This window comes from bacterium (assembly GCA_008933615.1).
In the GTDB taxonomy this organism is placed as follows: domain Bacteria; phylum CLD3; class CLD3; order SB21; family SB21; genus SB21.
Genome location: WBUR01000034.1, coordinates 1 through 45,928, shown reverse-complemented (window position 1 = coordinate 45,928; position 45,928 = coordinate 1). Strand labels below are relative to the sequence as shown.

The window sequence follows — 45,928 nt, the reverse complement described above, 5'->3', positions numbered from 1 at the left end:
AGAGCGGGGCCGCCACCGGGCGTTTTGTAAAAAGCTTTTGCATTCAAAACCGACCAGTTTCCATTGGCGTCTTTTGCACGAACATACAACGTATGAAATCCACCCGCAACCGATGAAATGTCTACCACAATACCGTTTTGAATAACGTTCGTACCCGGAGTAATTGCCACATTGGTCGCAGCGCCAAACCCGGGATCGTTGTCGATAAAATATTCCAGCTTTGTTACGTTAGGCAGAGCGGGGCCGCCACCGGGCGTTTTGTAAAATGATCGTGAATTCAAAACCGACCAATTCCCGTTTTGATCTTTCGCGCGAAGGTAAAAAGTATGAAATCCGCCGCCAAGCGCAGCTGTAGAAATACTGTGGCTGGTGATGGAGACGGTCGGTGAAGCAGAAAATGGGATTGAAATCGCATTATTGAATCCCGGATCGGAATCAAAAAAATACTCGACGTACGTAATATTCTGCGCCCGAAGAACACATGAAAACAAAAGTAATAAAGCTGTTATAAATTTTATCATAAAATCTATTTATAATGTCTGATGGAGTAGCCGAAGTCAATTATTTGATTTGACGTTTACGTCGATCGTTATCGTTGATCCACCGACTGCGGCATCGAATAAATAAATCGACGGGATTCCTGATAACACGTAGCCATGGCCTACGCCATTCTCGAACATACCACAATCCACGCCGCCGAAACCGGTATTGTCCGCAGGGCCCAGAGTCTGAATTTGCCATTTGGAATCGCTCGTACCGCTCGGAGCAAAAACTGTCGTCATAGTGACGCCTTGTTGATTGGTACCGGCAGGATATTGTGCTCCATTTCCGATATTGTTTAAAGGTGTGACACTGCCGTTGCCGTTAAAGGTTCCTGAACGCTGAATATTGTTGTTGTAAGAGACAGTGTTTATATTAATATCGCCTGTGATGACATTATTTGAAACATCTCCGGTAACGGAGGCGCCAAAATCAATTGCCGTATAAGAGCTACCGCCTGCATATTCGATATAATTATTCTGGAGCAAAAACTGAGTATTCCCGGTCGCTACGCTTACTGCACCGTAATAAGAACTTGCCTGATGTATATAGCACTGTCGAATGATAACGCTGTCTTTGGCATAGACATACAGAGGATAAGTGCCGACACCGCTGGTTCCCATTCGGCACCGTGAGATCGTAACATTATCCGCGTTGACGTAAATACCTAAGGCAAAATACAACCCCATGAGTATAGTTCCCTGAGCATTGACGTTCACGGTGCTGTTTATTCTTGCGGAATTAGTGTCTGCCTGGCCGGGGTTTTCGCCAAGGAAATAACCCGGACCGATAATAGTCAGCCGTTTGCTGATTGTAAATCCAACGTAACTCAGACTCCCACCCGAAACCAGAATAGTATCCCCTGCCAAGACTGACGCGGAGCCCACCGCCGTTGAAAGAGCCGAGAAATTGGCACCGGGCCGTTGTGCAACAGTCCAGATTTTAGCCTGCGCTGAATGCGCCGCAATTAACAAAAAAAGGGCCGCTGTAAAAAAGAATTTCGAAGACATATTATCCTCCTGTTTTAAAATAAATTTAAAATATAATTAATGATCAAAAATGTTTACGGCACCAAAGGATAAGTGTGAATGAAATATATCCGAAAGGAGAGGGAAAGCAATGAAAAAATATTACGATTTGTTCACTTTTTCACAGCCCGGATGATCCCTGCGCTGCCCAAGGTCAGGTATTTTTTTTGAATGTTAGTAAACCCATGACGGGCAAGTGCTTCCGGGAAAGTTTCAAACCAACGCGTTTCGCGGATTAGGCGGGTGAGTCCGGCGTCAAACACTTCTTTCCATTCCGGAAATAAACGGATGCCGATGAAATTCATGATATGATTGTAAATAGCCCAGACAGATCGGATGAAACGATTCGGCGGCAATGTAAAATCGTGCAGAACAATCACACCGCCGGAGCGAATGTGCGGGGAAATATTCTTAAGTAAAATATCCGGGTCAACGTATTTAGGAATATAGGATGAAACAACCGCATCGAACAATCCGTCTAATTTTACTTCTTCGGCGTTACCTAAAATAAATTGCGCGCGGATATGGTTTTTTTGAATTCGTTTTTGATAAATGGCGAGATAGTCGTCCGTGATATCGACGCCAATGATCTCCGCCTCCGGATGGCGTTTTGACAATCCCAACGTCACGATCCCTGTTCCGCACGCGAGGTCGAGTATACGTTTGGATGGCGGGACGCGTTTATATATCGCGCGCTTCCAATAACGATCCAATCCCAAGGAGAAAACATTTACAACCGTATCGTACGATTTTCCGGTTCCCGGAAAAAAAGAACGAACGATGGAATGGCGTTTTTCTATGACCGGATCAGTTGACAATGTCATAACCTTTCTGGTGAATTAAAAGATGTATAGTTTAGAAAAAATTAAAGGCTCTATGTAATTGGTCTGCTGTCAGCCCAAAATGCCGATCACGTCATTCTGTAAGAAACTTTTTGAATCATAGATCGCGCGCTGCAAAAAAAAGATTCTTACAGAATGACAACGGTATTTTCTGAATCCCATTTCGATCTTGATTCCTGCTAATCCTCCATGAACCGAAAAGCATTATGAGAACTGAGTAGTTACAAAATTACAATAAATTCTATTTGATAATAATAAATAACGATCGTTAACTTTAAGGAACGAACCCTAAAGACGTATGCATTCTTCATTACTTAAAAAAATAAGCTGGGTTACTATTTTCAGCGTTGCAATGGGATTTATGGAATCCGCCGTCGTTGTTTACATTCGCGCCCTGTACTATCCGAAGGGATTCCAATTTCCGCCGGTTCCTGTTGATTATACCATTGCCGTTACCGAAATATTCAGAGAAGCGGCAACACTGATCATGCTGCTGAGTATGGGGATCTTGCTCGGAAAAAACAAGGCCGAAAAACTGGCGTACTTCATTTTTTGTTTCGCCCTATGGGATATTTTCTATTATGTTTTTCTGAAATGGCTGCTCGGGTGGCCGTCATCATTATTGACATGGGATATTTTATTCCTAATCCCTATTGTATGGGTAGGGCCGGTCATTGCTCCGATTATTTTGTCCATGACGATGGTTTTTCTAAGCGCGGGCATTTTGTATTACGGCCAAAAAAATAAATCTGTAATTGTCTCTGCGCCGGAATGGACTCTATTGGTAGCCGGATCGCTGACAGTCATTTTTTCTTTTACCCGGGATTTTACCCGTTTTATCTTCAGCCGTTATTCCTTTGCGGAACTGATGCAGTTGTCAGCCGACAAGAAACTGTTTGAACTCAGTCTCAATTATATTCCCGTAACGTTTGACTGGATAATTTTTGGCCTGGGCGAGGTCCTTCTTCTTTCTGCAGTCGTTATCTTCATTCGAAGGAATTCCTGTTCGTGATTTATTTGAAATCAACCGCTAAGGCGCGAAGACGCAAAGTCAGATAGAAAATATTTATAGAGACCCTTAGCGTCTCAGCGTCTTTACGATCAAAAAAAATTCATTTCGGTCCCGGAGGCAAATGCGTTTTCAGATACCGTGTAAGCAATGAGCGCAAATGCAGAGAAGTTCCCTCGCCTTCGTTGATCGAATGTGTCCTGTTCGGATAGGCCATCATATCAAACGGTTTTCCCGCTTTGATCAGCTCATTGATCATCATTTCCGTATTTTGATAATGTACGTTATCATCGCCGGTTCCGTGAACGAGCAGCAGATGCCCGCGTAAATTTTTCACATAGGTCAAAGGCGCGGTTCTAGTATAATCGGCAGCGTTATCTTTCGGCAGTCCCATGTATCGTTCGGTATAAATATTATCATAATTATGCTGATCGGTCACCGGAGAAACACACATGCCGACATGATACAATTCCGGAAATCGAAACATTGCCTGCAAGGTGCTGGCGCCGCCGCCGCTCCAGCCCCATATTCCGACGCGGGTCGAATCAATAAAATTCCATGTGCGCATTATACGAACCGCATCGGCCTGATCCTGCGGCCCGAGATACCCGAGATCACGGTATATAATTTTGCGCCATGAACGGCCGCGCGGTGCCGGCGAGCCGCGGTTATCAATACTGCATACGACGTATCCCTGCTGCGCCAGCATCTGATGCCATAGATAATCTTTATCCCAGTCATCGGTGACGGTTTGATTAGCAGGCTCGCCGTATACGAAAAAGAAAAGCGGATATTTTTTGGTGGAATCAAAATCAAAAGGTTTGATCATCCATCCGTCGAGTGTGGTTCCCTTACCGATGTCGATTTTAAAAAACTCGGTTGGCCGCCTTTTGATAACGGAAAGATTTTTTTTCATTTCGGCATTGTCTTGTATAACCCGAAGTGTCTTGTGTTCCGGCAGGCTGATCAATTCGATCGTGGCCGGTTCGTCAATGGTAGAATAAGTATGAATGGCGTATTTCGCGTTAGGTGAAATTTGATAGGCATGCCATCCGTTTTTCACAGGCGTTAACTTTTCGGCTTTTCCTTTACCGTCCGTTTTCATTCTGAATAAAAACCTCTGCGTCGCATTATCCGGCGATGCGATGTAGTACAGCCAGTTTTCTTTTTCGTCGGCGTTCAGAACATTTACGACGTCAAAGTTCCCGGGCGTAAGCAGCGTCAGTTTTTTGCCGTCGCGGGAGACCTGATACACATGCCTCCATCCGTCGCGTTCGCTGATAATGAGAAATCCTTTGCCGCCGAGGACTTTAAATTCATCATCGATACTAATCCATGCGTTGTCCGTGTCGGTAAAGATGGATCGAACTTCGCCCGTCTTTACGTCTCCCAACATAAGCTGCATTGTATTCTGCAGACGGTTCAGGTGGCGCATTACGACCGCGTCGGAATTGCCTGCCCATTCCATTCGCGGAATATAATAATCTGTACGTGAATCGCCTGCAACTTTCATCCAGGTAGTGGAACCTCCCTCCGCGCTGACGACGCCGATACGGCAGGCGGAATTATTCTCGCCCGCTTTGGGGTATTGAACCGGGATCACGCGGGAATAAACGGAGTCGGTGTTATTGATCATATAAAAAATACCGATGTCCGTAGCGTCGAGTTGCCAATAGGCGATAGACTTGCTGTCGGGGCTCCAGGAGAATCCATCGCGAATGTGAAATTCTTCTTCGTACACCCAGTCAAATGTCCCGTTGATCACTGTTTTTGAACCGTCAAAGGTCAACTGAGTGATCTTGCCGGTTACCACATCTTCCGAGTACAAATTGTTTTCGCGCACATAGGCAACTTTATTTCCGTCGGGGGAGAACTTTGCAAACATGAGCGTAGAGGGTTCGGCATTGCCGCCGAGCTGACGCAGTTTGCCGCTCGCAAGATCGAGCGTCCAATAATCGCCGCGCGTATGGAGCCGCCAAACTTTTTTCGTATTGGTGAATATCAAAAGTCGCTTGTCGTCCGGCGACCATGAGTAATTGTAGATCGACAGAGCTGTAGACTGTCCTTCGGGCATGAGTCTGGACGAACTGAGCAAAATATCCCGTGTACCTTTTTCAACGTCGTATGTCACGATGTCTCTCCCGCCTGCGGAGGATGCCGAAGGTTCAAGGGTTGCGTAGCCGGACCCGTCCTTGAGCCATTTGGAGTGGCCGAAAAACTTCGGTTTGAATTCATCCGAACCGTAAATGCGTTCCAGCGTCAGCAAGGAACGGTCCTGAGCCGCAAGGCCGGAGATGCAAATAAGAAATAAAATGTAAAATCGTTTCATAAATGAATCCTTAGATAAAAATTGGAAAAAAATCAACGCGCAAAAGCTAATCGATTTTGATGTTTTTTCCAATGGTTTTGTTATGATGCGAGAAAGGCGTAGTTCCCGCAGATGCCGCAGATCAGCGCAGAAAAAAATCTGCGAAAATCAGCGAAATCTGCGGGAGAATGAGATTTACTCCTTAGGCAAAGGCAGTTTGTGCTGACGCAGGAAAGATAACTGATCCCAATAACCTCGCTGAAAAACGATCTCACCATTGACGATCTGAAAGAAGCCGCAGCCGCGCAGACCAAGCGGGTCCTTCCATTCGAGAATGGCCCATTCGCCGTCCTCGAAAATTTTCTCGACGATGCAAACCATTTTGGCCTTTGCAAATTCACCGGCAAACATCCGCCGGATCTTTTCTTTTCCCCGCAGGGGTTCAAAAACCACTTGATGATTAACCGCATCATCGGCGTACAATTCCATTAGCGCATCAAGGTCAACGCGGTTGAAAGCGTCAACCCATTTTTGTACAATTTGTTTGGGGGTCATGACTTCCGATGTGGTTTGACAACAATTATGGATAATTTTTATTTCAAAGTCGTTATTTAATACCGACCACCGTTTTTATTCATATAAGCGATTTATATCTACGGCTCTATCATACCGTCTTCGTTCACAGTAAGAATGAAAGCATCGCTGGAATCCAGCCTATGTGGAATATCTCCTCCTATAATCCATCCATGGGAAGTAGCATCGATCCAAATACCTCTTAAGTTAGTGCCGGTTATTTCAGTCCACGTGCGCGTAGATCTTTCCGACAAATTATTATCCAGCACTTTAAAGCCTTCGGTATAAACAAGGCCGAAGTCTCCGTTTGAGGATTGAGTCATTCGTGAAAAATCTCCAAAGTAAGAAAAGGAAATAGCCGACAAAGAGTCTCCGTCTGAAGATAGTCGATAAAGCGCATTACTGGTTAAATACGGAGTTGTGGCAATCAAAAGATCACCGGAATTAAGTTCCATGATCTGAGCCTCATAATTCCATGAAGTGGTTCGCAGGGTATCTGACCATACAAGCTCACCTTCACTATTGATCTTGATGACCAACAGATCCCCAACAGGCGAAGTGGCGTAATTAATGCCGCCCAGGGCAATGTACCCGCTGTCCTTTGTTGGTATCATTTCTGAAAAAAACGGATAAAAATCTTGTGGAAAAGGCGCATGTTCTTTTGTCCAGATTGTGTCGCCTAAAGAATTTACACGGCTTATGATCATAGAATATTTCGACGGTGAAATCCAACGTGAACCCGCTAAAACATAGTCTCCGTCGAAGGCACGAATGTGGGCGTCGTAATAAACGGAAGCGCCACGTTTCTTGATCGGAAAACCAGAGATAGAGCCTTCCGGAGACACAAAAACAAAATGATCCGACTCTCCATAAGTCAATCCTCGAATTTTTCCGTCGGCCTCCTTTCTCCAATTGTATCCTTCTATTTTACTTGTCCATACTGTGTCGCCCTTTTCGTCGAGTCTCATGGCGTAACTGCCTGCTGGCGGCCCATATGCTGAATCCGATAATTCGATGAAGCCTAACGAACCTGAAGATTGTGAAAAAACGTGGCTCATGCGATCATACATGGAAAAATCATAAATTTTAAAGTACGTTTTCTCGGTTCCATCCTGCCTTTGTGAAGATTCGCAGGCACAAAAAATTACCAGAGCGCCAATAATACGATTTCTAATATACCGTTTCATAAATGCCTCACAATGCGTAACATTTTAGACCAATTATAAAAGAAGGCCTTTTATTGAATTAAGTGTGAAACGGCTTCAAAAACTTACACTTTTAATTTTTTTTAAAAACGACAAAGCCTAAAATTAATCTAAAGGGAGGTTTTATAGCTTATCAATTCACAGACGTCCTTTAGTGCCTTTTTGGTTTTAACTTCGACAGTTAGAGGCTTCAGTTTCCCAATCGGTTTATGGGCAAAATATGCGTCCTTCAGGCTTTGATCAATTTTCATATTTTTTATGTCTTTGTCATTCTTTTCTGTAAAATAAAAAGATACTTTGAAGAACTTATCCCAAACGGATATCCAGCAAACCGTTTTTTTCTTTTGAACCAATTTACCCAGCCACGAGCCTCCGTCTTTGTAGTATTTCCATTCCAGCGTGGTCGGTGGAAAATTGGAAGAGACCGTAGATGTCAATTCATCCCAAAGAACTTTGCTCTTATCAAGGTGTTTTAATAAGATTTTGTCATCGGGAAACTCGTTTGAATCATTTAAAAGATGCTTATTCATTTTCTTTTCTTCATTAGTTTTGCGATCTCGACCGAATCCATATCTCCTTGCGCCTCCAGAGCCTTGACGACCCGGTCATAATTATTTTCATCGCGGTTCTGTGAAAGTTTCATTGCAGCCTGAATACGGGTGATCTCGATCTCAAACCCGACGATGCCGCGCATTTCGCGGTCAACAAATTCCTTCGACATTCCATTGACGCTTACCGGATTCTGCATACCCGATTCATATTTATCAACCAGTTTACCGAGCTGGTCTTTCAGTTGTTCGCCCGCGACGATACGGACGTTACCGTATACATGAACGGCGAGATAATTCCAGGTCGGAACATTCTCGTGATCGTACCATGACGACGACACGTATGCGTGAGGCCCTGAAAAAATCGCCAGCACTTCCTCGTTCTTATCAAAATCCTTCCATTGCTTATTGCTCCGCGAGATATGTCCGATCAGGACGTCTTTGCCGTCCGAGTTTTTATCCAGGTACAGCGGGATATGCGTGGCCCATGGTTTTGCGTCAACCTGACTTACCAATATGGCAAAACCGTTGCCATGAATGAATGCCCTGACCGCGTCCGTGTCTTCGTTCTTGTAATGTTGAGGAATATACATAGTTGAATTATTATCTTTTTTTTATTTTTAAAATACTCAGCGGGTCGAAGACGACCTGATGATTAACCGCATTGAAGTGTATATCTATTTGGGTGATCCATTTTCGATCGGTCTTAATTATAAGCAAAACTTAACGTGAACCGTAGAAAAACGCAAGTGCCGCATTATAATAAAATACAGATCCCTCATCTCAACATTAGGTTGTGAGTAATAAAAATCTGAAATTCGGTTGAACCTTAATTCGCAGAATGCTATTTTAAAAAAAGTTTAGAACATCACCCGAAAGGGAGTGTGCATGAGAAAAACAGCGGTTATATTAATGTGGGTGATATTCGTTACGTCCAGCTGCAATGCCCAGAAAAATTCAAATGATTTGCCTGAATGCAATTGGTGCGGCACAGACGAAGCGCCGGCTAACTTAACTTCACATGTAATCATCGCCCCTGCAGACGAACCGGGCGTGCGAATTACTATTCGCGGAAAATTTTATCAATCCGACGGAGAAACGCCTGCGGCCGGAGTTATTGTGTACCTCTACCACACCAATGCAAAGGGTCTGTACGAAAAAAAGGGTAACGAAACCGGTAACGGCAAACGGCACGGCTATCTTCGCGCTTGGCTGAAGAGTTCGTCCGACGGATCGTATGCATTCGAAACCATCCGTCCCGCATCGTATCCAAGCGGAACGGAAGCGCAACACATCCACATTACCGTCAAATCTCCCGGAAAACAGGAAATTGCGCTGGACTCTTTTATGTTTGACGACGACCCGCTTCTTACCGCCGAAAGGAAAAAAAGATTAAAACAAGTCGGCGATTCAGGATCGGGAATTCTATCGTTAAAAAACGTGGATGGTATGACGGTTGGTTATCGCGATATTGTTCTGCCCAATTAAAGCTGCATTCTACATCGCTGGGGTATCGTTATTTATACAAATCGCCGTTAAGATATTTAAGTCCTGAATCAACGATCACAGTCACGATTTTTTTCCCTGCGCCGATAATTCTCGCCCTTTGAATGGCTGCCCACACATTGGCTCCGGAGGTGGTTCCTCCGAATATCCCTTCCAGTCTTGCCAGTTTTCGCGCCGTTTCCCTGGCATCTTCATCCGAAACGGATATTATTTCATCCGCCAGATCCAACCGGCATATGCTCGGAATGAATCCTGCGCCAATGCCTTCTAATCTATGCGTTCCCGACGTATCGCCTCCCGAAAGGGAGCGAACGTGCAGCGGTTCAATCGGGATACAGCGTATATTGGGTATTTCCTTTTTTAACACTTCTGAATTTCCTGAAAAACAGCCGCCCGTCCCTACGCCCATAATAAATTCATCAATATTTTTTCCGAGCGCCTCGATGATCTCTGTTGCCATATTATGATAGGCATTCCTATTATCCATGTTATTAAACTGGTCAGTCCAAAATGTATTGGGCTGTTTACTTAATTCTCTCGCTCTCTGAACCATGGAGTCGATCAGTTTGGCTGTAATTTTTCGGTTCTCACTCGGAAATATTTCAAGCGTGGCGCCAAAGGCTTTCATGGTCTGAAGTTTTTCCTCTGCAAAAGCATCGGAGGAAACGAAGTGCGCACGATAACCTTTCGTGGCGCAGACCATCGCGAGAGAACTCCCCGTACTTCCACCGGTATAATCCATCACCATACCGCCGGGCTTGAGTTCGCCCCGCCGTTCCGCGCCTTCGATCATGGAAAGCGCCATCCGGTCTTTCATGCTGCCGGTGGGATTAGTTCCTTCGTATTTTACATATATTTCGGCGCAGCCGGGCTCGGATAATCGTTCTAATTTTAGTAACGGTGTTTTTCCTATGACCTGCATTTATAATCTTTCGCTTAGTGTTTATAAAGTAAGAATGAGTTAAGAAGAAGTAAGATCATCAAGCTGATATATGATATAATTTCATGAGTTGTTCCCTGAAAATTTTCGTTGATCCCATTCCTCAGAATCCAGAAAACAATAACAATGTTTCCTAATATAGCCATGATATGGAGAGAGTTATAAACCTGTGAAATCTCATTCATAACATACCTCCAAATATCTTATCATAAATTAGGAATCAGTTTCTTTCCGGTAATCAGGTAGTGATTACATTCGTTCTCCCATTCTTTCATGAAGGAATCGTAATATTCTTCGGTAAAGTTCTCAACAAACGTAACGCCTTTCGCGCTGATGGCTGTGTATTGATAACTGATATGAGCCAAAGTTCCGCCAGAAGATCTTTCCAATTCGATATCGATCACGGCAACGGTTTCTGCCGGTGTTACTTTCAAAAAGGATATTTTGAAATTGAGAGGATCGTACGTCGTCACGATCCAGATCGATTTTACGTCGCTTGGTCCAATCGTAAATATACAGCCTAATTCCGCAAGGCCGGATTGAGAAATAACTAAATCGGGATCCCAACCGTTGACCCACTCCGCTTCGCGAACGGGACATAAGAGCGGGAAAACCGCTTCAGGAGTCCCAATTAGGGTTTGGACATAATCTCTTTTTACGCGGGATGGTTTCACGATTTTCATAGGAAGCTTCACCGCTTCTCGAATAACGCCGATTTACGGATTAAGAACTGCTTCAGGTTTTTTATATAGAAATTTTGAAATGATCAAACCTTCAATGAAACTACCAATCAATAAAATGCTCAATTCGACTAGGTTCAATAAAATGGGTTCCTGTAAAAGTGTGTGGTAGATAAACCATTCCTGAAATACCCAATACATAATCCATATTGTAAAGCCCCAATACAGCCCTTGCTTGAACCAGGTTTTCCCTGGAATTGATTTTTGAAAAACGGTAAAGAGCCAGCTATGTACTATACTCAACACTACAATTCCGGCAACAGAAGAAAATATATCTCTGGTCGGGGTTAATTCAAGAAAGATTTTACTTTGCCAATCCGGGTTATAAAGTATGTTTTGAACGGGCGGGCTCATAAAAAGTCCGCCTAAAAAGCCTTCGCTGACAAATCCGGCTATTAAGCCGGAGTAGGTGATCTTGAATCCATCGTGTTTCATAACGTTTCTCCCTTTTATATTTTAGACGAATAAGAGGGTGAAAACGGTCGAAACTATTAATCGTCGATTGCCTTTCTTAAGATCTGCATGATAGTGTCTTCCAGATCCGAGCCATTGGCCGACAAGGGATCTATTGTTTTTACAAGCCGTGTTCTTAATGTATAGAGGTCTTTTTTATCTACGGCCTGAAATACATTTTTAAGTTGTTTTTGTTTTGGATTAAAAAGCCCGTTCAATTCGGAACATTGGTAGCAAACGCCTTGTTTATTCACCAAAGCACACCGCCGGTCAAAAATGTCTGACATGGTTTGACGGGCTAAAAACAGCCAATGTTTTACGGTTCCTTCCGGCGAACCCAGGATCGCTGATATCTCATTGATCTTGAAATCGTAGATGTCTTTTAAGATCAGCGCTACTTGCTGGTCAAGAGGCAGCGTTTTAGAGATACAGGTAAAACAGAAGTTGATATGTTCTTTAAAGTCGAACGCCCCGGACGGTGAATTTTGGCTTTTATCCATGAGAGCCGCCCTGTAGTGCGGGTCCGACTGAGCCAATGATTTAGCTTCGTCCTGAGCCGTTTCAGACCAGCGCTTCTTTTTTCTAAGCCAGTCCATAGCCAGGTTGGTCCCAATGGAGAATATCCATGTTTTTAAACTGGAGCGACCGTTGAATTGATCTTGTTTTTCCATGACCTTGACGAAGGTGTCCTGAACAATGTCATTCGAAACTTCTTTGTCGCACGTAAGGCGGTATAAATAGGACCCCAATTCAGGCAGAAGTTCGGTGTAGGTCTTTGAAATGTCAATGTCTGCGTCAATAGAAGTCATGATATACTATATTTGCCTTTCAATTCTTTTTCGAAGCACAGGCTGTTTTCTACTTCGGCATACTGCCCGTAATTTGGGATCAGTGTGTAACCGTTCTTTTTGTAAAGCATGATAGCCTCAGGCTGTTTCTTCCCTGTTTCTAATATACATTTCGTATAAGTTAATTCGGAAGCCCACATTTCCAACTCCAACAGAATTTTTGCGGCAACTCCTCGTTTCCTTTCTTCAGGCAAAACGTACATGCGTTTGATTTCCATGGTATTCACGTCATACTCTTTTATCGCTCCGCATCCTACTGGCCTGCCGTTTTCATAAGCCAGCATTACATACTTAATCTTGTCAATCTTGTTGAATTGAGCATAGAATGGATGATCTTCACCGTCTCTTATTGAAAGCTCTTCATCAAGCAATCTTACGAGATCAATAAAATCACGGTTATCGGAATTGGTTCTCTGTACGGTCATTTGTATCGTGTGGCAGTTTCCTAGAATCAAAGCAAAATTCACAGCAGTGAACAAAGCCGCAAACATATGGCCAAATTAAATTTATTCCGAGTACTCTGCATCTTCAGGCATATCCGTCGTGCTCTCGAAAAATAAATTATATGCGTCCGGGTCCGATAGGCCTACAACCCACATACCGTTTCCGACAAACGGTTTCTTTGCCGGAATATCTTTTGACTTTAGTTCACGGTAAATTAACAATGCGTCATTGCAAATGAAATTGATGGACACGCCTTCGCCTACTTGTCCTTTTGGAACCCAGGCATCGTGCCCTTCCTTTTTGAATTCCTGCAGCATCAATGCGGCGGCGCCGAGTTGCAGCCGGCACCAGCGCAATTTACCTTCATCCAGCCATTTGTCCCTTATTTTGAATCCAAGCCCATTCATATAGAAGTGAATGGACGTCTCCATATTGGAAACTGCCAGAAGAGGCACCGCTTGGGTGACGTTTGGTTCAGCATGTTCTTCACGATTCATAGTCAGTTCTAACTTTTCATATGAATAAGTTCAAACAAATTGACTTGAGCGAATGGTCTAAAATACTAGCTGGAATAACTTCCTTAATAAGAAACTAATTGAACTCCATCAATGCGATGTCAGGAAGTTGGCTCATGCGATGCGCCTTCAAAAGTATCCTTTAGTGTTTGTTTGATTCGGACACGCCATAGCCAGTAGAACATAACGATCAGAGGCGCCAACGCCAACAGCGCAAGCAATGGAATAATGCGTATCGGCTCCGGTATTACCTGAGCCTGGCCAAGGAAGAATGAGAAAGCTGCAATAAACATTGCAAAACAAACGCGCCAGAGATGTCTTGCAATGCGACGGGTTCCCTGCAGTCCTCTTTTAATAATCATCCGCATGTCCCCCAGCGCGGCCAGGATGGCGACGGCGCCGAATACAAAACCGGGCGCCGCAGGCTGCCCGTCAAGTTCTCCATTGTTATTTAATCCATCGAAACCGAATTTTATACTCATACTGCCGACCGTCAGTGCAAGCAACATTGCGCTGGCGTCAATCCATCGTGATCGGCCGGGATGCCGCACGGATAATAGCCCGGTAATCACCAAATAAAAAGTCAGGACACCGCCCACCACCGAAAATCTCTGAGGTCCCAGAGGGTTGCCATGGAGTCCTTGATGCGGAATTGCCGCCAAGACGGCGCCTGCCAATGACATGGCTACCATGGTATAAATGAAAATGATTCCGCTTTTCCGGTGCAGTTTTCCGCCTTTGAGAACCGAAAGCGCTACCGCGCCTGAGACTAGCCCTAATGTTCCGGCGAGGATATGTAGGAGTAAAGTTAGATGCATGAATTTAGGATACTTTTTAATATACAATTTTTACTTGTATAGAAACGATCAATCTAATACGCCGCAATTTTACAAAAAGTTCCCGGTGGAATTAAGAATCTTGTTACGGCAGTGTCAATAGATCTCCATTCCCGATGCATAGACCACAAAAGTTTCATAATCCTGTCCGGACGCGCTCCGGCGGTAGGCTTTCACGAGTTTTGTTCCCTGAACAAGCGCCCGTTTCCCTTTGGCATCCTGCGGGATCACAAACTCTGTCAAAGAAATTTCGATCTTGTCGTCATCATCTTCCAGGATGAACCACGATCCGCGCGCGGTATCGATCTGCACGATCTTTCCCTCGATGGCAAAATCGTCCGGCGCGGGCCGCGTATAAAGCCGGTCGATGGAAATGGTTTTTTTGAGCGTAACGGGTTTTCCGTACGTCACACCTTCTTTTTTCCCGCAGGAGAATAGGGTGAGGGATAGAAGGATTAAACATGTCACTTGGTTATTCATTGTCAATTTTACCAGTCCATATTTGCTGCATCATCATGCTCTCTACTCATATTTTCAATAAACTTATTAAATTCATCACCATTTGTCATAAAAGTTTTATACTGAACACATGATTTGGTGTCAAATGCAATTGATAGTTCGCTTTTTATGTAACGGATTCCGTACTTAGTCAATGGATGTGTTTCAAAAAAAGTATCGCAATTATCAAAACAATCACAAATTTCTTGAAACTCCATTTGCATATTCTCATCAAAACTATATTTGAATTTATTGTTTGATTTTGTGAGGGTTACCGGAATGGCGCCCAAGTTCTCCATATGCACATAAAAAGATAAACCATTTTTTAAAAGATTACCATGAGACAACGGGTTACGAACACGCTTTTTAATTTTATCAAGTCGCTCTAAAAGCTGAAGGGCACCCGTATCGGAAATTATGGGTAAAATAACTTTATATTTTTCCTTCCAATTTTTCCCTATGAAATCTTCTAAATTAACTTGTTCTGGATCGATGTTTTTGAGAAAAGGAAGAAGCAAAACTAGTGTGTGTTCTAGCAAACTAAAATAAGCATCAAGCATAGCGATCATATAGTAATGACCCGCATTAATTGTTCTGATAAATCTATTATAAGATTTAATGTTTTCTTCAAGTCCTATTCCCTGCTCAGGCTCGAAGATTTTTTTTATCCCATTGGCTTGACTGTATTCCCTTGATGCGTTTTCTCTTAAAAAAATATATCTGTTTCTAATGTTGCGATAACCATTATCAAGAGTAATATGCCCAGTTTGAACTAAAGACCTTATATGTGGTTCAATAAGTATTTCTGCATATTGCGTAGCCTTATGAATATTTGTCACTGCCTCAATGCCACGTTTTGTTATTGTTTCGTTTTCTAAATATGAAATAATCTCAAATCCAAATTTTCTGTGGGTTAGAATCAATGGCGTACCTTTGTACTTTAGAGGTATTTCCCAGGCAACCTTTTCCCAAGGGCCCATAAATTGGAATTTCTTCAAGTAAACAAAAATTATAAACACGATATATGGATGACGAACCCTAATATTCTCGGGGAGTGCAATTCTATATTCTTGAAGCATTCTTCTTCCGTTACCAAAGTCAACCCAAACAGGTTTTGGTGCGGGATCTGGTTCAAAGTTTTTTGTAAAAAAGTCAAAATACTTCTGTATGGTTTTTAATTTCTTGTTCAATTGCTCTTGAGTTTAGTGGTGCATGATACCTAACGCTTAAGCTAATATTGAATCTCTCATGATTAACAATTCCTACGAAAAAAGAACTACGATGGGCGATTTGAATGTAGGCACCCGGGCAGGATTTGTCAAATACTATTTATGAGAAACTGTCATTCTGAAAGAATCTTTTTGAATGAAGGTTTGAGCTTAAAACAAAAAAAGATTCTTACGGAATGACATCGGGGTTAGTTGCAAAAAACAGCGGCAATGAAGCATAGTTATATGTTTTCTGCTATTACTTATTCGTTCATGATTAATAATCCTACAATAGAAAAGAACTACGATGGGCGCTTTAAATGAAGGCACACGGGCAGGATTTGTCAAATACTATTTATGGGGGATGTCATTCTGAAAGAATCTTTTTTGAATGAAGGTTCGTACTTAAAACAAAAAAAGATTCTTTCAGAATGACAGTTAGTTGGTCGATCAGGGAGCGGTCAGACTTTGCGAGTTCTTCTAGTGGATTAGATCGAGTTTTCTAATCTCCGAAGGTGTATTGATAATGGTAATAGTGTTTCTCTGGAGCAAAGGTAAAAGCTCTTTTGAAATTGTTGATTGGTGCGATGGTTGATTTTGCTGTCAATGGCATCGCGTCATACAAGCAATCAGATCTTTTATTTCAACATGAGCGATGCCGGAAGTAATATCAGACATGGCATATGGAATGATCAGCGTATTATTGTGAATCAGCGAGCCGCACGAATAGACGACATTGGGCACATAACCTTCGCGTTCATTCTCGTTTGGCGTAAGAAGCGGTTCTTCGAGCCTGGCGACGAGTTTTGACGGGTTTTCGAGATCCAGTAAAATGGCGCCGATGAAATATTGCCTCATGGGTCCAACACCATGGGTAAGCACAAGCCAGCCGTCACTGGTTTCGAGGGGTGAACCGCAATTACCGATCTGAATGAATTCCCATGGCCGAAGCGGTTCCTGGATAATCTTTGCATCATTCCAGAAATGCAGGTGATCGGAAAACATGATATGATTATTTTCCCCGTCCAAACGGGAGAGCATTACATATTGACCTTTGATCTTTCGTGGGAATAATGCCATACCTTTGTTTTGGACGGCCTTACCGTTTAATGTCATGATATCGAAATTGAGAAAATCTTTAGTCACCAATAGTTGCGGAAGAATGCTGACCCCGTTGTACGCGGTATACGTCGCGTAATAGGTGATTTCACCGTTATCATCGAAGAATTGAACAAACCTTGCGTCTTCAATGCCCCTGCTTTCACTTTCTGAAACGGGAAATATGACACGTTCGGAAATTTCATTTTTTACTTCGAATGTTATAAAATAATTAGAATCGACAAGCCATAATAAATTTTTTATCGCCTCATTATTGGTTGCGTTTTGCCCATTCAAATGAAGCTCTGTAATATTGTTTTTTAGTTCACCGAACGTGAACAATTCAGGTAATGGTTCAAATATACGGGCACTTGTTTCATTCCACGCACCCATGTCCTTCAATTTGAGACGAAGCAGATGACGGTCATATAACTTGTCATGGCGAATCTTGGGGGTTTCAACGTATTCACCGAGCGGATCAAAATTAAATGAACCGTTGCTCCGAATAATCCCGCTACGAAAGACGATAGAGGAAATATGCCCCTCTCCTGTAGCTCGGAGGCTCATGATGAAGCGGAGGTTCCCGGGACCTGCGTCCGTTTGGTCCGGATGCGGAACGATAGAAGGATTGAAGAGGGCCGCCGATTCGACAGAGTATTCCATCGTAAAATAAGCGCCAATCAATAATTTTTTGGCGCTGCTTATGGTTTGGTCATTTAGACCGTATTGCGAAACCTTATTGAAATTGTTAATAAAAACGTTCTCTATGTTTTTATGCCTGTTAGAGAAATTGAGATTCACATTTTGCAACAGATCCGCGGCATCATGTTCCGTCATCTTCAATACCCTGTCAATTATTTTAGGGATTCGATCGGTATTGCCGGGGATATGAGTACGGGTTATTACCCTTGAAGTGTCGCGCACTAGTTTGGTTCTATTTCTTTTAACCATAGGTTTCTTTATTGTATTCTCTTCCATTTTTTCATTCCATTATGTTATGTTCGCTCTTGCCGGTACCGCGCTGTCGCGGAGTACGCTCACTTCAACTTCAAAACATTGTTATAAACCTCCATGTATTTTTCTGTCATTATTTCCCTGCTGAATGTCGAGTCGGCCCACTCCCTGCAATACCTTCTATCGATAGATTCAATATGAGCAACGGCTTCCGCGGCTTCGGCAATGGTATGGACCAGAAAACCGGTTTTTCCATGTATAATCAATTCAGGCATGGAACCTAAGTTGAATGCGATGACCGGAGTCCCGCACATCATGGATTCCGCGACGCTTAAGCCAAAAGGTTCTCTAAAACGGATCGGATGTAAAAGGGCATGAGCCTCGCCTAATAGTTTATCTCTTTCTTCAGGCCCTGAATTACCGACATAAACTATATCATCATCATTAATGAATGGCTTTACCTTGCTGTTGAAATATTCCTGATGCTGAATTAAACCTGAAATGACCAGTTTTCTGCCGGATCGCTTCGCTATCTGAATGGATTCGGCTGTGCCCTTTTCCGGATGTATCCTGCCAAAAAAAAGTAAATATTCTTTTGGCATCGGCCGGAAGGTAAATGCACGGGTGTCAATACCGTTGTAAACGGTTGCGGTGTATTTGAGTTCCGGACTACGATCGGAATTACTAATAGAGACATAAGAGTTAGTATTATTATTATATTTTTTATAAACCTCCAGGATTTTGGAAGATGAGAAGCCGTGAATGGTTGTCACCATAGGCGTTTTAATAAGGGCGGAATACGTGAGCGGAAGAAAATCAAAGTGGTTGTGGATCAAATCAAATTGATCCGCCTGTTCCATCAGGTTGCTGATATGAAGACATTCCCAAACCTTTGGGTCCATGTCCGGATTTTCCCCATAGGCGTCTTTCGAAACATACTGCAGTTTACCTTTGGTAATAGAATTTCCGGTAGCGAATAAGGTAACGTCGATATTTTTTTCAATAAGCCCTTCCGCAACGTTGGAAGCTACTTGTTCCCAAGGCCCGTACTTTAACGGCGGTGTTCTCCACGCAATAGGAGATAGGATCGCTATTTTCATATTAAAGCGGTTGACGCGAATGATTCAAGCAATGATCGACAAGCTGTTCTACGATGGCCGTTCCCACACACATCACAGAATCGGCGCCGCCCCAGTATATTTTAACGGTACCGTCTTCTTCGGGGACCGCGCCGCAACAAAAGACCACATTATGAACATAGCCGGTGATCTCATACGGCTCCTCCGGCTGCAGGATCCATTCATCGCCCACCGCCATTATCTTAGAAGGATCGTTGAGGTCATGTAATGCCACGCCGAGCCGGTAAATACAGCCATCCATGGTAGGAAATACGCCATGGTAAATATGGAGCCATCCACGTGGAGTTTTAATGGGTGGGGCGCCTGGGCCGATCTTCATTTCGTCCCAGTGATACGGACAAGGCTTCATGACGAGCCTGGATTCACCCCAGTACTTGAGGTCGGGAGAATACGAGATCCATATGGACCAAGGTGATATTTCAGAATGTGGGCGGTCGAGACGTGCGTATAAGCCATTAAACTTTTCGGGAAAGAGTACCACATTACGGTAATCGGCCTCCGTGATAAGAGATATCCGTTGTATGGATTTAAAATCTGCGGTTTTCGCGAGACCTATTCTTACCCCGTTCCTGGAATAAGCGCTGTAAGTAATAAGATATTCTCCATCAAGAAAAATAATTCGGGGGTCTTCCACACCGTATTCCTCATATTCCCTAAAAATACCTTCCGTTGCCGGAACCATGAACGGTTTTTCATCGGCTATAAAATTAAATCCGTCTTCACTTTCAGCTTTTCCCAGGATACTTCTTCCGTTAAGTTTATGAGACCGGAAAATCATTATATACCTGCCGTTAAATTTTACGACCCCGGCATTATGTACGGTTGCAACAGGATAGGGAATATCTTCCCTGGTAAGAATAGGATTGTTCGGGTATCTCTTTATTAACATAATTAACAGACAGGTGTTTATAACGGAATAGAGCGTTACGGTATTAAATGTTTTTGTTCAAATTCCTCAAAGGCCTGCAGAACTATTAAATGGGAGATCAGATAAGCCAGTGAACTCTCGGCGCCCTGATTTCGGTTAACGCCATGTCGCTCAAAACCGTCACAACATCCTTTGGTTTCGAAATCGAACAAATTCATTCTAAGGTCGTTTTCTCCCATGAACCACATGAAGCATGAAAATAATTTAGTCAGATAGTCCTTATCTCCCGTTAAATGAAACGCCTGATGATACATTAGAACCATGGCAAGGGCATCCACAGGCTGTTGTGCGAAAATGGAACGTTCACCGTCCTTGGGATACCATTTTTCGTTACCGATAATTGATAAATAACCATCCTTGAGTGTTATTCCCGTCAGGAAGTTCATCGATTCCAGAGCAATCTGTTTGATCTTACCATCGTTGAGTCTTTTTGCAGAATGCAACAGAGCCAATGGTAAAATACCATTATCGTATGCCAGCAACGGCTCAAACCATTTCCAGTCCGAAGAACTGTTTTCTTCATAATGCTTGATAAGTTTACCGGCAAGGCTTCTTAATCTTTCGGTCATCGAATCATCCGTGGGGTTACTTTTGAGATAATAACTGATGCCCAAAATAGTATTGGCGATGCCTCGTATGGATTGAAGTTTTTCGAAATTCGGCGAGGCATCAAAAAAAACCAATTTTCCGGTTTGATAATAAGCGTCGTTGGGTGCATTGTCCATAAGATATCCGAGCGCCCAGATGGTCCTTCCAAAAGAATCTTCGGATCCTACCTCGTCGAGAAAGTTTCGGTTAAAACTTAGAAAATTTCTAAATGTTCCGTCTTTGTTTTGCATGTAGTGGATGTAGCTCAGATATATAGGAGCTAAATTCAATGCGAGCATATCCTTATTCTGCCGGTACGCCATGAGCACCATTAGCAAGGCCCTTGCGTTATCATCCAGGCAGTAACCTTCTTTCAGGTTGGGGATCCCGAATTTTGCATGCTGTATAATGCCCGTATCGTCGGTCAGGCGTTTAATATGATCCAGCGAAAATGGGGGCAGAATAAGCGGATCGATAGAAGTTTCTTTCTTAACTAATACTTTCGGTTTCGCAGCCAGGATTTGTTCAACAAGCGCAATATATTTGGCCCCTGATTTTGGCCATGTTAAGGTTTTTCCATAATCAGATGCTTTTTTCTGCAGGTCTTTCAACACCTTTGGATTATCCAGCAATTCCAGTAAAATCCCTGAAAGCTCCCCGGAATCATTAAAGTTGAAAAGCCGTCCTCTTCCATCTGCCAGTAATTCCGAGGCATGCCAGTAGGGCGTTGAAATAACAGCGGAACCCACGCCGATCGCATAGGAAAGCGTACCGCTGGTAATCTGTGCTTCGTTCAGATAGGGTGTAATGTAAATATCGGACGCGGATAAATATTTAAACAGTTCCTTTTGATTAATAAATTCATTCATGAAAAAAACATAATCGTCTAAGTTCAGGGTTTTAGTCAACCGTTGAAGATAATTACGGTATTCTTCACCGGAATGCCGGAGAACGTTTGGATGCGTTTTACCCAAAACCATATATAAGACCTCGGGATGTTTTTCAACGACCCTGGGCAACGCTTTAATAACGGTTTCAATTCCCTTATTCCGGCTGATAATTCCGAAAGTGAGTAATAATTTTTTGTTTTCGAGTTTAAATTCTTTTTTCGATTGCTCCTGATTAAACTGAATATCCGGCACGCCGTGTTCTATAAAGACAATTTTTTTCTCATCAACACTATAAATGCTGGTAAGAAATTCGATCGCCTTATGACTCATGACAACGACCTTATGGGCCATTTTGCATATTTCCTGCAATACGGCCTTTTCATTGTAAGAAGGGGATTTTACGATGGTGTGAAGGGTTACGATAAGCGGAATTTCAAGCCGGTAAATCAGCGGGAGGATATAAATACCGTTTTGCCCGCCGTATATCCCGAATTCATGTTCAAGGATACACATATCCGCGCCGCTCAGATTGATGAATTTCACCGCCTCCAGATAGTCACGCTGATGCTCCTGCCTGACCGTATGTTTTACTTCTTCGGGATAATTAAAGGTTTGTTCATAATCGTTCATGGCAACCACAAACCCTTCGATCGGATCCTTTGTTGGTTTAGCAGGGTCTGTTACCGTGGAATGGTAGAGGTTCCTGGTAAACGTACCAATGCCGCATTCACGCGGAGGATAGGTTCCGATAAAAGCAAGTTTCATAGTTACGGTTTCTTCATGGTAAAGACATCACTCGATCGATAGGTTACGTGATGACCATTATTATTTATTTATGGCAGAACCCTATCGTTTGCCAAAGGTAGTTAAATTAATTGAGATTTGTTAGTTAATTAAGCCGTCGGCAAAACGGCTCTTTTGATATTGGTGAAGGTTGGCGGCGTCGGGGAAAAAATAAATGTACTGTTTGTGGGCGGGGATCTTAACGTGAGGTATTAAGCTCCGCGGGCTGTATCGATCTGCACGATCTTACCCTCGATGGCAAAGACCTCCGGCACGGGTTTCGTATAAAGCCGGTCAATGGAAACGGTCTCTCTCACCGTAACGGGTTTCCAAAACGTGACGCGTTCTTTTTTTCCGCAGGAGAGTAGGGTGAGGGATAGAAGAATTAGCAAAGTGAATTGACGAGCCATTTTTTGAGAAGCTTTCTAAAACCAGTAAATCACGTGATATTAATATACAAATTCGACAAGACCTACTTCCGCAAATCAACGCATTCAGACGAAATATATTTACCTCTTGAGAAGTTTCAAGTTATTACACCTTTTTAATAAAATTATTTATTTTATAAGCGCAAATAAAAGTAAAGAAAAACCAAATAGCAAAAACAACATTGGAGCTTCCACGTAATCCAATAATCTGGTCGAGCGGAAGATAACAGATAAAAAACGGCGCACAGCAAAGAATTACCCAATTGAAATAACGCCCGGGAGTTTTTGTAATGCCAAGCCATCTCGATGGGGTCAATGAGATTTTTTTGTCATTTGCGGTACGGTGTAGAACTTTTAAATGCCACCATATATAGGAAATTACAATAAGAAACATGAAAGGATAAATAATAAGAAACAAAAAACCAGACATAGAAAAATTACCATACGGAACTATATTAATTGATTTTAATTCTTCGATACGTTGGTTTTGAATTGCTAGATAAGCCTTTGCGAATGTTTTGTCATTAATGTGCTTCCAGTTTTGAGCCATGAAAGGATATCTGTCTTCAAACCAGTGCTCATCGACATGAAAATTCACTATGGATTTACTAAAAGGCTTTAAAAATCCTTTTGTTAGAGTTGGAGATGAGACTTGAATACTACACTGATCTGCTGACCACAAAACGGTATTAAGAGTAATTGTAACGCTCTGATCAGAGAAGGTAGCATTTATATCATCAAAATTTTGTTCAAAGGAATCAACGATTGAGTATTGTGATGATGAGTTAAGAAGTGCGTTTCTAAGAGTAGTGAGATTATCAGCGGCCGAAAAATTCTTAACCAAGTTAGTTTGGCTGTTTTGAATATTAAAAAGATTTCCTTCGTCCAATTTTAAGTTGAAGGACAAGTTGATTTTCCTTTCAAGGTGTCTAGTGAGTTTGGGTTTGTATTGCTCGGCTATAAAAAAGGAATCTAAATCAACACGTTGACATCTTTCTATGTGTTGCTTGAAGTTTGATAACTCGATCTGAAGCTCGGTTGGGTTAAAAGGCGAAAGTTGAATGACAATACACAATGCAATGAAGTCGAAAATTAATAGTCCAATAAAGATATATTGTATTGATGAAATGTGATCGGAAGTGGTTTTAAGACTTGAAGTTGACTTATTCATTGTTTGATATGTTTAAAAGGCTTCAAAATTGGTTCGTCTCTTATACGTAAGTTATTGTTGAGGCAATTGTTAATAAGATTGTGGCCATAATTCTATTGTTGATAGGTTATCTCATCATACTTAGTATTTCTGACCACTGAATATCATCAATTTTTTGTTTCAATAAAATTATATTGTCTTGTTCAGTTGAACGTAACACAGATTTCGGATCTGGATGAATCAAAATAACTTTTCTATGGCGGCCATTAATTAACCATTCGCTGATTCTGAGATTGATGCCGATATCGCCAAACCCATATCCTGAAATTATCAAGTAATCAGATTGGAAAAGATATTTTTTAAACAAATTGTGTAATTCAAAAAAAGTATCTTGGTAATAATCAGAGACTTTGTTTGAAGAGCCAATTAAAATAACAGACTTTTGGCTTTCATATGTTTTGTAATGATTCCAGTCTGTTCTCGTCGGGATTCCCAATCTATACACACCTTTTACTTTAAAATTGTGCCAATTTATTGAGCCATGAAGTTTGAGTAATGGAATTCTATTGTGATTATCTGTGAATTTATTGGAGTTCCAAAGTTGGATGTCATCATTCGCCTCGTTAAATCCGATTTCTATATGATTGGTTAACAGTTGTTCTAAGAATAAATCGTGATTCAGTGTGAAAATTGCTTTAATATTTATCTGATCATCCTTACATGCTTCTAAAATAGAATGGAGATAATCTAAAGATTTTGGTTCTTTCCACAGTAATTGCTCAACGCCGTAATGTATGTAATCTTTTGCCCAGCTAATTAATTCGTCAAAGGAGTAGTCTTCTGTTAGATAGAGAGGAATACCAAGCTGTTCAGCATATAAATTGTCAAGGATTCTATCTTCATCTTTGCTTAAAAGCTTTCTTAGTTGGGGATCAATTTCTTTCAAAAACTTTCTAACAAGAGGATTTCGATAGCGTTTTCGATCAATTTCGTCTGCAAGTGCATAAATGTCTTCATAGTTAATAGTAAGTGGGGGTTCAAAATTTTGATCGATTGATGATCTTAGAATGTCTAACAACTTCTGAACACGTTGAACAATTTCATCCTTTTTTGTCAAGAAAATACGGGGTTCATCAAAAATGAAAGTATTGTCTGTATGATGAAAGACCTTTTTTGTGGACAATAGAAATTCTGTTATTGCGCTAGTAGATGGCAGGCCGCCCGAAATTGAGATACCAGAACCAAAGAGAAATGATACTGATTTCATAATCTACCCGATTGAAATTCCTACAATAATATAAAAGAACTACGATGAGCGTTTTAAATGTAGGGACGCGGGCAGGATTTGTCAAATACTATTTATAAGAGCCGTCATTCTGCAAGAATCTTTTTTGAATGAAGGTTCGTACTTAAAACAAAAAAAGATTCTTTCAGAATGACATAGGGGTTTGTTTTTTGGCTATCCACAGCAGGCGGAGCTTTTTTTATCACCGGCGCAATGGACTTAAAAAAGATTCTTTCAGAATGGCATAGGAGTTCGTGTTTTTTTGCTATCCGCAGCAGGCGGAGCTTTTTTATCACCAGCCAATGGACTCAAAAAAGATTCTTGCAGAGTGACGCCGGGGTTGTGTTTACAGCCTATTCGATCTTTGCGATCAATCATCCATCGGCACGCTCGGAGTGCCGCGCGCGGCGCCGAAACTGGCCGTCATGACGGCGGCTATGGCTAAACATTGCAAGAGCGTCAGGCGCTCGCCGAGTACGAGGAAACCGACGACGGCCGCACAGGCCGGTTCCAGGCTCATCATGATGCCGAATACTTTAGCCGGTATACGGCGTAAAGCTTCGATCTCAAAACTGTACGGAATGACGGACGAGAGCAGCGCAACCGCCGCGGCAAACGGCAGCGCGGGCAGGATATTCAGCCACTCCGGCGCATCCATGATCTTCACCGGCACCAATAACAAAGTGCCGATGCTCATCGCGACGGTTAAACCGAGCGCGCCCGGCGTCGCGCTGCCCAGTTTCTCGCCGAGGATAATGTAAAGCCCCCAGAAAGCGCCGGCCAATAACGCGAGGACAAATCCGACCGGATCGATGTGCCCGCTGAACGGATTAAGCAGCGCAATACCGAATGCCGCCAGCGCGACCCAGACAAAATCGAGCTTACGATGACTGTGCCAGGCCGCTACGGCTAAGGGTCCGATAAATTCGATGGTCACGCACAAGCCGAGCGGCAGACGTTCCAAAGACAAATAATACGTGACATTCAAACTGACCAACACGATGCCGAAAATGATGCTGGTCTTCCACTGCTTACGGTTTAAGGCGCGCAGCGCCGGACGCACGATGATCAGTAGCATGACCGCGCCCAGCGCCACGCGCCAGAACACGACCGTGATGGCGCCAAATTCGGCAAACAGGGATTTCGCGAGCGCCGCGCCCCATTGTACGCTGAACATGGCGATGACAACCAATAAAACCGGATGAATGCGCTGCAGTATCTTCATTTTGTTTTCGTGCTCAATTGAATGAATATAGATCTGATGAAGGTCGGCATCTTATCTGCAATCCCCCTGACGCCCTTTACGAGGCTGTTGCAGAATGAGTTATTTTTGTGCCATTGTGTCGTTACAGCGTTTTCGGGCCTTTGAAAAAATGCCGTCAAGAAATCGAAGCGAAAGCCCGTTAAAAACAAAACATGTCCGAGTTCCGACGAAGTCGGAACGAGTTTGTTTTGTTTAGGGCTGGAGCGGAGATTTTAGGCATTTTTTCAACAGCCCAAGGCACTTTTCTTTCCTTCTTTCTTTTGTGCCAGCAAAAGAAAGAAGAATGGTTTTTCCGCGTGTGTTCATCTTACATATAGTTTATTGTAAACCCTAATTACTGTTAATCCGCTTTCTTTTTAAAAAGAAAGCGGGAAAGAAAACTTCGGCTGTAATAAAAATGCCTAAACCCTCGTTCGCAGCGCGAGTTGCGAAAAACGATTCTCAGTCTTCACGATACGTTAAATTAGAACGTTAATGAAAGCCGTTTTTCGCAGAAGTTATACTGCGAACTCGGGTTTCGGCGGCATTTTTATCAAGGCCGGGAATACCAAAGCATGTATCAAGTAAATATTTGAAGACAACATGTCATATTGCAACAGCCTCGAAAAGGGGGATAGAGGGGGATTTGCATTACAGAGATTGACAAATTCATACCGCATGAATAATTATCCCCTCAAAACGCCACAGGATTACATTTATTTTGTCGTCTTGGCGCCAAATTGAATTCCTAATTTTTCATATTCGATATCATTCGGTTCCCACAGTTCGATATTGTTCCCTTCCGGGTCAAGGATGTGAACAAATTTCCCGTAGTCAAACGATTGAACGGTGTCCAAAACGGTCACTCCGTTTTTCTTCAATTCTTCTATAAGCGCTTCGACGTTTTCAACCCTGTAATTGATCATAAAATCTTTTGTCGAAGGCTCAAAGTATTTCGTTGTTTCCTTAAAAGGGCTCCATTGAGTAAATCCTTTCTTTGTGCTGTCCGCACCTTGATACCATTCGAACACGGCTCCATATCGATTGGTATTTAGTCCGAGATTGGCCTTATACCATTCTCTCAATTTGGCGGGGTCTTTGCATTTGAAAAAAATGCCGCCTATTCCCGTAACCTTTTTAATTTCCGGTACATTGTTTTGTTGCGTTAGTAAGGTCTTTAAGGTGAAACCGGAAAAGAATGATGCCGTAACGAGCAAGATGATCAAAATCGTTTTTTTCATATGATGATTCCTCCATATTGGTCCGGTTGTAAAAAGCGTTGAACATCGCGTAACGCATGATAAGCAAGGTTCACCTGATCATTTCATAAAGTAATATTGAAGTCCTATGCCAAAAGTCGTTGTACCAAAGCTAAGATTCATATCCGTGCGGGTTCCCTTGTGGCCATTTACGCGCATAAAGGTTGAATTCAGCGATGCGGCGCCGAAAACACCTTCAAAAGCTAAACGATCGGTTATAAAGTAATAGAGCCCTGGGTTTATCCTTGCCATAAAATCAATGGTTTTATCCGTATTATGACCGCCCGGGAATGCATTCCTGCGTTTTGAATATCCTAAGCCGGCCTGACACTGTATATAGAAACCAAACCGATCTGAGGTTGGAAAATCACGTCGCCAGAATGGATTGAATGAAAAGGAATGATCCCTATCATGCAATGTAACAGAGTCATAAGAAACCGAATTCCAATAATAATTATCCCAAATGCTAAATCCAAAAACATCGCAATCCGTGAGGTATTTCCCAACCTTTGGATTGATCCACAAGGATAAATATTTGTCGGCAAACTCCGTTCTGGTATAATTAACGCTAATTCCGCCTCCAACAGGAATCGTTCCCTTTAAATCTTGGGCCGAGCACGGAAAGCTGGAAATAAACAGAATAAGAAATAGACATAGATGTTTCATAAAGGCCTCATATAAGGTGATTGTTGGGGTCCACTTAGATCTCTCATGATTGATCATCCTACAATAGAAAAGAACTACGATGGGCGATTTGAATGTAGGCACCCGGGCAGGATTTGTCAAATAATATTTATAGAGATGTCATTCTGAAAGAATCTTTTTTGGATGAAGGTTCGTGCTTTGAAACAAAAAGATTCTTGCAGAATGAAAGTCAGCAAAGCATCAGGATAAGCGGTTTCAGTGGGTCCATAGAATGCGGGTGTCGAAAATAAGCCACGCGCCGTTCTTCCGGACGAGCCGGACTTCTGTGGCGTGTACGGAATATTTATCGGCACCCCGAACAAAAATTGTGCCCGCAGAATCATCGGACGCGTAGACGACCGGGAAGAAATGAATGTAACCGTATGATTTAGGGAAAAGCCGGTTGAATCCGGCCCAGAAATCGCTGCTCTTGGCTATGGAGTCGGCATCGAATACCGTTGGCCTCACGCGTGAAGTAAACAGCTTCGCAGCCAGCGCCGCCGGAACGGAGTCGCGGGTTTCTCCGACCGATCGGAATACCGGAACGGCCGGTACCGATTCGTTATCTGCAAGATACAATGAATCGATGATCGCGCTGTATACTGCGTAATCGTTTTTGGAAACAGCCGGCGCGTTGAAACACGAAGACAAAAGAAGGGATGCCAAACAAAAGGAAAAAAACTTTTTCGCGGTTTGGATCATGTCAAAGTTCTTTAAATTTCCTGAGACGAGAATTTACAGGTTTCTTTGAATTTAGGGCGGGATGTGCGGCTTGTCAAACGGTATTTATTCGGAAGGAACAGTATGTCATTATGAAGATCTTTTTTGGAATGAACGGCGATACTTCTTTGTATCGCAATTGTAAAAGGTTTAAAAAAGATTCTTACAGAATGATAAAACGATCTTAACTATTCTTTAGCTCCGATAGACTTCAGGTATTCCACCACATGCAAAGCATGTTCGTCGCCGGCTTTGGCGTGGCGCATCAGGGAGATCTTGTGCGGACCCACAGCGTCTTTCATTTGCGGAAAGGCGGCGATGTATGCTTTCACGATCTCCAGATTTCCCAGCATCGCGGCAACGGATATCGTCGGGCGCGCGCCTTGTTCGAGCAGAAACAGCGCTTCTTCGCGAATTCCCACGTGGCCTGCGGCGCCGATGGCGTCTTCCCAGTCCCATCCGCCGAGGTTATTAACGGCATTGAGCAGGTCGGGCGTTTCAAGCAGCATGGCTTTGACCTTGTCAAAGTCCTTATGCGCCGCGCCGACAAATTCCTGCACAAGTTTCACATCGAGCGGCGGGCCTTTTTGTGGTTTGGTTTGTTTGGCGCCTTCTTGTTGTGCAGAAAGGAGATTCGGGAAAAAAGCCATTCCGGCGAAGGAGGCAAGAGTTTTGCTGATGAATTGCCCGCGTGTGATGATCTTCATGTTGATCCTTTTATAGTTTTTTTCAGTATAAAGAGTTACCCTGCGGGTGACTTGCTTCCCCTTTTCTTTCTTTTGCTGGCTCAAAAGAAAGAAACAAAGAAAAGAGCCTATGGCTATGGAAAAACGCCGGAACCGGAGTTCGCTATATTGGTTGCAGAAAACAGTTCCTCTAATTTAATATCTTCAAAATTTTCTAGTCTTTTTCACGTTTTCTGCTGAAATGATATCGCGAACTCCTGTTCAATCGCGGCGTTTTTCCAAGGCCTGAAAACGAGAATACCGAAACCTCATTTGCGCATTACTAGGTATTTGTATTCCCGGCCTTGATAAAAATGCCGATGAAACCCGAGTTCGCGCAACCCCACCCTATCTCCCTCCCCTTGCCAAGGGGAGGGGCAGGGGTGGGGTTCACTCCCGAAGTTTTCTCAGCCAGAGGCTGATCCGCCTTTGGCGTGATTTGCCGCTTTCTTTTCAAAAAGAAAGCGGATCTAAGTGTTTACTTTATAGCGAGGCAGTCATCATACGGACACTCAGTGAGGTCCTTTTCTTTCTTTTATTTTGAATTACTTTCGAAGCTCTTTCAGTTTATCCTGAATCCCTGTTTGAAGCGTTTTTTTGAATTCTTCATTCAGCGATTGATCGGTCAGTGTTTTGTCGTATGCCATAGTATAATATTTGATCGCTTCTTCTTTCCTTCCGAGCAGCGCGTTCGCTTCGGCGTAACTGTCGTAACAATTGGCCACTTCCGGGAACAGTTTCATGTTGACGCGGAATATCACCAGCGCGTCCTCGGTCTTATTATCCGTGATCAGGCGGTAACCGACTCCATTAAGAGGGCCCGCATTGGTCAAAGTGTATTTGGCCGCGAGCGAATCAATATTGGATTCAAAGTATTGGACGCCGCGTTGCGTTATAAGATCGGTCAATGCGATCATGTTGTATTGCCGTTCCATGAAAAAGTTGTTTGGAAAGTTATCCCGATACCACATTCCGTAAACCCGCGCATTCTCCGTGCTGTTCTCGAAGAATTGGTAAACCTGAGTCAGAATGAAACCCGCTTCATTCTTATTGAATGCGCCTTTTTCATGAACGAGACGGAGCTGCCTCAGCGCATCTTCCTTATTACCGGACATACCGCTAAGGAAGGCGAGACCTGACTGCCACCAATTCGTCCGGGTTGCGATGAAATATTGCAGGACGCCAAGGTTGAGATAAGCATCATAGTATTCCGGGTTCTCCTCGATCACGTCTTCGAGATAATCCTCACCCGTTGCCGCGTCAAAATAAGCGTCGGTAAAGGATCGATTCATGATATGTACGCGGCTGAGATAACTGTGCGCGGAACCGAGATAGAATTTATTTTCAGTAGTAGGAGGAAGCTTTTCCGCAAGGCGTATGGTCTGGCGGCAATAGTCGCCGAATAAATTCTTGATCGAATCGCGGTTGGCCTGCGTTGCATAAAAATAACGCGCATGAAAAAGCAGAGATGATTTTAGGAAATAATATTTCGGATGATCGGGTTTTTCTTTCAGGCGCATGGTGATCAGACTGTCCGCAGCGGCGTAATCGGCATTGTGAATATGAAACAGGATCTGTTTATCGGTTTCGTCCGGGGCGTCGGGTTTTCCTGCGAAGGTTGGCGCATCGGAACAGCCGGCGATAAATGCCAGGCTGAATAACCATAATAGCACGAGCTTTTTCATGATGTTTCTCCTTAAAAATTGTTAGGGAAATGCTGATTCTATTATGTCCCTATGGGTCACACAATTAAAGCAAAAGATACGTGACCAGGCTGTTATCAGTTTCTCTTTTGGAATTAAGAGCAGAAAAAGCGGAGCGAAAAGGATTTATAGTGGAACAAAAGGCATCCATTGGGGAGATTCAAACGGAAGTCCCCGTGTATGATAATTAAATCTGTTTATCGGGTTTTACTCACAATATCATGCTGATGTCGTTGAAGCATGAACGCGCGTGTCAATAGAATCAGCCTTTGGATGGCCTCAGGCTGCCCTTACTTTTGGATTGTGCGTAAACCCGATAAGCGTTTATAAATCACGTTTGTTAAACGGAAATAGTAAGATCACAAGTTATTTTAATTTCATCTCCCCCAGGCTTCCGCGTAAGCGGCAGTCACAATTCCCTGCACACTGAAGCTGTCAAAGAAATCGCCGTCTGCTTTATTCTCGCCTACGATTTTCTTTTTCCAAGCGTTGAAGTCGATGGATTTATGAACGGACTCCCGAACCTCTTCCAGTTTGCGGGGGCCGTTTCCGATCCGGTGGATCGCTTTACTAACTTCATCGACAACGGTTTGTATAAAATCTGCGACGAGGTTCAGATATACTTTCCCTTTAATTACGTTACCGTGGCCGGGAATAAAGGTTTCCGCATCCATCTGCGCCATTTTCCGAAGTGTTTTTGCGAATTGCGACGGATAGCCTCCGCCGAGATAGGGCACGGGATGATCGAGCAGATCGCCCGTTATCAAAATTTTTTCTTTTGGTAAATAGACTACGGCGTCGCCGGCGGTGTTTCCCTTGCCGAGATGTTTGATCTGTATTTCCCGATTTCCGATATCAATTGTCACTGCATCGTCAAATGTGAGATTAGGCATACGGTCTTTAATTAATTTGAATTCCGCATAAACGGGTTCAATTCCCTCAATATATTCCCGATAATCAATCTTGTCTTGTTCCGACAATGGGTTACCGTTGGCATCTTTTCCCGTTTCAACATACCGCTTAAATATATCTGCGCGGCCGGGATACCGCTCGAACCATCCCGGATTATATCCTTCCATTTGTTTCCGCGTTTCCGCGTGCGCAATGATCGTGATCGAAGGAAAAGCTTCGGCATACGTACCGTTTCCCATAGTATGATCATAGTGCCAGTGGGTATTGAGCAGGTACCGAACCGGTTTGTTGGTCCATTGGCGAATCTGTGCGATGTCTTCTTTTGCGGAGGAGGGCAGGTAACACGCATCAACCACCAATACTTCACGCTCGCCGATTATGACCGTAGTATTACCCTGCGGAAAACCGTCCGGCGCATCTTTGTGCCGGATCATGTACACACCTTCGGCAACCTTTGATACGGTACGTGCACGGGTGCCTGATGAGTCCGTTTCGGCCAGAACGGATGATACGGAAAGTATCAAAGTCAGCATCAGGCAGGTAAGCCTTGAATAAAATTCATTTCGCAGAGTGAACATGGTTCCTCCTTTTTTTAGGGAAATAATTATGTTGAATCCACACGTATAATGACTCAAATATAAAAAGAAATAACCCCCATGTCGTCCTATTGGCGGTAAATGAGACAAGAAAAAAAGAAAAGAGCTTGGTATTAATTGAAAACTAAGGCAGGAAAGTTGGAGTTATTTTGTAGTCTAGTTCGTATACGTGCGGTGTTCCGCTTGAGGTTGGGTTATCTGTAGAAATTCAGTCGGCGTCAGGCCGGTATTACTTTTGAAGATACGATTAAACGAGCTTTTGGTTGAAAATCCGCTTTTAAATGCGACGGAGAGAATGGTTTCTCTTTTCAGTTTACCGTCCAGCATTTGGTACTTCGCTTCCTGTATCCGGTACGAGTTGACGTAATCATTAAACGACTCGCCGGCATGCACATTGAGCGCATGGGAGAGCGCGCGAACGCTGATACCGAGTCTGGCGGCGACGTCGGAATATTTCAGATTGCAGTCCAAATAAAGTTTTTCAGTTGTCATCAGGTTTTCAAGCCGGCGGATAATGTTCTCCATTTCAGGCGCCGATAAACGGCCGTCTTTTTGTTCGAGTAATTTCCATGTCGGAATGAATAGTTTTTCGGGTTTGACCATTGCCGTATAGGCAAGAGAATAAATAACGATTGCGTAAATTGGGATTCCCCACATACGAAATTGAATCAGATGTTCATGGGTAATAAAAAAATATACAGATTGAATACCGCTGAACGACACATATACCGTAAAGATCGAATACAAGATCAAATGCCATTTGCCGTCCAATTTACGATTGGCGCTGTGTCTCAAGGTAACTATCGATAACCACAAGTACACCAGGCTTTGCCCGTAATAAAATGTTGAATAAAGAAAAGTTTCCAGATGATCGTAGATCAGATCCGGTTCACGAATAAATTTGAGTTTGGTTTCCGCAGGCAACGAATAGGACGGTATGAGGTAGATGATGACGATAACAAGAGGAACCGCATGGAGTACATGAACGGCTGAAAACCGAATCGGATCGCCCACGAAAATGCGCGCATAAAAATAATATAAAGGCGGCAGAATAAACCAGAAAGGGGAAGAGACAAATAACAAATGCGGCCACAGTTCTTTTAAGCCTGAAACGGCGGCGACACGTTCCGCCGTCGCCAGCGCGAACATGAACATAATCAGTGCGAGATAACGGTTCGCCGACGGATTTCCCTTTTTGGCGGTTAATAGAATGAAACCTAAAAATAAACCTTGAAAAAGGATTGCGCCGTAAAGATACGGCCACCAGTCATACGTTGTGGAATTCATAAATCAAATGATATGTTATAAACAGGTTCCTATGATACGCTCTGCGGGCGTAAAAGTTGCCGGATATAAACATTTGATTTTATGAATTATGGAATGAAAAATTTGTTAAGCAGGGCGGTTCAGTAAAAGGTTCAGATTATCGCGGTAGCCGCGTCCGGTAACAAGCTTCGTGTCGTTTTCAAGGATCACCATATATTCACCCTTGTGCCAGGATTGCATTTCACGAATGCGGCTGATATTGATAATATAGGAGCGGTGAATACGCAGGAATTTCTTTGGATCTAACTTCTGTTCAAGATCGTTCATGGACTCTCGGATTCGGTGTACATTTTTACCCGCATGAAGGTCGAGATACTTGCCCGAGGCTTCGATCCAGTCAATGGCGTCGGTCGGTGCAAAATGGATTCGCCCCGATGTTTTGATCACAATGCGGTCGAGGTAGTTTGTTCTGGCAGAGGCCGCCGCTCCGGCTTCCTGCTGCAGTCCGTTCAGCATTTTAAATACCCGTTTCGCCCAGGCTCCGGTTTCTTTTTGTTCGATGAGTTCACAAGCCCGGTCCAGCGCATGATAAAACCGTTCGTCGTCGAACGGTTTAAGAATATAATCTACGGCATTAATGTCGAACGCCTTGAGGGCGTAGCTGTCATGCGCCGTTACGAAAATGATCACCGGAAAATTTTTTACATCCAAACGCTCGATCAATTCGAATCCGCCGATCTCCGGCATTTGAATATCCAGAAAAACCAAATCGGGTTTCAGGCTTTCGATCGAAGCGATTGCGTCGTTGCCGTTATTGCATTCCGCCACGACGTCTGCATCGGCTCTGGCCGCAAGTAATTTTTTTATGCGGCGCCGCGCTAATGCTTCATCGTCTACGATGATGGTTTTAATTTTTGTCAACGTCATTGTCGTCAGCTTTCATGAAGGGCAGCGATATCGATACGGCAAATCCGCCTTCCGGCAGGTTTTTCCACGTGAAGCTCTGGCGTGAACCGTACAACTGTTCCAATCGTTTATTGGTGTTCGACAAACCGACGCCATGTTTAACGGCAGGCGCGCCGCGCCCGTCGTCGCGAACTTCAAGTTTCATTGTATCCTTGTCAAGCGCTGCTGAAATCAGGACTGTGCCGCCGTTCACTTTAGGCGCGATGCCGTGGCGGATAGCATTTTCGACGAGCGGCTGGAGTATCAGTGACGGCACTTTCGCGTTCATGGTGTCGGGAGATAAACGATACTCAATGCGCAGCCGGTCATGGAAACGAATTTCTTCGATGTCGAGATAACTTTTTAAGAATTCAATTTCCTTAAATAGGGGAACTTCCTGTTCACCGACGTGATCCAGCGTCAAACGCAGAAGTTCGCTCAACCGGGCCAGCATACGTTGAGCGGCTTTGACGTCTTCTTCCATGAGGGAAGCAATAGAATGAAGCGTATTGAATAAAAAATGCGGCTGCAGCTGCATTTTGAGCGCGTTAAGTTGTGCTGTGGCCAACTGGGCTTCGAGACGTGTCGCAAATAATTTCTGTTCGCGAAATCGTCTCGCATAATCCAGCGCGGAAAATATACCGAGGATGATCCAGTAAATGATCACGCTGCTCACCCATCCGCCCGTGATTTTCAAAAAAATAATATCCGACGTTATAGGATTGGCCGGCGGCGCCATCGTGACGGATCCATAGAAAGACGCGGCCTTGTGGATCAAACCAATGAATAACGATAACACGGCATGATAGCCGATATGTCGAAAAAGCGCAGGCTTTTCGATTGGATACCGGCGGCCAAGAAAAAATATAAGCGGCGACAATAGCGCCCAAACATAAGCGTTGCATAACTCGAACACCAGCCTGGAATAAAAAGGAAAAACCTGGCCGGAATTAGAGCTGAAATAGTACGCCTGGCCGAGTGAAAGAGCGGCAAAAAGCGTCCATAACGCGAACGATGCAAACCACTGAAAATCGAGGCGCTGCAGAAAGGGTTTTGCTTGGGTCATAGCACTGTTGGAAAAATTACCGGATAACAAGAATTTGTTTTTTAATTACGGAGAAAGATGCTTCTGATTCATACGCAGAATTAGCCGAAAGTTACAACTTGACTTAGCAGGTTACGGTCTGATATCTGTTGCCTCGTTGAATACACGTTCTATTCGTTTATCCGGAATGATCCAGATCAAAGCCACAAGAACATAAATGCCTCCCGCAATCCAGGAACTAAAATACGCGGATAAAATAGCAACAATATAAAGTAGGGGCGATATTTTACCTTTTAGATCTTTTCCTATGGCTTTCGCGAGTATCGATTGACTGCCGTGTTTTTGCAATATCTGAGTCTGCAATATCCAGTAAGCAATTGCGGCCATTAACAGGATAACTCCATACAACGCCACCGGAATAGGTTCAAAGCGATTCTCTCCCATCCAGCCCGTCACAAAAGGAACTAAGGACAACCAAAAAAGCAAATGCAGGTTCGCCCACAACACGCCGGCGCTCACCTCGTTCACAGTATGCAGCAAGTGGTGATGGTTATTCCAATAAATTCCTATATAGATAAAACTCAGAATATAACTGATAAAGACAGGAATAAGCGGTTGAAGCGAAGCCAGATCATGGCCGTGCGGAACTTTCATTTCCAAGACCATAATGGTAATGATGATGGCCAGTACTCCGTCACTAAATGCTTCTAGTCTTCCTTTTTTCATATAAATCCCCGTTAAATGAAACGACTGCCTTTTTTATTTCCGCCATAGGAATTACCATTCTGTTTGAACTTTTACAACTTCCTTGTCTACTTTTTTTCCAAGAACGTATTTTATCTTCATCAGGCCTCCTGTTAGTGAAGAGGGCTTGTCAATTGCTTGCAGTAGTGGTATCGTATATTTACAAGCAGTCTGCGGTTTTATTTAGTAATCTCACTCACATTGTATTTACAAAGCAACCAATTATACAAAATCGAAATAGAATTACTATCAGGATCAACAAAGTCCATGTGCCCCCCATCATTTATTTCTATGTACTCAATATCGCTGCCTGCAACTTGGGTAGAACGCACGTAGTCTCGTGTCCATTCAATCGGCAATTCATCATCAAGACTTCCGTGTATCAACAACTGAGGAGTATTTAACGGTACCATTCTCATCGGGTCAGTACAAGCATATCGCTCAGGAACATCTTTGGGAGAACCGCCAAGCAGTTGAAATACTGAGTTGTTGCCAAGTTTATTCTTAAATGCTTTCTCAAGATTTACAACGGGAGCCAGCCCAATAATCTGATTAGGTCTAATTTGCAGCATATCAGCAGTAAAAGAACGGTTCTCATATTGTTTCCCTGACCATATTGCCAGTTGTCCGCCCGCCGAGTGGCCGATTACAACAACCTTCGTTAAATCAAAATGATGATATTTTCGGCAAAGGGTTTTGAGATGATTTATCGAAGAAATAACGTCATCAAATGTGCCGTGCCATCCTCCTCCAACTGCACCAATCCGCCGATATTCCACATTCCATACTATAAAACCTTTGCGGGCCAAATCAATTGCGATTGGTGTTAACTGTTCCCGGCCGTACGGCATCAGCCAGAATCCGCCATGATAGAGACAAAGTATGGCTAATGGTTTTTTATTTGGTATGTACAAATCACCTTCTTGAAAAACATCAGTACCATACTTTTCAGTAAACTTCATATACATTTTTTTGTTAATCAATTTTAAGACATTTTAGTTTACAAGTAAAGAAATCAAAGATCGCCATTTTCAAGCCCCGTCGAATGCGAGGAAGTTACCGTAGGTTAGTTTTTGTAATATTTATACAAATGATGAAATTACTTCTTCACAACAACGACATTTTTTGCCAGCGTCTTGAATCTGACGCCGTTTGACTGCACAACGGTAATCGAAATATGGCCTGTCTTGCCGGTTTTAATATCGGTTAATGTTCCGGATTTTCCCTCGTGAACGCTGCCGATTACTTTGCATTTTGCTCCGTCAACTAGTTTATTCGATGGTTTCTTTTCCATATCAGCTCCTTTTTTGAACTGTAATTGATTTATTTTCTAAATTGGCGGGTTTCACTCTCAGTCGTATCGTAATCATTTTTCAAACCCTAAATTGACAGGTTCACTTGGAAATTGAGGCGCCATATTCATCTCGGTTGTGGCAACGCTCAGATCGACTGCCTCAAACTGTACGTCATCAAACCAAATTTTGCCCGTTCCACGCAGAAGCACGCCAAATGCAATGGCGCCGCTATTCGCGGGCACATTTAAAACAATTTCACATTTTTTCCAGTCGGATGCAGAACTGATTCCGCGATTGCTCATATTGTCGAAACTTAGCTGAATCGGTGGAGTGTCTTTGCTGTCTACTCTCATCCACATCGCAGCCATGCCGTTTATGTTGTCCACTTTTATGTACCCGGTCATTCGAACCCGTTTCCCTAAATAAGAATCGGCCTTTATGGTTTGCATCAGCGTGCCAAAACCCTGAATAGTTTCCTTATTCGACTGCATGAAAGCACTGCTCTTTCCGGAATGAAAAATTTTGGTGTCTTTTCCCAGATCGTAATCTTTAGGATTTGTTCCCGCCATATGCCATCCCTCGATACTAGAAGCGGAATTGGAATAAACCACGCAGGCTATAGATGCTATCAAGCAGCCACCGAAAAGCAATGATTTGATTTTCATAAACCTTTCCTCCTGATAAAATTGTAATGATGATAGTTCGAGTGCACTTTTGGCACACAAGCCGTGCCGATATTATAAGATGTCCCGCCTCTCTTAAGATGTTAAATTAATCCAAAATTTCCACCGAATCACCCTTCGCAATCTTTCCCTCAACCAGAACAGCGCAATAAACTCCCGCAAAATTATCGTGTGTGTTGACGATTTTTCGAAGTATATCCGGGTTGTGTTCGCCGGTGTCGGGATCAAGTGAGAGCATCTTGCAGCGCGGATCACGTTCGAGCATCGCGACAACCGCCTGTGAACCGATGCGCAGTTTACGGCCAACAAATTCATCTTCGGCAAAACCGGCACCCGCAGAAAGATCAACGTACAGGTTTGCCCGAAACCGTCGCTTATCAAGCGGGATCTTCATCTCGGCTTCACACTGTTTGACGGTTTGCATGCTTATCAACGAAACCGGGCGGCAGTCGGTTAGCGCGCGATCCGATCGAACCAGCGAAAGTTGATGTTGTGCACTAAGTCCTTCGCTGAGCATGTGCACAAGTTTTGGATCATCAATGGCGACGATCGTTCCTGAAGGCGTAATGACATCCACCATCAGATCACCGATGTCGCCATTGGCATAGGTTATACCGGGTTCGATGCTCATAGCCTCGGTCAAATTTGGCGGTTCAGCCGCCCGTTCCGGATAACGAAACTGCGGGCGGTAACGCAGCATGTGCTGCTGCGTGCTTGCTGTTAAATAGGGAGCTCCTTTACGGGCTGATGAACTCTTGAAAGCGTAGCATCGGTCGCCATAGACACCGGCAAATCCAACAAATATTTCCGACATCTCTTCACCGCGCATGCTTTTGACCGGATAACGCCATAAGCTCTCAATTTTTCCAATAGTTGTCATTATGCTCGATTTCGATTCAAGTTCAAAAATTAAACTCTTAGTAATCCGCGGAATCCTCTGGCGGCATAGTACGAATCTGCGCCGTTGTGATAGACAAAGACTGTATCGTAGCGGCGATCACAAAAAATGGCGCCGCCGAGTTTTCTGATCTCCGGAGGCGTTTTTACCCAGCTCGATGTTTTCGTATCGAAATTTCCAAGTTTCTGCAATTCTCGATATTGTTCTTCCGTCAAAAGTTCGATACCCATGGCGGCTGCCATATCCATAACATTATTTTTTGGTTTATGTTCTTTCCTTGACTCCAGCGCTTCACGATCGTAACAAAAGCTTCTGCGGCCGGCAGGGCTTTCCGCCACACAGTCATAAAACAAGTATTCGTTTGTGTTTTTATCATGGCCAACTACATCCGGTTCACCGCCGGTTCTTTCCATTTCATGGAGCGACCACAGTTTTTCAGTATGAGCTTCCAACTTTGCTTGTACTTTAGCCCATTCAAGACTCTTGTGGCGGTTCATGTTTTTCTCGAAACGGGTTTTCAACGTTCTGAGCAGTTCTTTACGTTGTTCCGGTGACAACTTATTTTTATTTGTCATATTGCGCTATTCTAATTTGTTCACAATGGTTTGCAAGTGGTGATATCCAGTATTTCCATATTTAAATCGATCATGATTGAATTCTTTACCGTAAGAAAGAACTACAAGCGCGATAAAGAGGCTTCGTATCACAGTTGTAATCCTTTCAAATAACGCGATGATTTCGCCACGAAGGAGCCTTACGTAATTATTTTTTTCTCATTTCCTGTCTCAAAATATTCTCAAATCTTGTTCTGCTCAGGTAATGGTCGCCAAGTAATCTGCCGTCTTTGAGCAGGCTGAAAGTCCCGAAACCGGATGGCGCGTTCTGAGCTTCTTTAGGCGTGGCCAGTTTTTTCACTTTTAGTTCGACCCCATGATCCAACGCCGATTGCATGAGGTCGGTAATGGACTTTTCGTGCCACGGGCATTGATCTGAATAGACTAAATGCCATCCCTTGTATTTTTCCCGTCCTTTTGTCCAGTCGACAAATTGCGGCTTCAGGCTTTTACCAAACGCTTTGTACATTAATTCAAACCGTTCAAGTTGGTCAGCCATTAAAAAACCATTTTTTTCAAAGAGTGACTTGTTGGCCATCCATGGGCCGTCACTGCTCATGACACAAATACCCGTTTTATTCAATTTCTTTGCGTCTTTTTCACAATGTCCGATCAAAGAGGAACCGATATTTTGATGACGCGCATCTTTAACGAAAAGACCGATACATTGTATAAAAAGATAATCGTCCGCCTTGACAGGCCGCCATGCAAGTTCGGAAGGGATATATTCGATGAACCCAAGCTGTTTGCCCTGTTTGTCAACGGCTATTTTGATCTTAAGGCCTTTATTGATCTTATTTTTGAACCACTCTACTTTTGCCGCATAACCCGGCGACCATTTGTCTTTGATACAATTGTGAACGAATATTGTTCGCTCCTATATGAAAATATATTTTGTCAACAAATTGAAAGGCATAGTCAATGAGCAGTTTTTTGGAAGACTTATTATATAGTCCACCCCAATATGGTCTTGCTAAAAACGTATAGCCAATCGCAATACTCGAATTTTCAGGTTTATAATCGTAATAACGCGTTGAACCAATGACTTTATTAGTTGACTTGTCAATTATTAAAAAAGCAGTTTTACCTGATATAGCTTCATCAAAATAGAGTTGAAATACCTCTCTTTTATATCGATCGCTGGTAGGATGTTGTTCCCAAATTAAGGGATCAGAAGCTGCTTCAAATAGGCTTTCAAAGTCCCTGTCAATGAGTGGAACAATTTTTAAGATTTCATCCTCAAGAATTTTAGGTGGCGGAAACTTGGCCGCGGGAAAAACTGTCTGCAATATTTTAATGTTTGTTTTTTCGTTCCGCTCGTTGTTCATCGGTCTGCGGTGTCCAAAAGATTTTATAATTATGGTCCAACTGAATTCTGGTGAGCAACACTACTTGTCCGACGTGTCCTTCTACATGTGTAAGTGCGCGGAAGATTGCGCTCATCAGCGTTGTATCGTATCCCTGTATACGTCTCTGTTCGGTAAGCCGTGAAGAGTCAAGATTATTGATTGCTGTTATAAAATCAGATTTGAGTTTTGTCGCCAACTGAAGCAATTCTTGTTTATTTATCTTGCTGTCGTCTAAAAATTCCTCCGGCCTGTCTCTCACATCTTCTTCGTTGTTCATGATAGTAATGGTCCATTGTCTGAAAGCTCCACAAGTGTGCGTAATGAGTATCCCGATAGAATTCATTTTATCATTGGGCCGCCACCAAATTTGTTTGTCATCAAGTTGCTCGAGGCAATGATAAAGTCGTTGGAAGGAGCTGTTTATCCTATTCTTACATTCGTTTAAAAACTCTTTGTCCGTTGTTTTTTCCATAAATTAAATTATTTAGTGATCATTGGTTCAATTGCACTTGTTACTTCTTATTCGATTTCCTTAAATAATTTTTCTCATACATCGCGATCCATTCCTTAACGCTCATCTTTTTCATTAATGCACCGATGAGTTCGTAAGGTATCTCTTCTATCTTCTTAAAACGCACGCAGCTCTTACCCATATCCAATTTTTGTCTGCTGTGTTTAGGATATTCGCCCACGAACCATTTTAATAATTTCGGATCGCTGTAAATGCCCATGTGATAAAAATTAATGGATCCTTTTTGCGAGGCAATGCCGGCAAAAGGCAACGGCTCTTCAGGCTTGCAATGGTAGCCTGCAGGGTACAGTTTATGCGGCACCACATAACCCAGTCCGCCGTAACTAATGGCGGGTTCAAATCCTTTGGGCAGGTTTTTTACGATGACATCGTGCAGTTTATTAAAAGATTTGAACCTATCCTCGGGTACGTTTAATAAAATATCCTTAACGGTTTTGCCTTGTGCTTTCATAGAACTCTTTGTTTAAATCTAATGTTATTTTAAATCGGTTTTGTTTTCGTAAATTTCTTGCAGTCAGTGGGAAGTTTCGATTTCTCCAAGCTGACCGCTAACGCTCCGGCTACACAAACAAGGCGCGAAATGGGTCAGCGAGGGTAGTTACTTATTCTCTTCAAAGCGCAGGCAACTGCGTCACTTGCCTTTTTCATCCCGATCAGTTCCGTTTCTTTTGGTATGGACATATCCTTTCTTGTATTTGTACGGCGATAAATAGACCTTATTCTTCTTGTAAGCTATCTGATACTTTAAAACAATAAAATTTGGTCTTCGTCAACATTTTTCTTTGCTTTGATAGTTGTTGGTTCAGAAAATAATTTTGTAATGTCGATATTTCGCTTATTTTTGCTCCAATTAGCATATAAGACATCAAACAATATTATTTTCCAATTATCACTCTTAAAACGCTCGCCAAACAATGGAGATTTCATTTTTTGATTGAATTGATTTTGTCTATCTACCGGATAGAGCATTACTTTAGTCACTGATTGCTCAACATTTGAACCTCTTTGTAAAGCACTTGTCATTGAGGTAGTGCTCTCGATTTCAAACATAAAAACAATTCTGTTTCCTTTTATCCACAAAATATCAATGTCGTCAATGACGTCCGGGTTTTGAATGTTCTTAAGTTTAGAAACGTCTTTGTAATCCATATATTGGCTCAAAGCTCCAGAATTTTTCAATATTGGACTATTTATAACGTGGCTTTGCTCGTTTTTACCAATGTATACAAAGTAACCTTCCTTTCTTCCGATTTCAGCAAGCAAAGCTATGATTGTTGTATGCTCTTTTTCAATTGCATCTGTCTTAAAATTTGATTTTATAAGCCAGAATCCACCATGCATTGGTCGAGCATACGCTTCCAATGCTTCTTTTATGCTTGTTTGATCTGATGTCAGTGAATTTGGAAATGTAATACTTACTGCATCCCACATATCAGTAAATGTTACCTTACCTTTTGCCTGCAATTGTGATAGAACGGTTTTTTCAACTCTTTCTGTTAATGGTATCTTTTCAAGATTTGGTACCTGTTTAGGGTTCTTAAACCACCAAAGCTTACCGGAAGCTGAACCACTTTTTGCAGACACCAAAGCAAATTCTTTGTCCGTATGTTTTCTTAGCACCTCGTTTACATCAAGCCCTGAATGTAGTTCAGAAAAAAAGCCATGTCTAGTCAACTCAGGGTCAATAGCGTTGATAATAATTGTATATGGGGTTGGCTCGCCCCTCTCAGCAAGGATTTTTATTGTCGTTTCAACAACAATTTTCTCAAATCGATGCTCGTCTATTGCCTCAGGAGTTTTTCCCTTAATTCCTAGGTCATGCTTATAAAATCGCAAGTAAAAATCCCCTTGCGCTGAACCAAAAGGCTGAAGCAATGATTTTGGTGAAGAGTGAGCTAATTCTTGGTGATGAATCTTTTCCAATTCAAAACCAGAAAGTACACCCGCCCTTATGGTTGCATTTCTTATTTTAAAAGTAGGGTTATGAAATGTGAGCGTTAAATATCGATCTGGCTTTAAGACATTAAACATTCCTAGGAAGCTGTTTTTTAATAATGAGTGATAAACATCGAAACTCTTTTTTTGCTTTTCATTATGAATTATCTCATCTTTTTCTATTGTTTCCAAATAGTCTTTGTCTTTCCCCAACCAAGCAACCCACATATACGATAACTCTCCATATTGGATTGATGAATCATATGGTGGATCTGTAAAAATGTAATCTACACAGCCTTTTTCATGATAAGTTTTATACATTTCATTCATCAAATCAAGACATGACCCTTCGTGAATATAAATATCTGCATCCCCACCAATTACGTCTTTAAAAGTTTTTCCGAATTTTATTTCTTCGAAATAACTATTTGATTCTTCTTTCGCTTTTATAAGCCCTTGTTTTCCAGTAATCCCACTTTCAAATTTGTCCCAGACGTTAGATTCCATGAATTCATTGGCTGACCAATAACTATGCTGAGTCCATGCGGAACTCATTGGTCTAGTTGGCCTAACGGGAGTCATTTTAGTGCAGAGATGAGAAATTGAAGTGAAACCAATTTTCAAAAAATCCTTTAGACTTGCATTAGGTTCCTTCTCGATTGCATCCATCAAAATAGCGAGCGCATACAAATTTCTTTTTGTAAATAACTCATCTATAGACTCATATTTTTGTTTTTCTTTAAAAGGCATTCCATTGTAGTACAATTTATTGTCTGGGTACCATTCTTTTATTTTATGTTTTGAAATTTCCTTAATTTTATTCTCATCAAAAACTATGGGGGGATTTTTTTTCATTTGTGACGCCCCACATTTTGGACAAGAATAGTACCTGATGCTCGTTATATTATTATCCTTCCAGATGGCAACGTCAAATGGGAAAATATGTTTGCATTTTCTACACTTAGTTTCGTATAACTCAAGAATTTTCTTTTTTACTTTTGATTCTACACGTTGAAATGCTTCTTGAAGCGATAGTAGTGCAACAGGCTTAATAGTTAGGCGGATCAGTTCTGTAGCTAATGGATTTAAATCACAAATAATTGCTTTCCTGCCAATTTTCAATGCCTCAATTGCACTTACGCCACTTCCTCCAAAGGGATCAAATACAATTTTACCTTTTGGACAATAAGTCTCTATAAACTTACCGACAACATTCCAAGTTTTTCTCGACCAATATTTGTGGAAGTTGTACATTGCAGTATGTGCTTCAGGAGGTATTTGTCTATTGAGATGCTCAATATTTGAAGTCTTTGATGTCATTTTTGAAAACGATCTGGTTTTGTTAAAAAAGTTTAACTCTTAATGAGTATTAGATAAGCAAAAAAATGTAGCCACCTTCAGGTCATTTGTCAATTATTTTTATTGAATATTTTGTGGGGGAGAAATCCCCCTAACCCCCTTTGCAAGGGGGACGAATACAACCCCACCCTGTCTCC

General features: G+C 42.7%; 47 protein-coding genes. 2 read left to right on the top strand and 45 right to left on the bottom strand.

Annotated elements, in window-relative coordinates:
• The 3 genes from F9K33_12630 to F9K33_12620 all read right to left on the bottom strand — a co-directional run.
• The coding region (locus tag F9K33_12630) for a hypothetical protein (GenBank protein ID KAB2878633.1) at positions 1-521 on the bottom strand (521 nt) is incomplete at its 3' end.
• A gap of 36 nt (positions 522-557) precedes the next feature.
• On the bottom strand, positions 558-1,550 hold the full coding sequence (locus F9K33_12625; protein ID KAB2878632.1) for a hypothetical protein: 993 nt from the start codon (positions 1,548-1,550) through the stop codon (positions 558-560).
• 131 nt (positions 1,551-1,681) lie between these two features.
• Positions 1,682-2,392, bottom strand: a complete 711-nt coding sequence (locus tag F9K33_12620) for a methyltransferase domain-containing protein (GenBank protein ID KAB2878631.1) — start codon at positions 2,390-2,392, stop codon at positions 1,682-1,684.
• A 370-nt stretch (positions 2,393-2,762) separates the two neighbouring features.
• Between F9K33_12620 and F9K33_12615 the strand changes: the two genes are divergently transcribed.
• Positions 2,763-3,422: a hypothetical protein gene (locus tag F9K33_12615; GenBank protein ID KAB2878636.1), complete on the top strand. Its 660-nt coding sequence runs from the start codon at positions 2,763-2,765 to the stop codon at positions 3,420-3,422.
• Between the two features lie 100 nt (positions 3,423-3,522).
• Here the strand turns inward: F9K33_12615 and F9K33_12610 are convergent, their stop codons facing one another.
• From F9K33_12610 to F9K33_12590, 5 genes are all read right to left on the bottom strand, one after another.
• Complete coding sequence (locus F9K33_12610; protein KAB2878630.1) at positions 3,523-5,748, bottom strand: S9 family peptidase; 2,226 nt, start codon at positions 5,746-5,748, stop codon at positions 3,523-3,525.
• Between the two features lie 174 nt (positions 5,749-5,922).
• Complete coding sequence (locus F9K33_12605) at positions 5,923-6,282, bottom strand: nuclear transport factor 2 family protein (protein KAB2878629.1); 360 nt, start codon at positions 6,280-6,282, stop codon at positions 5,923-5,925.
• 98 nt (positions 6,283-6,380) lie between these two features.
• Positions 6,381-7,487, bottom strand: coding sequence for a hypothetical protein (locus F9K33_12600; protein KAB2878628.1), 1,107 nt, complete (start codon positions 7,485-7,487; stop codon positions 6,381-6,383).
• Positions 7,488-7,615: 128 nt separating this feature from the next.
• Positions 7,616-8,035 carry a DUF3788 family protein gene (locus tag F9K33_12595; GenBank protein ID KAB2878627.1) on the bottom strand — a complete coding sequence of 140 codons (420 nt, stop codon included), beginning with the start codon at positions 8,033-8,035 and terminating at the stop codon, positions 7,616-7,618.
• On the bottom strand, positions 8,032-8,646 hold the full coding sequence (locus tag F9K33_12590) for an FMN-binding negative transcriptional regulator (protein ID KAB2878626.1): 615 nt from the start codon (positions 8,644-8,646) through the stop codon (positions 8,032-8,034). The genes F9K33_12595 and F9K33_12590 overlap by 4 nt, the downstream gene beginning before the upstream one ends.
• A gap of 295 nt (positions 8,647-8,941) precedes the next feature.
• Here F9K33_12590 and F9K33_12585 point away from each other — a divergent pair, with 295 nt between their 5' ends.
• The gene (locus F9K33_12585) at positions 8,942-9,541 is read left to right on the top strand and encodes an intradiol ring-cleavage dioxygenase (GenBank protein ID KAB2878625.1); all 600 of its coding nucleotides are present in this window, start codon (positions 8,942-8,944) and stop codon (positions 9,539-9,541) included.
• 28 nt (positions 9,542-9,569) lie between these two features.
• Here F9K33_12585 and F9K33_12580 read toward each other — a convergent pair whose 3' ends face one another.
• The 37 genes from F9K33_12580 to F9K33_12400 all read right to left on the bottom strand — a co-directional run bounded on the left by F9K33_12580 (position 9,570) and on the right by F9K33_12400 (position 45,752).
• A complete protein-coding gene (locus F9K33_12580) occupies positions 9,570-10,481 on the bottom strand; it encodes a cysteine synthase family protein (protein KAB2878624.1) in 912 nt (303 codons plus the stop codon).
• Positions 10,482-10,705: 224 nt separating this feature from the next.
• On the bottom strand, positions 10,706-11,182 hold the full coding sequence (locus F9K33_12575) for a hypothetical protein (GenBank protein KAB2878623.1): 477 nt from the start codon (positions 11,180-11,182) through the stop codon (positions 10,706-10,708).
• Positions 11,183-11,215: 33 nt separating this feature from the next.
• Positions 11,216-11,674, bottom strand: a complete 459-nt coding sequence (locus F9K33_12570) for a hypothetical protein (GenBank protein KAB2878622.1) — start codon at positions 11,672-11,674, stop codon at positions 11,216-11,218.
• A gap of 56 nt (positions 11,675-11,730) precedes the next feature.
• Complete coding sequence (locus tag F9K33_12565; protein KAB2878621.1) at positions 11,731-12,501, bottom strand: RNA polymerase sigma factor; 771 nt, start codon at positions 12,499-12,501, stop codon at positions 11,731-11,733.
• Complete coding sequence (locus F9K33_12560) at positions 12,498-12,965, bottom strand: GNAT family N-acetyltransferase (GenBank protein KAB2878620.1); 468 nt, start codon at positions 12,963-12,965, stop codon at positions 12,498-12,500. Before F9K33_12560 ends, F9K33_12565 begins: the two co-directional genes overlap by 4 nt.
• Before the next feature lie 81 nt (positions 12,966-13,046).
• Complete coding sequence (locus F9K33_12555; protein KAB2878619.1) at positions 13,047-13,481, bottom strand: VOC family protein; 435 nt, start codon at positions 13,479-13,481, stop codon at positions 13,047-13,049.
• Between the two features lie 119 nt (positions 13,482-13,600).
• Complete coding sequence (locus tag F9K33_12550) at positions 13,601-14,317, bottom strand: hypothetical protein (GenBank protein ID KAB2878618.1); 717 nt, start codon at positions 14,315-14,317, stop codon at positions 13,601-13,603.
• Positions 14,318-14,431: 114 nt separating this feature from the next.
• The gene (locus tag F9K33_12545; GenBank protein ID KAB2878617.1) at positions 14,432-14,815 is read right to left on the bottom strand and encodes a hypothetical protein; all 384 of its coding nucleotides are present in this window, start codon (positions 14,813-14,815) and stop codon (positions 14,432-14,434) included.
• Positions 14,816-14,823: 8 nt separating this feature from the next.
• Positions 14,824-16,023, bottom strand: a complete 1,200-nt coding sequence (locus F9K33_12540; GenBank protein KAB2878616.1) for a hypothetical protein — start codon at positions 16,021-16,023, stop codon at positions 14,824-14,826.
• A 621-nt stretch (positions 16,024-16,644) separates the two neighbouring features.
• A complete protein-coding gene (locus F9K33_12535) occupies positions 16,645-18,117 on the bottom strand; it encodes a glycosidase (GenBank protein ID KAB2878615.1) in 1,473 nt (490 codons plus the stop codon).
• A 59-nt stretch (positions 18,118-18,176) separates the two neighbouring features.
• On the bottom strand, positions 18,177-19,193 hold the full coding sequence (locus tag F9K33_12530; GenBank protein ID KAB2878614.1) for a glycosyltransferase family 4 protein: 1,017 nt from the start codon (positions 19,191-19,193) through the stop codon (positions 18,177-18,179).
• Position 19,194: 1 nt separating this feature from the next.
• A complete protein-coding gene (locus tag F9K33_12525) occupies positions 19,195-20,121 on the bottom strand; it encodes a glycosidase (protein ID KAB2878613.1) in 927 nt (308 codons plus the stop codon).
• A gap of 35 nt (positions 20,122-20,156) precedes the next feature.
• On the bottom strand, positions 20,157-22,403 hold the full coding sequence (locus F9K33_12520) for a glycosyltransferase (protein KAB2878612.1): 2,247 nt from the start codon (positions 22,401-22,403) through the stop codon (positions 20,157-20,159).
• Between the two features lie 230 nt (positions 22,404-22,633).
• Positions 22,634-22,831, bottom strand: a complete 198-nt coding sequence (locus tag F9K33_12515; protein ID KAB2878611.1) for a hypothetical protein — start codon at positions 22,829-22,831, stop codon at positions 22,634-22,636.
• A 124-nt stretch (positions 22,832-22,955) separates the two neighbouring features.
• Positions 22,956-24,020 (bottom strand): hypothetical protein, encoded by a 1,065-nt coding sequence (locus tag F9K33_12510; GenBank protein KAB2878610.1) that lies wholly within the window; start codon positions 24,018-24,020, stop codon positions 22,956-22,958.
• A 106-nt stretch (positions 24,021-24,126) separates the two neighbouring features.
• On the bottom strand, positions 24,127-25,266 hold the full coding sequence (locus F9K33_12505) for a hypothetical protein (GenBank protein ID KAB2878609.1): 1,140 nt from the start codon (positions 25,264-25,266) through the stop codon (positions 24,127-24,129).
• A gap of 388 nt (positions 25,267-25,654) precedes the next feature.
• The gene (locus tag F9K33_12500; protein KAB2878608.1) at positions 25,655-26,509 is read right to left on the bottom strand and encodes an EamA family transporter; all 855 of its coding nucleotides are present in this window, start codon (positions 26,507-26,509) and stop codon (positions 25,655-25,657) included.
• A gap of 734 nt (positions 26,510-27,243) precedes the next feature.
• On the bottom strand, positions 27,244-27,669 hold the full coding sequence (locus tag F9K33_12495) for a VOC family protein (protein ID KAB2878635.1): 426 nt from the start codon (positions 27,667-27,669) through the stop codon (positions 27,244-27,246).
• A 177-nt stretch (positions 27,670-27,846) separates the two neighbouring features.
• Entirely contained in the window at positions 27,847-28,572 is a 726-nt protein-coding gene (locus tag F9K33_12490; protein KAB2878607.1) for a porin family protein, read from the bottom strand.
• Between the two features lie 114 nt (positions 28,573-28,686).
• The gene (locus tag F9K33_12485; protein ID KAB2878606.1) at positions 28,687-29,172 is read right to left on the bottom strand and encodes a hypothetical protein; all 486 of its coding nucleotides are present in this window, start codon (positions 29,170-29,172) and stop codon (positions 28,687-28,689) included.
• Between the two features lie 206 nt (positions 29,173-29,378).
• Positions 29,379-29,759, bottom strand: coding sequence for an ankyrin repeat domain-containing protein (locus tag F9K33_12480; protein ID KAB2878634.1), 381 nt, complete (start codon positions 29,757-29,759; stop codon positions 29,379-29,381).
• Between the two features lie 701 nt (positions 29,760-30,460).
• On the bottom strand, positions 30,461-31,600 hold the full coding sequence (locus F9K33_12475) for a hypothetical protein (GenBank protein ID KAB2878605.1): 1,140 nt from the start codon (positions 31,598-31,600) through the stop codon (positions 30,461-30,463).
• 395 nt (positions 31,601-31,995) lie between these two features.
• On the bottom strand, positions 31,996-33,108 hold the full coding sequence (locus tag F9K33_12470; GenBank protein KAB2878604.1) for an MBL fold metallo-hydrolase: 1,113 nt from the start codon (positions 33,106-33,108) through the stop codon (positions 31,996-31,998).
• Between the two features lie 174 nt (positions 33,109-33,282).
• Positions 33,283-34,413, bottom strand: coding sequence for a helix-turn-helix transcriptional regulator (locus tag F9K33_12465; protein ID KAB2878603.1), 1,131 nt, complete (start codon positions 34,411-34,413; stop codon positions 33,283-33,285).
• A gap of 105 nt (positions 34,414-34,518) precedes the next feature.
• A complete protein-coding gene (locus F9K33_12460; protein KAB2878602.1) occupies positions 34,519-35,319 on the bottom strand; it encodes a response regulator transcription factor in 801 nt (266 codons plus the stop codon).
• A complete protein-coding gene (locus F9K33_12455; protein KAB2878601.1) occupies positions 35,300-36,403 on the bottom strand; it encodes a histidine kinase in 1,104 nt (367 codons plus the stop codon). The genes F9K33_12460 and F9K33_12455 overlap by 20 nt, the downstream gene beginning before the upstream one ends.
• A gap of 111 nt (positions 36,404-36,514) precedes the next feature.
• Positions 36,515-37,108, bottom strand: coding sequence for a DUF1211 domain-containing protein (locus F9K33_12450; GenBank protein ID KAB2878600.1), 594 nt, complete (start codon positions 37,106-37,108; stop codon positions 36,515-36,517).
• 197 nt (positions 37,109-37,305) lie between these two features.
• Positions 37,306-38,109, bottom strand: a complete 804-nt coding sequence (locus F9K33_12445) for a prolyl oligopeptidase family serine peptidase (GenBank protein ID KAB2878599.1) — start codon at positions 38,107-38,109, stop codon at positions 37,306-37,308.
• Between the two features lie 116 nt (positions 38,110-38,225).
• Positions 38,226-38,420, bottom strand: coding sequence for an RNA-binding protein (locus F9K33_12440; protein KAB2878598.1), 195 nt, complete (start codon positions 38,418-38,420; stop codon positions 38,226-38,228).
• A 72-nt stretch (positions 38,421-38,492) separates the two neighbouring features.
• Positions 38,493-39,086 carry a hypothetical protein gene (locus F9K33_12435; GenBank protein KAB2878597.1) on the bottom strand — a complete coding sequence of 198 codons (594 nt, stop codon included), beginning with the start codon at positions 39,084-39,086 and terminating at the stop codon, positions 38,493-38,495.
• A 106-nt stretch (positions 39,087-39,192) separates the two neighbouring features.
• Complete coding sequence (locus F9K33_12430) at positions 39,193-39,984, bottom strand: MOSC domain-containing protein (GenBank protein ID KAB2878596.1); 792 nt, start codon at positions 39,982-39,984, stop codon at positions 39,193-39,195.
• 29 nt (positions 39,985-40,013) lie between these two features.
• The gene (locus F9K33_12425; GenBank protein KAB2878595.1) at positions 40,014-40,577 is read right to left on the bottom strand and encodes a DUF4256 domain-containing protein; all 564 of its coding nucleotides are present in this window, start codon (positions 40,575-40,577) and stop codon (positions 40,014-40,016) included.
• A gap of 187 nt (positions 40,578-40,764) precedes the next feature.
• Positions 40,765-41,232 carry a hypothetical protein gene (locus F9K33_12420; protein ID KAB2878594.1) on the bottom strand — a complete coding sequence of 156 codons (468 nt, stop codon included), beginning with the start codon at positions 41,230-41,232 and terminating at the stop codon, positions 40,765-40,767.
• Between the two features lie 178 nt (positions 41,233-41,410).
• Positions 41,411-41,944: a GNAT family N-acetyltransferase gene (locus F9K33_12415; GenBank protein ID KAB2878593.1), complete on the bottom strand. Its 534-nt coding sequence runs from the start codon at positions 41,942-41,944 to the stop codon at positions 41,411-41,413.
• Complete coding sequence (locus F9K33_12410) at positions 41,910-42,437, bottom strand: DUF1572 domain-containing protein (protein KAB2878592.1); 528 nt, start codon at positions 42,435-42,437, stop codon at positions 41,910-41,912. The genes F9K33_12415 and F9K33_12410 overlap by 35 nt, the downstream gene beginning before the upstream one ends.
• Positions 42,438-42,477: 40 nt before the next feature.
• On the bottom strand, positions 42,478-42,948 hold the full coding sequence (locus F9K33_12405; GenBank protein KAB2878591.1) for a DUF1801 domain-containing protein: 471 nt from the start codon (positions 42,946-42,948) through the stop codon (positions 42,478-42,480).
• A gap of 293 nt (positions 42,949-43,241) precedes the next feature.
• Entirely contained in the window at positions 43,242-45,752 is a 2,511-nt protein-coding gene (locus F9K33_12400) for a hypothetical protein (GenBank protein KAB2878590.1), read from the bottom strand.
• Positions 45,753-45,928 lie beyond the last annotated feature (176 nt).

Bases quoted from the DNA above. Each gene is read 5' to 3' on its own strand.
- F9K33_12625 (KAB2878632.1), bottom strand. From the start codon at position 1,550: ATGTCTTCGAAATTCTTTTTTACAGCGGCCCTTTTTTTGTTAATTGCG.
- F9K33_12620 (KAB2878631.1), bottom strand. From the start codon at position 2,392: ATGACATTGTCAACTGATCCGGTCATAGAAAAACGCCATTCCATCGTT.
- F9K33_12615 (KAB2878636.1), top strand. From the start codon at position 2,763: ATGGGATTTATGGAATCCGCCGTCGTTGTTTACATTCGCGCCCTGTAC.
- F9K33_12610 (KAB2878630.1), bottom strand. From the start codon at position 5,748: ATGAAACGATTTTACATTTTATTTCTTATTTGCATCTCCGGCCTTGCG.
- F9K33_12605 (KAB2878629.1), bottom strand. From the start codon at position 6,282: ATGACCCCCAAACAAATTGTACAAAAATGGGTTGACGCTTTCAACCGC.
- F9K33_12600 (KAB2878628.1), bottom strand. From the start codon at position 7,487: ATGAAACGGTATATTAGAAATCGTATTATTGGCGCTCTGGTAATTTTT.
- F9K33_12595 (KAB2878627.1), bottom strand. From the start codon at position 8,035: ATGAATAAGCATCTTTTAAATGATTCAAACGAGTTTCCCGATGACAAA.
- F9K33_12590 (KAB2878626.1), bottom strand. From the start codon at position 8,646: ATGTATATTCCTCAACATTACAAGAACGAAGACACGGACGCGGTCAGG.
- F9K33_12585 (KAB2878625.1), top strand. From the start codon at position 8,942: ATGAGAAAAACAGCGGTTATATTAATGTGGGTGATATTCGTTACGTCC.
- F9K33_12580 (KAB2878624.1), bottom strand. From the start codon at position 10,481: ATGCAGGTCATAGGAAAAACACCGTTACTAAAATTAGAACGATTATCC.
- F9K33_12575 (KAB2878623.1), bottom strand. From the start codon at position 11,182: ATGAAAATCGTGAAACCATCCCGCGTAAAAAGAGATTATGTCCAAACC.
- F9K33_12570 (KAB2878622.1), bottom strand. From the start codon at position 11,674: ATGAAACACGATGGATTCAAGATCACCTACTCCGGCTTAATAGCCGGA.
- F9K33_12565 (KAB2878621.1), bottom strand. From the start codon at position 12,501: ATGACTTCTATTGACGCAGACATTGACATTTCAAAGACCTACACCGAA.
- F9K33_12560 (KAB2878620.1), bottom strand. From the start codon at position 12,965: ATGACCGTACAGAGAACCAATTCCGATAACCGTGATTTTATTGATCTC.
- F9K33_12555 (KAB2878619.1), bottom strand. From the start codon at position 13,481: ATGAATCGTGAAGAACATGCTGAACCAAACGTCACCCAAGCGGTGCCT.
- F9K33_12550 (KAB2878618.1), bottom strand. From the start codon at position 14,317: ATGCATCTAACTTTACTCCTACATATCCTCGCCGGAACATTAGGGCTA.
- F9K33_12545 (KAB2878617.1), bottom strand. From the start codon at position 14,815: ATGAATAACCAAGTGACATGTTTAATCCTTCTATCCCTCACCCTATTC.
- F9K33_12535 (KAB2878615.1), bottom strand. From the start codon at position 18,117: ATGGAAGAGAATACAATAAAGAAACCTATGGTTAAAAGAAATAGAACC.
- F9K33_12530 (KAB2878614.1), bottom strand. From the start codon at position 19,193: ATGAAAATAGCGATCCTATCTCCTATTGCGTGGAGAACACCGCCGTTA.
- F9K33_12525 (KAB2878613.1), bottom strand. From the start codon at position 20,121: ATGTTAATAAAGAGATACCCGAACAATCCTATTCTTACCAGGGAAGAT.
- F9K33_12520 (KAB2878612.1), bottom strand. From the start codon at position 22,403: ATGAAACTTGCTTTTATCGGAACCTATCCTCCGCGTGAATGCGGCATT.
- F9K33_12515 (KAB2878611.1), bottom strand. From the start codon at position 22,831: ATGGCTCGTCAATTCACTTTGCTAATTCTTCTATCCCTCACCCTACTC.
- F9K33_12510 (KAB2878610.1), bottom strand. From the start codon at position 24,020: ATGAATAAGTCAACTTCAAGTCTTAAAACCACTTCCGATCACATTTCA.
- F9K33_12505 (KAB2878609.1), bottom strand. From the start codon at position 25,266: ATGAAATCAGTATCATTTCTCTTTGGTTCTGGTATCTCAATTTCGGGC.
- F9K33_12500 (KAB2878608.1), bottom strand. From the start codon at position 26,509: ATGAAGATACTGCAGCGCATTCATCCGGTTTTATTGGTTGTCATCGCC.
- F9K33_12485 (KAB2878606.1), bottom strand. From the start codon at position 29,172: ATGATCCAAACCGCGAAAAAGTTTTTTTCCTTTTGTTTGGCATCCCTT.
- F9K33_12475 (KAB2878605.1), bottom strand. From the start codon at position 31,600: ATGAAAAAGCTCGTGCTATTATGGTTATTCAGCCTGGCATTTATCGCC.
- F9K33_12470 (KAB2878604.1), bottom strand. From the start codon at position 33,108: ATGTTCACTCTGCGAAATGAATTTTATTCAAGGCTTACCTGCCTGATG.
- F9K33_12465 (KAB2878603.1), bottom strand. From the start codon at position 34,413: ATGAATTCCACAACGTATGACTGGTGGCCGTATCTTTACGGCGCAATC.
- F9K33_12460 (KAB2878602.1), bottom strand. From the start codon at position 35,319: ATGACGTTGACAAAAATTAAAACCATCATCGTAGACGATGAAGCATTA.
- F9K33_12455 (KAB2878601.1), bottom strand. From the start codon at position 36,403: ATGACCCAAGCAAAACCCTTTCTGCAGCGCCTCGATTTTCAGTGGTTT.
- F9K33_12450 (KAB2878600.1), bottom strand. From the start codon at position 37,108: ATGAAAAAAGGAAGACTAGAAGCATTTAGTGACGGAGTACTGGCCATC.
- F9K33_12440 (KAB2878598.1), bottom strand. From the start codon at position 38,420: ATGGAAAAGAAACCATCGAATAAACTAGTTGACGGAGCAAAATGCAAA.
- F9K33_12435 (KAB2878597.1), bottom strand. From the start codon at position 39,086: ATGAAAATCAAATCATTGCTTTTCGGTGGCTGCTTGATAGCATCTATA.
- F9K33_12430 (KAB2878596.1), bottom strand. From the start codon at position 39,984: ATGACAACTATTGGAAAAATTGAGAGCTTATGGCGTTATCCGGTCAAA.
- F9K33_12425 (KAB2878595.1), bottom strand. From the start codon at position 40,577: ATGACAAATAAAAATAAGTTGTCACCGGAACAACGTAAAGAACTGCTC.
- F9K33_12415 (KAB2878593.1), bottom strand. From the start codon at position 41,944: ATGAACAACGAGCGGAACGAAAAAACAAACATTAAAATATTGCAGACA.
- F9K33_12410 (KAB2878592.1), bottom strand. From the start codon at position 42,437: ATGGAAAAAACAACGGACAAAGAGTTTTTAAACGAATGTAAGAATAGG.
- F9K33_12405 (KAB2878591.1), bottom strand. From the start codon at position 42,948: ATGAAAGCACAAGGCAAAACCGTTAAGGATATTTTATTAAACGTACCC.
- F9K33_12400 (KAB2878590.1), bottom strand. From the start codon at position 45,752: ATGACATCAAAGACTTCAAATATTGAGCATCTCAATAGACAAATACCT.